We start from the raw sequence: 55,663 nt of genomic DNA on the forward strand, positions 1-55,663 counted from the left end.
AGGGGAGGCCCCAATCGCTCCGCGTTGCCTCAATCCTCCGCCTTGCAGCTGCACGCACCAGACCCCGCTCCCTGATCCGGCCTGATCCAAACGAAAGACCCTGAGGGCTGTCCCGCCGGGAATTGCGGGACGCAGCCCTTAGCGTAGGGCCGACGGGATCTGGCCGAAGGAGGCAGCCGTGGGAGACGTCTGGTCGATGGTCCACGCGGAGCGTGCGGCGCTCATCGGTGATCTCGGGCAACTCGACGAGGAGCAGTGGGAGAAGCCCTCGCTCTGCGCGGGCTGGACCGTGCACGACGTCGTCGCCCATCTGGCCGACACGGCCAGGACGACGCGTCCCGGTTTTCTGGTGGGCCTCGCCCGCGCCCGGTTCGACTTCGACCGTCAGAACGCCCGCGGTGTCGAGCGCGAGCGCGGTGCCACACCGCAGGAGACGCTGGAGCGGCTTCGCCGGGTCGCGTCCCGCAGATCGACCCCGCCGGCGCCCCTGGACAGCCGGCTCGTGGAGGAGGTCGTGCACGGCGAGGACATCCGCCGGCCGCTGGGGATCGCCCACTCCTACCCGGAGGAGGCCGTCGTACGGGCGCTGCGTCTGCAGGCCCGTACCCCGGCCTCCTTCGGAGGGGCCAAGGAACTCGTGGCGCGCACCCGTCTCACGGCCTCCGACGCCGACGTGTCGATCGGTGAAGGCCCGGAGGTCAGCGGGCCCGCGCTCTCGCTGCTCCTGGCCGTCTGCCGACGCCGGGTGGCCCTGGACGATCTCGACGGTCCGGGCCTCACTCCGCTGGCCGCCGGGACCTGACGGCCACGAGGAGCGTCGCGGCGACGAGCGCGGCGGCGATGACGCCGGTGGCGAGGACCGGGCTCGGGGTGAACGTCACGGCCAGGACGGCGAGGACGGCCACCGGGTGGATGAGGTCGTTGCGGCTGCGCAGCTCCTCCGCCCGGTGGTGCAGCAGCCACACCAGGGTGATGAACACGGCCACCGGCACGGTGAACGCGGCCGCCGCGCCGTGGTCGGAGAGGTGACCGTGACCCGTGGTGTGGGCGACGTTCACCGCCAGCCCCGCGCCGACCGCGGCGGCCGAGGCGAAGACGGCGTAGTGACCGTATCCCCAGAGGATCGCCGACCTGAGGCTGGTGAGCTTGCGGGGGGCGTTCTGCGCGAAGTACAGCCACCACAGGGCGAACACCGTCAGTACGCCGCCGATGACCAGGGTCAGGATGTCGCCGAGCGCCGTCTCGCCGTCCAGGGCGGTACGGACGGCCGCAGTGGCCGCCGTCATGGTCTCGCCCAGGACGATGAGGGTGAACAGGCCGTACCGCTCGGCGATGTGGTGCGGATGCCAGGTGGTCATGGCCGCGCTCTCGGCCCAGACGGGGACCGCGATCTCCGCCAGGACCAGGACGGCGAACGTCGGGAGGCCCCAGTCCTCGGGCAGGGCCAGGCGGGCGAGCCAGCCGGCCTGCACGATCAGGATGCCGACCGCGTACCGCAGGCAGGAGCGCCGTCGTTCGGGGTCGGAGCGGGCGGCGCGCAGCCACTGGGTGACCATGGCCAGCCGCATGACGACGTAGCCCCAGGTGATGACGGTGAAGTCCTCGTGCTGGAGCGCCTCGGCGGCGCCCGCGGCCACCACCAGCGCACCCGCGATCTGGACCAGGGTGAGCAGCCGGTACGGGACGTCGTCGGTGTCGTACGCGGAGGCGAACCAGGTGAAGTTCATCCAGGCCCACCAGATCGCGAAGAACACCATCGCGTAGCCGAGGACTCCGTGCCCGACGTGCCCCTCGGCGAGTTCGTGCTCGAAGGCGGCCGACGCCTGGGCGACGGCGGCGACGAAGCACAGGTCGAAGAATAGTTCGAGTGCGGTCGCCGTGCGGTGTTCCTCGCCGGCGAGGCGGGCCACCATCGGCCGGTGCCAAGCGCCGACGGCGGAGTGTGACTGGCTCATTCGTTCCCGGTTCCATCGGTGGAGGGCTGTTCGGGGCCCGCCGGTCCCGAGGGGCGGCGGAGCCCGACGAGGCCGGCCGCACCGGCCGTGGCCGGGTCGGCCGGCTCGACGGACACGGTCACGTTACGAGCGGGCCGCGCGGCCGCGCAACGCCGACAGGCCGCCGGTCAGCGCAGCGCGGGGGCCTCGGCGTCCCCCGGACGTTCGAACTGGGTGCGGTGCAGCTCCTCGTAGCGGCCTCCGGCCGCCAGCAGCTCGTCGTGCGTGCCCCGTTCGACGACCCGGCCGTCCTCGACGACCAGGATCAGGTCCGCCGCCCGCACCGTCGACAGCCGGTGGGCGATCACCACGGCCGTACGGCCCTCCAGGGCCTCGGCCAGTGCCTCCTGGACGGCTGCCTCCGAGGTGGAGTCCAGATGTGCGGTCGCCTCGTCCAGGATCACCACCCGCTGACGGGCCAGCAGCAGCCGGGCGATGGTGAGCCGCTGACGTTCGCCGCCGGAGAGACGGTAGCCGCGCTCGCCGACCACCGTGTCCAGCCCTTCGGGCAGCGACGCCACCAGGCCGTCCAGACGGGAGCGGCGCAGCGCGTCCCAGATCTCCTCCTCGGTGGCGTCCGGCCGGGCCAGCAGCAGGTTGGCGCGCACCGACTCGTGGAAGAGGTGCCCGTCCTGGGTGACCATGCCGAGCGTCTCCCGGATCGAATCGGCCGTCAGATCGCGTACGTCGACGCCGTTCAGCCGGACGGCGCCCGCGTCGGTGTCGTACAGCCGGGGGAGGAGCTGCGCGATCGTCGACTTGCCGGCTCCGGAGGACCCCACGAGGGCGACCGTCCGGCCCGGCGCGGCCGTGAAGGAGACGTCGTGCAGCACCCGCGTGCCGTCCCCGGAGTCGAGCGTGGCGACCTCCTCCAGGGAGGCGAGGGAGACCTTGTCGGCGGAGGGGTAGCCGAAGGAGACCCCGTCGAACTCCACGGATACCGGACCCTCCGGCACCCGGCGGGCCCCGGGCTTCTCGGCGATCAGCGGCTTCAGATCGAGGATCTCGAAGACCCGCTCGAAGCTGACCAGAGCGCTCATCACCTCGACCCGGGCTCCCGCCAGTGCCGTCAGGGGTGCGTAGAGGCGGGTGAGGAGCAGCGCCAGGGCGACGACGGCCCCGGGCTCCAGGCTGCCGCGCAGCGCGAAGTGGCCGCCGAGCCCGTAGACCAGGGCGAGGGCGAGGGCCGACACCAGGGTGAGCGCCGTGATGAACGCGGACTGGAGCATCGCCGTACGGATGCCGATGTCACGCACCCGGGCGGCGCGGGCGGCGAACTCGGCGGACTCGTCCGCGGGGCGTCCGAAGAGCTTGACGAGTGTCGCCCCCGGGGCGGAGAAGCGCTCGGTCATCCGGGTGCCCATGGCGGCATTGTGGCCGGCGGCCTCCCGCTGGAGACCGGCCATCCGGGTGCCGAGCCGTCGGGCGGGGACGACGAACACCGGGAGCAGCACCAGGGCGAGGACGGTGATCCGCCAGGAGATCGTGAGCATCACGGCCAGGGTCAGCAGCAGGGTGACGAGATGGGAGACGACACCGGAGAGCGTGTTGCTGAAGGCCCGCTGGGCGCCGATCACGTCGTTGTTGAGCCGGCTGACCAGCGCACCGGTCCTGGTGCGGGTGAAGAAGGCGATCGGCATCCGCTGGACATGGTCGAAGACGGCGGTGCGCAGATCGAGGATCAGACCCTCGCCCAGGGTGGCCGACAGCCATCGGGTGAGGAGCCCGAGTCCCGCCTCGGCCACGGCGATCAGGGCGATCAGCAGGGCGAGCCGGGTGACCGTCCCGCCGTCGTGGCCCCGCACGATCGCGTCGACGACCCGCCCCGCCAGCACCGGTGTGGCCACCGCGAGCAGGGCGGTCACCACGCTGACGAGCAGGAAGCGGAGGATCCTGCCCCGGTGCGGCCGGGCGAACTCCGCGATACGGCGCAGCGTGGCCCGTGAGAAGGGCCTGCGGTCCTGCTGCGCGTTCACCGTGCTGTGCAGGGAGTGCCACGCGGTGACTTCCATGTCCATGGGAGTGCCTCCGGGAGAGTCGGTCGGTATGCGTGGCACGCTAGAACCTCAAGAAAGCTTGAGGTCAAGCGTTCCCGGCCGGCTTCACCCGTCGGCGCGTTCAGCGCGCCCGTACGGTCGCCATGACCTCCCGGTCCGGCTGAAGGGTCAGCGTCGGTACGGGGTTGACGGTGCCCGGGTCCACGGCCAGTTCGAAGCGGCGCGCCAGGACGGCCAGGATCAGCACCGCCTCCACCATCGCGAAGCGCGTCCCGAGGCAGACCCGGGGGCCGCCGCCGAACGGGAACCAGGCGTACTCCGGGATCTCGTCCCCGCCCTCCGCGTCCCAGCGCTCCGGCCGGAAGGCCTCGGGCTCCGGGAACCACCGCTCGTCCCGGTGCGTGGCCCACTGGCTGCTCCACACCCGCGTACCCTCCGGCATCGGTACGCCGCCGATCCGGGCCCCCTCCTTGGCGACCCCGGTGACCAGCCAGATCGTCGGGTACAGCCGGAGGGTCTCCTTCACCACCGCCTGGGCGTACGTCAGTCGCGCGTAGTCGTCGATCCCCGGCTCCCGGTCGCCGAGGACCCGGTCGAGCTCCTCGGTGAGGGCCGTCAGGGCGTGCGGGGTGCGCGAGAGCAGATACCAGGCCCACACCAGCGTGGACGCGGTCGTCTCGTGGCCCCCGATGTAGAGGGTGACGGTCTCGTCGCGTATCTCCTGGTCGGTGAGGTGCGCCCCGGTCTCGTCCACCGCGGTGAGCAGCCGGCTCAGCAGGTCGGGGCGCTCCCCGTCGCCGTCCCGGTGACGGGCCACCACCCGCCCGACCTCCGCGTCGATCACCGCGGCGGCCTTCTTGATCCTGGCGCGCCCGGGGGTCGGCACCCAGTCGGGCAGGACGGCACCGAGGCCGCTGAACTCCTTGCCGATCTCCTGCTGGGCGATGTCCATGGCGCGGCCCATCGACTCGGCGTCGGCCGGGGTGTCCACGCCGAAGATGGTGCGTACGGCGATCTTCTGCGTCAGCGCCGCCATCTCCCGCTTGATGTCGACGCGTTCACCGCCCGACCAGCTGTCGGCCAGCTCCACCGCGGACGCCGTCATCGTGGAGGCGTACGACTTCACCTGCCTGGGCCGCACCGAGGGCTGCACCAGCGACCGCTTGCGCCGCCAGTCGCTGCCGCGCGCGACGACGACCCCGTTGCCCATGACCGTACGGAAGGCGATGCCCAGCAGCGGCTGGTCGAAGGTGCGTTCCGTCTCGGTGAGCAGTTCGCCTATGCACGCGGGGTCGGCGACGAAGACGCAGTCGTTGCGGCCGAAGCGCCACCGGACCATGTCCCCGTAACCACGCAGGTGCTCGAAGAAGGCCAGGGGGTCCTTGCCGAACCGCGGCAGGCTCCCCAGGAGGGGGAGGCCCCTGGGGCCCTGGACGAGCCGGTGGCCGCGCGGCTCGGCGTCGAGGGCCGCACCGGTTTCCGTGGACATGAGGGAACTCCCGTCATCTGCCTTGCGCAGTACGTGAGTTGCAGAGCCTAATGCCAGTCGGTCACGGGTTCGAGACGGACCGGAGTGCCGGGCCCCGGACATGGCCGAGGGCCGCGGGCGGTGGCCTGCGGCCCTCGGGCGGGGGTGCTGTGCGGTCAGACGCCCGGCGGGACCCGGGAGGGGAGGCCGCCGCCCCGTGTCAGGGAGTAGCCGAACACGCCCGCCAGCGCGGCGAGTACGCCACCGCCGGCGGTCCACAGCCAGCGGCTGGTCCACCAGCCCGAGGACCAGCCGTCCTCGGGCTCGCTGCCCGCCGGGGTACCGCGCTGCGCCGAGGCGGCGGAGACGCCCGGCACCAGGGGCTGCGCGAGGGCGCCGTCCACGTCGTGGGCGCCGCCCTGATCGGCCGGATCGACCCGGGTCTCGACGTGGACCGGCAGACCGAGGTCCTCCTCGGCCAGGCCGACCACCGTCAGGCGTACGTAGTAGGTGCCGGGCAGCGGGTCGGACGCCCACGGCTCGGACCAGGCGCGGACCGTACGCAGGACGCAGGACAGCTCGACGGTGCCCGCGTCCGGCGCCGCCTTCCTGGTCTGGTGGCCGTACATACAGGCCTGCCGGCGGCGGAGGCCGTCGTACACGTCGACCTGCCAGGTCGACGCGCCGTGCCGGGTGGCGCTCTCCGGCAGTTCCACCTTCGCGTGCACGGTGGGACGCTGTCCGGCGTCCGCGGGGAAGGCCCAGTACAGGTAGTCACCCGTGGACGCGTCCGCGGTCGCCGCCTGTCCCTGGCGCACGGCCGTGGCGGTGCGGAAGGTGGTGCCGGCCTCCGTCGGCGCCGGGGAGTCGCCCTCCGCCGGGCTCGCGCTCGCGGACGGGCCGTCGGCGACGGCGGCACCCGCCGAGGTGAGCAGGGCGACGGCGGCCAGCAGCGCGCCCACGCCGGCGCGCCGCACGGTGTTTCTGCGGGGGGTACGCATCAGTTGGTCCTCCATACGGCAACGCGCCAGCGCGAGATCCAGCCGAACAGCAGACCTGCGATCAGTCCGGTCAGCACCATGAGGCCGAGCAGCCACCAGCCACGGCCCAGGCCGAAGGCGGCGACATCGGCGGCGTCGTCGGGAGCGTCCACCACGTCGATGCTCAGCTCGACGGGCATGCCGGGGGTGGTCTTCACGGACGGGGGCGCCGAGAAGGAGTTGCTCAGCTGGAGGCAGACGGACTCGGCGGCGGGCTTCGTGTCGGAGTCGGTGCCGTCCTGCTCGGGCTTCGGATAGCGCAGCCCGGTGGACACGGCGTCCGTACGCCCGGTGCCGGACTCCGCGCCCCGGACGATCTCCCGGCCGTGCGTGGTCACGGCGCGCAGCAGCACCCCGTAGTCGTTGTTCACGGCACGGTCCGCCGCGACACTCACCGAGGCGCGCAGCTCCTGGCCGGGCAGGACGTCCACCCGGTACCAGCGGTGCTTGCCGATCTCCTGACGGTCGGTGTACAGCCCGGCCTTCAGCTCGGGGGCCGCGGAGCAGCTGCCCGCGCCCTCGGTCGCCACGGGGGTGACGACCGGCTCGGCGGCGCGGTCCACCAGCTGTTTGACCCGGCCGGAGAGCTCGTCGGTGTGCTGGACCGCGGTGTAGGTGCCGCCGGTCGCCTCGGCGATGCAGGTCAGCTGCTGCCGGATCTTGGCGTTCGGCACCAGGCCCAGCGTGTCGATGACCAGGTGGATGCCCCGGGCGGCGATGTCGCGCGCCACCTCGCAGGGGTCGAGCGGGCCGCAGGTGTCCTCGCCGTCGGTGATCAGGACGATCCGCCGCGTGGAGTCGCCGCCGTCGAGGTCGTCGGCGGCGCCGAGCAGGGCGGGGCCTATCGGGGTCCAGCCGGTCGGCGCCAGCGTGGCGACGGCGGTCTTCGCCTCGGTGCGGTCGAGCGGCCCGACCGGGTAGAGCTGCTTGGTGTCCTTGCAGCCGACCTTCCGGTCGTCGCCGGGGTAGTCGGCGCCGAGCGTGCGGATGCCGAGCTCGACCTCTTCGGGCACCGCGTCCAGGACGTCGTTGAACGCCTGCTTGGCGGCGGATATGCGGGACTCGCCGTCGATGTCGCGGGTGCGCATGGAACCGCTGACGTCAAGGACCAGTTCGACCTTGGGCGACGCGGCGGTGGAGGGTTCGTCGGCGGCGGCCGGAAGGGCGGTGCCGAGCCCGGCGGCCAGGGTGGCGAGCAGGACGCACACCCCGGCCGTCAGCCGTTTTCTTATGATCATCGCCGGATCCTATTGAAGATCCGCAGCCATCCCCAAAACGCGTGCGCGGGACGCGATTTCGGGGCCCCGTCTCATCCGCCGAGCAGAGGCGCCGAGGCCCGGTCCAGCACCGAACCGACGCGCTCCCAGGTCTCCGTGTCCCGCTCCACCGGCGGGAGTTCGGCGTCGTCCGACTTCGCGTTCCAGCGGGACGCGATGGCCACCGGGTCGCCGCCGCCCGCCGCGGAGGCGGCCAGCGCGGCCGCCCCGAGCGCGACCAACTCGCCGCTGCCCGGCACGATCAGCGGCCGTCCGGAGAGCCGGCGCACGGTCTCCACCCAGGTGCGGCCCTGGGCGCCGCCGCCGATCAGCCGCAACGGCCGGCCGGCGACCTCGGGATCGGCCGGGTCGAGACCACAGGCCCGCAGGAGTTCGTCCAGCGCCCGCAGCACGGTGAAGGCCGCGCCCTCGTACGCCGCGCCCAGCAGCTGCTGCGGTGTGGTGTCGTGCCGGAGCCCGGTGAGGAGCCCGGCGGAGGTGGGCAGGTCCGGGGTGCGCTCGCCGTCCAGATAGGGGAGGAGGACGGCCTCGCCGCCGGGCGTCGCGTCGTCGCGGTGCAGGCCGAGCAGGGTCGCCACCTTGTCGACCGCCAGGGTGGAGTTGAGGGTGCAGGCCAGCGGGAGGTACGTACCGTCGGCCGCGGCGAAGCCGGAGAGCGCCGCGGACGCCGGACGGGTCCGGGAGGCGGCGAACACCGTGCCCGAGGTGCCGAGGCTCAGCACGGGATGGTCCAGCAGTCCCGCACCGCCCAGGCCGAGGCCCACCGCGGCGCTCATGTTGTCCCCGGTGCCGGCCGCTACGGCGATCCCGGCGGGCAGGCCGAGGGCCTCGGCCGCGGACTCGGTCAGCGAACCGATCCGGGCCCCGCCCGTCGCCGCCACCTCCGGCAGCATGGAGGGGTCCAGGCCGAGGCGGTCCAGGAGCTCCGGGTCGTACGCCCCCGTCGCGGTGGAGTACCAGCACGTGCCCGACGCGTCGCCCGGGTCCGTCGCCGCGATGCCCGCGAGCCGCTCCGTGAGGAAGTCGTGGGGCAGCCGCACGGCGGCCGTCGCCTCGGCGTTCGCCGGGTCGTTCTCCCGCAGCCACCGCCACTTCGTCGCCGTCATCGACGCGACGGGCACGGTGCCGGTGCGCGCGGTCCAGGCCTCGGGGCCGCCCAGCTCGGCGACGAGTGCCGCCGCCTGGGGCGCGGAGCGCGTGTCGTTCCACAGGAGCGCGGGGCGCAGCGGGCGGCCGGCGCGGTCGAGCGTCACGAGTCCGTGCTGCTGCCCCGCGACGGCGATGCCGACGACGGAGGACGCCGAGAGCCCGGACTCCTTGAGCCCGGCCGCCACGGCGTCGCACAGCGCCCGCCACCACACCTCGGGGTCGGTCTCGCGCGCGCCGCCCTCACCCGTGACGACATGCTGGGCGCGGCCGACGGCGAGCAGCTCACCGGTCTCGGTGTCGGTGACTGCGGCCTTCGTGGACTGGGTGGAGCTGTCCACGCCGATGACGACGGTACGCGGCGGCATGGGCTACCTCTTCTCTTTTTGGGAGTGCGACGAACAAATTACGTGATCGACGGCGTCCGGAACAGGGGCGTTCCCCGTTTCACTGCCCGGGGGGTTACGTCCACGCGGTGCCGTGTGCATAATTAATCATGTCACTGAACAAATAGGCTCGGGGTACGGACGACGACTCCGGACCCCAGGCAGGCGAAGGCGGACACCACCATGACGGATCGCTTCACCCCCACTCCCGCGGACAGGTTCACCTTCGGTCTCTGGACCGTGGGCTGGCGTGGCAACGACCCGTTCGGGGATGCGACGCGTCCCGCGCTTGACCCGGTGGAGTCGGTGGAGCGGCTCGCGGAGCTGGGCGCGCACGGGGTGACGTTCCACGACGACGACCTGATCCCGTTCGGGTCGGACGAGGCCGAGCGTGCCCGGTTGATCGGACGGTTCAAGGACGCGCTGGAGCGGACCGGGCTCAAGGTGCCGATGGCCACCACGAACCTGTTCACGCACCCGGTGTTCAAGGACGGCGGCTTCACCTCCAACGACCGTGACGTGCGGCGCTTCGCGCTGCGCAAGGTCATCCGCAACATCGATCTGGCCGCCGAGCTCGGCGCGAGCACCTATGTCGCCTGGGGCGGCCGTGAGGGCGCCGAGTCCGGTGGCGCCAAGGACGTGCGGGTCGCTCTGGACCGGATGAAGGAAGCCTTCGACCTGCTGGGCGAGTACGTCACCGAGCAGGGCTACGACCTGCGCTTCGCCATCGAGCCCAAGCCCAACGAGCCCCGCGGTGACATCCTCCTGCCCACGATCGGGCACGCCCTGGCCTTCATCGAGCGCCTGGAGCGCCCCGAGATGGTCGGTGTGAACCCGGAGACCGGGCACGAGCAGATGGCCGGGCTGAACTTCCCCCACGGCATCGCCCAGGCCCTGTGGGCGGGCAAGCTCTTCCACCTCGACCTCAACGGCCAGTCCGGCATCAAGTACGACCAGGACTTCCGCTTCGGCGCCGGCGACCTGCGCCAGGCCTTCTGGCTCGTCGACCTCCTGGAGACCGCCGGATACGACGGCTCGCTCCACTTCGACTTCAAGCCCGTACGCACCGACGGCATCGACGGGGTCTGGGAGTCCGCGAAGAACTGCATGCGCAACTACCTCATCCTCAAGGAGCGCGCCGCGGCCTTCCGCGCGGACCCCGCCGTCCAGGAGGCCCTGACCGCTTCCCGCCTGGACGAGCTGGCCCGGCCCACCGCCGACGACGGCCTCAAGTCCCTCCTCGCCGACCGCTCCGCCTACGAGGACTTCGACGCCACCGCGGCCGCCGAACGCTCCATGGCCTTCGAAGCCCTCGACCAGCTCGCCATGGAACACCTCATCGGCGTCCGCTGACCCCACCCAGGCACCCCGGCTCCGGCGGGCCGGGGTGCCCTCAGACGTCCAGCGCCGCGGGCGGGGCGTACGCCACCGGGTCGGCCAGCACGTCCTGGACCACCAGCGCCGCCGCGCCCCGCGCCGCGTCGCCCGCGACCGACGACGCGCGCAGCCTGCCGCCACCGCGGGACCAGAGCCCGGACACCACACGGCCCGTCAGCTCCTGGTCGGCGGGCGGCGAGAGCCAGGGCATCAGGCCCCGGTAGATCCCGCCGAGCACCACCGCGTCCGGGTCGAAGAGATTGACCGCACCGGACAGCACCTGCCCCAGCATCCGCCCGGCGTCGGCCACGGCGGCCAGCGTCACCGGATCACCGGCCTGCGCCCGTCGTTCCAGCTCCATCACCCCCGCCGCCCCGGTCGCGGACTCGTCGATGCCCGCCGCGCGCAGCAGGGCGGACTGGCCGGCGTACTGCTCCAGGCAGCCGCGTGAGCCGCACCGGCACTCCGGGCCCGCCGGGTCCACCACGACGTGCCCGATCTCCCCGGCGAACCCGTGCGCGCCGCGCAGCAGTTCGCCGTCCAGGACCAGGGCGCCGCCGACGCCGATCTCACCCGTCAGATAGAGGAAGCTGCGGACCGCGTCGAGTCCGCCGAACCACAGCTCGGCCAGCGCCGCGAGATTCGCCTCGTTCTCCGAGCGCACGGGCAGCGGCGCCGTGCCGGGGCGCAGCCCGGCGAGCGCCTCCGCGAAGAGCTCCTCGGCGGGGACCTGGTTCCAGCCCAGGTTCGGGGCCTGGCGCACGGATCCGCCCGAGACGAGCCCGGGCAGCGCCAGCGCCGTACCGACCGGGTACAGATCCTGCTCCCGCGCCGAGTCCAGGGTGCGGGCGGCGATCCCCGCCGCCCGGGCCAGGACCTCTTCGGGCGGGGCGCCGCGATTGTCCAGGTGCTCGGTCTGCCGTACCCGGCCGGTGCCCGCCAGATCCACGACGCACACCGACACGTAGTCGATGTTGACCTCCACGCCGAGGCCGGCGGGCCCGGTGCGCGCCACCTTCAGGGCCGTGCCGGGGCGCCCGGCCTGACCGCTGAACGTCTTGCCCGACTCGGTGAGGAACCCGCTGTCCAGCAACTGCTCGACCAGGGAGGACACCGCGGCCCTGGTCAGTCCCACCCGGGCCGACACACCGGCCCGGGTGGCCTCGCCGGCCTCACCCTCGTCCCGTACGGCGCGCAGCACGAGGCTCAGGTTGTGGCGCCGCACGGTGTCCTTGTCGGCCTTGGACCCCAGGGGCGTGAGGTAGCTCTTCATATCGTCGCCGAGCCTATGCGATGCCTTTCCGGACACCGCCCGCGGTGCGGGGCCCTGGGGCGTGTTTTGAAAGTCCCGCCTGCCCGGCGGCGTCTGGCACGCACGCTCGCGGCGTTGCAGAAATGCCCTAGTAGCTCCGCTACGAGAACATTTCCGCGCCTTGCGATCGCACGCACCAGACGCCGCCGGGCCCGCCCTCCGGGCGGACGGCGCTACTTTCAAAACACGCCCTAGAGGCCGGCGGCCCGCGTCACCGCGCGCAGGTCGACGAACTTGAAGCCGGTCGCCTCCCGGTCCTCCTCGCCGCCCGACGCGGAGGTCTCGTGCCCGTCCTGGACCACGAGCAGCCCGTGCGGGTAGCGGGAGCCCAGCGGCTCGGCGAGCACCGCGGCACCGTCGCACTCCTCGCTGCCGTCGAGGTCGGCCGACGCGGCGGTGACGCGGAAGCCGCCCACGTACGCGCCGCCCCCGGACACCTCGCGGCCGTACACGGCGAAGGAGTCGTCACCCTGGCCCGACGCCAGCAGGTAGCCGCGGCCCCCGGACGTACGGAAGAGGGTCAGGCCCTCCACGTCGGCCGCCAGCCGCTTGCCGCCGAACCCCGGGTCGCGGCCGGGCGCGCACTCCTCGGTCTCCGGGTCGTACGTCCCGGGGACGCCGTACTCGCGGACCTTGTCCATCAAAACCGGGCGCCCGTCAAGACCGGCGGGCAGCCGCCAGATGCCGACGTCCTCCTGGCCGGCGTACAGAGTGCCGCTCTCCGGGTCGACGACCATGCCCTCGACCTGGGGCAGCTCACCCGGCTCGCCGCACGGCGTCCACGAGGTGCCGTCCGGGAGCCGGAAGGACGAAGGGAGCGAGAGGGTGCGCACCTTCCGGTAGCCCACCGTGCCCGCCGCCGTCGGCCGCAGTTCCAGGAGAGCGAGATCCGTGGTGTTGCGCCGGCTCACGAGCGCGTACGAACGCCCGGAGGAACGGTCCGTCCAGGTGGCGAGGCCGTACGCCGTCCGCTGCTCGTTGATCTCGGCCTGACCGGAGGAGAAGACCGGGGCGGCGGCCGGGTCGGTGACGTCCTTCAGGGGGCCGCCCGGCTGCGAGGGGTCCACACGGTAGACACGGAGGCGGTCGTTGCCCCGGTCGCTGACCACGGCCACGTCGGTGCGGCCGGACGGGGTGCGGAGCCCCGTGACGAGGTCGACGTTGTTGAACCGGCCCGGGGCGTCGTCCTCGGTCGCGGGTGAGGGGGCCGGGACCGTCTGCACCAGGGACGCGTCCAGGCCGTAGACCCGCAGGCCGCCCTCCTTGGCGGTGGCGACGACGAGACTGCGCCCGGGCGCGGCGTCGTCGCGCCAGATCGCGGGGTCGTCGGCGTTGGCGTTGCCGCCCGCCTCGTCGTCGTGGAGCGCGGCCGTCTCCGCCGTCGGCCGGACGGAGGGCGGCGTCCGTGCGTGGGCCGGGGACAGCGGGACGAGAGTGATCAGCGCCGTACCGAGGAGGGCGGTGGCCGCCAGGCGAGGGGAGCGGTGCATGCGCACGGATGCTTCCTGTCGTGAGAGGGACATGTCCATGACTCGTCAGGAAGTGTCGGCCGGTGCGGCGGTGGCCGGGTGTCGGGTCCATGAGGGGGACATGGGCGCCAGGTGAATTCGCGGTGCGGCGCGGCGGGCGGGGCCGGGTCCGGCGACGCATGTCACCGGACCCGGCCCCCGTGCGCTGTTCCCCGGGCTCAGGGCTGCGCGCCCCGGGCCTTCAGCATGTCCGCCATGAGCGAGATCTCCGACTCCTGGGCGCGGGCCATCCCGGCCGCCAGGTCGCGGATCTCGTCCGTGGCCGCCGCACCGGCCGCCGCCCGCGCCATGTCGGCGCCCGCCCGGTGGTGGACGGTCATCAGCCGCAGGAACCGCACCTCGGCGTCCTTGCCCGACGCCGCCCGCAGTCCGTCCAGCTGGGTGTCCGTCGCCATGCCCGGCATGAGGGAGCCGTCGGACGCGGTGGCCGGATGGCCCATCCACTCCATCGGCGGCCGCTCCGAACTCCTCGGCCTGCCCCAGGACTCCAGCCAGCCCAGCATCATGCCCCGCTGGTTGGCCTGCGTGTTGATGATGTCGTACGCGAGACGGCGCACGTCCTCGTCGTCGGTGCGGTCCCGGACGATGAACGCCATCTCCACCGCCTGCTGATGGTGGACCGACATGTCGCGGGCGAACCCCACATCGACCGAGCTCTCCGAGGGCGCCCCCGAGCCGGACGGCGAGGCCGCCGAGGGCCGTACGACCGTCAGCAGCACCAGCGCCACGGCGACGACGAACACCACCGCCCCCGCCCACACCAGCGAACGGGGGAGGCGCGCGGCGGAGGTCACTCGGCCACCCCGCCGGAGCAGGCGGCGCCCGGCTCAGGGGTCTGCGCGCCCTGGACGTACTTGGTGAAGAACTGTGCGACGCGGGCGTCGGTGGCGCTCTTCACGGTGAGCTGCTTGCCCCAGGCGCTGAGCATCAGCGGGTCCTTCTGGTCGGCCACGGGGCTCATCAGGGAGTAGGGCGTCTTCGCGACGCGCTCGGAGAGCGCCTTCACGTCGGCGTCCGCCGCCTTGTCGTTGTACGTGACCCAGACGGCGCCGTGCTCCAGGGAGTGGACGGCGTTCTCCTTCGGTATCGCCTCGGTGTAGACGTCGGCGTCGCAGTTCATCCAGACCGGGTTGTGGTCGCCGCCGACGGGCGGGTTCATCGGGTAGTCCACGGGCGTCCCGACATGGTCCTGGGTCAGGTCGTCCCAGGACTTCTCGCCGGTGACGGGCGAGGTCCTGGCCTGTTCCTCGGCCTTGTCCTGCTCGTCGGCGGCCGACATCAGATAGCCGCCCCCGGCGACGAGGCCGGCGACCACGACGACGGCGGCGGTGATGGTGATGATGCGGCTGCGGCGCTCACGGGCCCGCTCCTTGCGGCGCGCCTCGTCGAGCTTGGCGCGGCGCGCGGCGGCGGGGCTGTTCTGGTTCTTGGCGGAAGCCATGTCAGGTCCTCGGATTCAGCGGATCGCGTGCGCGCGGGGCGCGTCACGCGGGGAAACGGGCATACGTACGGACCGCCTCCCGCGCCGACGGCGCGGAGGGCGGATGACGCAGACCTAGATCCGCTGGATCTGGAGACGCAGATGGTCCACCGTGCCCGCGCTGTCGTCGCAGGGGCCGCGGATGGCCGCGCCGCCGGTGAGCGGGGCGGCCGGGAGCGCCGTCGAGGGACAGGGCAGGGCGACCGGGGCCGGGTGGCCGGGGAGCACGACGGCCGTCGAGTGGTCGGCCGTTCCGTGGCAGGAGCTGCCGGCGCCCCGTTCGTCCGGGGCACCGGCGACCACGACCGACGCGGCGGCCGCGGGTGTCGGGGTGAAGGCCCTGGCGGCGGCCGTGGAAGGGCTCTCGGCGTGGGGTGCGGCGGCCGGGGAGCAGCAGAAGAACACCGCCACGAGCATCAGCGCCCAGGCGGCGGCGACGGGCAGGCCGTTGCCGCTCCGCCGTCCGTTCGTCCACACGCTCGTTCCGGTCATCGCCGCCATCGTAGATGGTGTGTGAAACTTCAATGAGTTCGGCCCACAGCTTGGCAGGATAGTGTGCCCCGGTGACGACGCAATCGAACGTACCTGCGGGCTGGCATCCGGATCCCCACGGCGCGCCCCAGCTGCTGCGCTACTGGGACGGCTCCCGGTGGACCGAGCACACACACCCGGCCCAGGGGCAGGCCCCCGCCCAGGCGCAGGCTCAGGCCCCCGCCCAGGCGCCGGTGGCCGCGCAGCCGCAGGCCGGCCACCCGTACGCCGCCCAGCCGAACGCCGCGGTTCAGCAGCAGGCGGGGGTGCCGCAGCAGCACGCCGGGGTGCCGCAGCAGGCCCCCGCCCAGCAGTTCGCCCCTCAGCAGGCGGCGCCCCAGCAGGGCGTGCCCGGCGGCGGCTCGCTCTTCAACCAGCAGGTCCTGGTCGTGAACCAGAAGGCCAAGCTGATCGAGCTCACCAACGAGTACAGCGTCTTCGACCAGCAGGGCAACACCGTCGGCTCGGTCGTCCAGGTCGGCCAGAGCGCCGCCCGCAAGGTGCTCAGGTTCGTCTCCAGCATCGACCAGTACCTCACGCACCGCCTGGAGATCCGCGACGCCTACGGGCAGCCGCAGCTGCTCCTGACCCGCCCGGCGAAGTTCATCAAGTCCCGGGTGATCGTGCAGCGTCCGGACGGACAGCCCGTGGGCGAGATCGTCCAGCAGAACGCCATCGGCAAGATCAACTTCGCGATGACGGTCAACGGCCAGCAGGTCGGGGCGATCAAGGCCGAGAACTGGCGCGCGTGGAACTTCGCCATCGTCGACCACAACGACGCCGAGATCGCACGGATCACCAAGACGTGGGAGGGCCTGGCGAAGACCATGTTCACCACGGCGGACAACTACGTGCTGCAGATCCACTACCAGCTCCCCGAGCCGCTGCTGAGCCTCGTCGTGGCGACGGCACTCACCGTGGACACCGCCCTCAAGCAGGACGCCCGCGGCCTCGGCTGATCCCTCCGGGGGCGGGCGCGGACGGCGGCACCCGCGACCACGCCCGTCCCCGGGCCGGGTCAGCCCGGCCGGTCACCGTCGTCGGCCTCGTCCATCTCCGCCAGGACCCGCTCGGCCACCGCGAACGCCGAATTCGCCGCCGGCACCCCGCAGTAGACCCCGGTCTGCAGGAGCGCGGCGCCGATCTCCCTGGGGCTGAGGCCGTTGCGCACCGCGGCGCGGACGTGCATCGCCAGCTCGCCGTGGTGGCCGTGCGCGACCAGAGCGGTCAGCGTGATCAGGCTGCGTTCCCGGCGGGACAGCGTCGGGTCGGTCCAGATCTCGCCCCACGCGTAGCGCGAGATGAAGTCCTGGAAGGGCGCGGTGAACCCGGTGGTCGCCGCCTGCGCCCGGTCCACGTGGGCGTCGCCCAGGACCTCACGGCGCACCGCCGTCCCGCTCCCGCGCCCGCTCGGTGCGAAGTGGGCACGCAGCGCCTCCCGTACGGGTCCCGGACGTTCGGCCGGAGCCAGGTGCGAGGCGCGCGGCAGTTCGGTCAGAGCGGCCCCGGGGATCCCGTCGGCGATCTCCCGGGCGTGCGCGGGCGGTGTCGCGGGGTCCTCGCGCCCCGCGACGACCAGCGTCGGCGCGCGCACCCCCGCGAGACCCGCCCGCAGATCGCACTCGGCGAGCGCGTCGCAGCACGCCGCGTAGGCCCCGGGGTCCGTACCCAGCAGGTCGTCGAGCAGCCGCGGTTCGGTGAACCCCGGGGTGAACCAGCGGCCCGCCGCGCTCTCCGCCACCTTGCCGAGGCCCTCGGCGCGCACCAGCGCGGCGCGCTCCCGCCACGGCCCGGGGTCGCCGAAGTGCGCGGACGAACAGACGACGGCCAGGCGGTCCACGCGCTCCGGGTGGTGGACGGCGAGCCAGAGACCCACGGCGCCGCCCAGCGACACCCCGGCGTACGAGAACCGGTCCAGGGACAGCGAGTCGGCGAGATCCAGGACCAGGGCGCCCAGGTCGGCGATCCCCGCCCCCGGGCCGATCAGGCCGGCCGGCGAACCGCCGTGCCCCGGCAGGTCCCACCGTACGATCCGGTGGGCGGTGGAGAGTTCGGGCGCGACCCCGTCCCAGACCGCGGTGGAGGTGCCGAGCGACGGGCCCAGCAGCAGCGCGGGAGCGCTCGCCGGCCCCTCGGCGCGGTGGTGGAGAAGACGGGCGGGTGACATGGTCATCGGCGCTCCAGAGCGCGGTCGGTGAGCAGCCCGGCGGAGCCGGTGTACCGGGCGGGGTCGGTCAGTTCGGCGAGATCGAGGCCGTCGAACGCAGGCTCCCCGGCGAGGACCTCCGCGAGGGGTCTGCCCTCCTCGCGGGCCCGCCCTGCGGCCCCGGTGAGGATCTCCTCGGCCCGGGCGGCCCCCACCCGGCCTGCGGCCACGGCGGCCAGCCGCTCCGAGACGATCAGCCCTCCGGTCGTCCCCAGATGGCTCCGCATGGCCGAGGGGAACACCCGGAGCCCCTCGGTGAGTTCGACCGCGTCCCGGGCGGCCCCGCCGACCAGCCGCAGCAGATCGCGGAGCGGCTCCCACTCGGCGTGCCAGGCACCGGCGGGCCGCTCGTCCTCGGCGGTGAGCGAGCCGTACAGCGTGGCCGCCTGCCCCGGTGCGCGCCGGGCGGCGGCGGCGATCAGGGTGGCGCGGACCGGGTTGGCCTTGTGCGGCATCGCCGAGGAGCCGCCGCCGGAGCCCTCCGCCAGCTCGCCGATCTCGGTACGGGACAGGGTCAGCACATCGGCCGCCGCCTTGCCGAGCGCGCCCGCGGTGAAGGCGAGCGCACCGGCCAGGTCCGCCACCGGTGTGCGCAGGGCGTGCCAGGGCAGCAGGGGTTCGGCCAGGCCCAGTTCGACGGCGTAGGCCGCGACGAGCTCCGGCCCGCCGTCCGCGCCGGACGGGAAGGCCGCCAGCGTGCCCGCCGCGCCCCCGAGCTGGACGGGGAGCGAGCCGCGCACCGCCCGCAGCCGGTCCCGGGCGTCGAGCACCAGCGCGCGCCAGCCGGCGGCCTTGAGGCCGAACGTCGTCGGCACGGCGTGCTGTGTCAGGGTGCGGCCCGGCATCGGTGTGTCGCGATGGCCGGCCGCCAGCCGCTCCAGCGCGTCGGCGGTCCGTCCCAGGTCGTCGAGGACGATTCCCAGCGTCCGGGACGCCACCAGCATCGCCGCCGTGTCGAGGATGTCCTGGCTGGTCGCGCCCCGGTGCACGAAGGGCCGTACGTCCTCGTCGACCGCCGCCGAGAGCGCGGTGACCAGCGGGATCACCGGGTTGCCGCCGGACCGCGCCCGCAGCGCCAGCTCCCGTACGTCGAACCTGCCGGCCTCCGCCGCCGCGGTGACCGCCCGCCCGGCCCCGGCCGGGGCGAGCCCGCGGACGGCCCGCGCCCGGGTGAGCGCCGCCTCGGCGTCCAGCAGCGCCCGCAGGAAGGCGTGGTCGCCGGTGGCGGCTTCGGCGGCGGAGCCGGCCCGCCCGGGGGCGAGCAGCCCGGCATCGCTCTCGTACATCAGCTGAACTCCAGGAAGACCGTCTCGTCGTCGCCCTGCAGGCGGATGTCGAAACGGTAGGTACGGGCGTCCGTGCGTGTCGCGATCAGTGTGGCGCGCCGCTCCGCGTCCAGCGACTCCAGCAGCGGATCGCCGGCCGCCGGATCCCCGCCGAGCAGATCCGGCAGATACACGCGGGTGTAGAGGTGATGGACCACACCGCGCGCGAACACGGCGGCACAGAGGTACGGGACACCGCCGGGCGGCAGCGTACGCACGAACCAGCGTCCGGACGCGTCCGTCGGCGCCCGTCCGAACCCGGTGAAGTCCACCCCGTCGCGCCCGGTCACCCGGCCCGTCGCGGGATCGTGGCGCAGCGACCCGGGAAGCCCGGTGCGCGACCCGTCGGGGGCGGGCTGCCAGGTCTCCACGATGGCGTCGGGCACGGGGTCCCCCCGGCCGTCGAGGACGTAGCCGTGGACCGTGACCGTGCCGGGGTGCCCGGCCGGGGCGACCTCGCTGCCGCCGGGGAACGGCAGTGCGTAGCCGTAGAAGGGGCCGACGGTCTGGGAGGGGGTCGGGGCGTGGGGCATCAGGCGTCGCCTTCTTCCTCGGTCCAGGTGGCGCAGGGCCCGTCGAGGACGATGTCCCAGCGGTAGCCGAGGGATCGCTCGGGGACGGACAGATCGTGGTCGTACGCCGATACGAGCCGCTCGCGCGCCGCCCGGTCCGTGACGGAACGGATCACCGGGTCGTAGGGGAGGAGCGGATCGCCCGGGAAGTACATCTGGGTGACCAGCCGCTGGCTGAAGGACGTACCGAACAGCGAGAAGTGGATGTGCGCGGGCCGCCAGGCGTTGGTGTGGTTGCGCCACGGGTAGGCGCCCGGCTTGACCGTGGTGAACGTGTAGCCGCCGTCGTCGTCGGTCAGACAGCGCCCGAAGCCGGTGAAGTTCGGGTCGAGCGGGGCCGGGTGCCGGTCGAGCTGATGGGCGTACCGCCCGGAGGCGTTGGCCTGCCACACCTCGACGAGCTGGCCCCGCACCGGCCGGCCGGCCCGGTCCAGCACCCGCCCGCTGACGGTGATCCGCTCCCCGAGCGGCTCACCGTGGTGCTGCGCGGTGAGGTCGCGGTCCAGCGCGGTGACGTCGGTGACACCGAAGGCCGGCCCGGACAGCTCGACCGCCTCCGGATCGCGTACGGGGACGAGCGGGCGGTGCGGGTGGCGGAAGTGGCTGCTGCGGTACGGCGGATAGTCGCGCGGCGGGTGGTGGGCGCCCGGCGCGGCCACGGCCTGGGCCCTGGCCACCTCGGCGTCCATCTCCCGCTGGCTCATGCCGTCGGGCAGCGGTGGTGCGGGAAGGTCGCGTGCGGTCATGTCACGGCTCCGTGAATACAGGAAATGCTCAGTGCACTGACTAAAATGCGATGGCCATGAAGCTACGCAGGGCCGACCGTCGGGTCAATACCCTCAGTGCACTGTGTATCTTCGACACCCCGGCCCGGTTCGGCCGCGGCTGACGACCGACAGAGAGAGGGCCTCCCGTGCAGGCGGTCGACCTGAGCACCCACCCCGGACATCTGGCCCGGCGTCTCCAGCAGGCGCACCATCTGCTCTGGAACACGATGGTCTCCCAGGAGATCACCTCGCCCCAGTTCGCCGTCCTCAACGCCCTGACCGCCGAACCCGGCCTCGACCAGCGGACGGTGGGGGAGCGGGTCGGCCTCGACCGGTCCACCGTCGCCGAGGTGATCACCCGGCTGCTGCGCCGGGAGCTGCTGGACAAGGTGCGTGACCCGGACGACGGGCGGCGCTTCCTGCTCCGCCTCACGGACGAGGGCGCCCGCACCCACCGGCGGCTCGCGCTGCGCACGGCCGGGATGAACCAGGTCTTCCTCGGCCCGCTCAGCGCCGAGGAGCAGCGGACGCTCTTCGGTCTGATGCACAGGGTGGCGGACGCGGCCGAGGCCCTGCGCGTGCCGGAAGGAGCCGTGCCGCCCGCCGGCCGGTGAGGCGGGGCGCGCCCTCGCGGATCCGGGGCGCCCTCAGGCGGCGTCCTCGGAGACCCCGGGGCGCCCTCAGGCGGCGTCCTCGGAGACCCCGGGGCGCCCTCAGGGGGTGTGGAGACCGAACCGCGCCCCATGGGGATCGAGGAGTGTCGCCACCCAGGGCCCGCCCGGGATGTGCACGGGGGGCGAGAGCGGCTCGCCGCCCGCCGTCAGCGCCCTGGCGGCGGTGGTCTCGGTGTCGGCCACCGTGAAATAGGGCAGCCAGTGCGGCGCCACCTCGGCGCGCTCGTCGTCGTCCTGCTCCTTCATGCCGCCGAAGTCGGCCCCGTCCACGCCCCAGTGGGTGAAGTGCTCGGAGGCGCTGACCGTCCAGCCGAGTACGGCCGGGTAGAAGGCGAGCGCCCCCTGCGGGTCGGGGGTGCGCAGCTCGACCCAGCCGAGGGCCCCCGGATCGTTGAAGCGCCCCGCGCCCGGGAAGGCGCGGGCCTGCCAGAGGGAGAACACCGCGCCCGACGGGTCGGCGGCCACCGTGAACCTGCCCTCGTCGAAGACGTCCATCGGGCCCATCAGCACCGTGCCACCCGACGCCCGGACGGCCTCGGCGGCGGCGTCCGCGTCCTCCGTGGCGAAGGAGACGGTCCACGAGGGCTGTTGCTCGGGCCGGTAGAGAGGGCTGAAGGCCGCGACGGCGTCCTCCCCGAGGCGTGCCGTCGTGTACCCGCCTGCCTCCGGGCGTGGGTCGGTCTCGGAGCGCCAGCCGAACAGCCCCGCGTAGAAGGCCTGGGCCGCCCGCACGTCCGAGGTGCTCAGCTCGACCCAGCAGGGGCCGCCGGGTACCGGTTCCGTGAGCTTCATACGGTTTCCTCCCGAGGCGCGCCACCGGTCACATTCCTACGCTGTTGTGCAGCACGCTAGGGCCGCGCCGAGGCGGCGGCTACCGGAGGCGGTCCGCCGTGGCCGCCAGAGATGTTTTACGTGTGTAACACCTGCTAAAGTAAATGAGTGAGTGATACAGCCATGCGACCCCGGAAGCCATCCGTCCACAAACTGCCGGTCACCGGTGTCCTGCGGCTGAACAGCCCTGCGGAGATCTGGTACAAGCCCGCGCTGAGCGTGGTGGTCGCCTCGGCCGTCCCGAACCTGCTGCTGTACTCCCTCGACCGCCTGGACCTCGTCATGTACACGATGGCGGGATCGCTCTGCGCCCTCTACGGGCACAACCTGCCGTACGCCCGCAGGGTCCACACCGTCCTCCGCGTGATCCTGGGCATGGCCGCGGGACTGGCCGTCGCGCTGGTCGTCGGCTCGCTCACCGACTCGACCGCCGTGCTGATCGCCGTCGGCGCCCTGCTCGCGGCCGTCCAGAAGACCTTCTGCGACGCGACGCGCATCGGCCCGCCCGGCAACGTGATCTTCGCCTTCGTCACCTCGGCGGCGCTCTTCGCCCCGCAGCAGCTCGGGCAGGTGCCGGGGCACATGGGTCTGATGCTGGCCGCGGGCGCGTTCTCGTGGCTCGTCACCGTCGGCCCGGCCCTGTGGCGGAGGGAAGGACCCGAGCGCCTCGCCACCGCCCGCGCGCTGGACGCCGCGGCGGCGTACGCGGCGGATCCCGGCCCCCGCACCCGCCATGCCGCGGCGGCGGCGGTCCAGGCGGCCTGGCAGTCCCTGCTCGCCGCCGGACGCCCCACCTCCGTACGCCAGGAACTGGAGCGGCTGGTCGTCCACGCCGAGCGGGCCTTCATGACCACGGCGGCCGACGGGCGGGCCTCCGGGGCCGGCCCGGATGAGCTGCGCCGGTGGGCCGCCGAAACCCGGGCCCGCGGCCCCGTCCCCGCCCCGCCGCCCGCGCCCGGCACCGTCGAGCAGCTCTTCGGGATCGACGCGGAGCGGGCCGGACAGCGGATGCGGCGCGGCCGGCGCGAGGCGCGGCGCAGGCTGCTGCGCGCCCTCGGCCCCGGCTCCCCGGTGCTGCCGGTCGCCTTCCGCACCCTCGTCGGGTGCGCCCTGGCCGGCTATGTCTCCTCGGCGCTCGGCGTGGGCCACCCGTACTGGGCCATCGTCACCGCGGCCTCCGTCTACCAGCCCAACCTCGTCCTCTCCTGGAGCAGGGCGCTGCAGCGGACCGTCGGCAACCTCCTCGGGGTGCTGGTCTTCGCCGCCGTCATCCCGCTCGCCCGGCTCGACCCGCTCGTCCTCGTCCTCTGCGTCCTGTTCTTCAACTTCGCCGCCGAGGCCCTGATCACCCGTAACTACTGGCTCGGCTCCGTCGCCGTCACCCCGATGGCCCTGCTGATCCTGGAGTTCGGCGGCTTCCAGCCGGCGGGCGAGCTCGTCGCCGACCGAGCCCTGGACACCCTCGTGGGCGTCGCGGTCGGCTTCCTCGCCGCGATCGCCGTCACCAACCGCCGGGCCTCCGGCCGCGTGGAGCGGGCCCTGGCCGCGGCGGTGGACGCCCGGCACCGCGCCGAGCAGGCGGTCGCCGACCCGGCGGTCGACACCCTCGCACTCGAAACGGCGCGCAGGAGGCTGACGGCCTCCCTCGTCGAGCTGCGCGACGCCGGTGACGTCGCGTCGGGGGAGTGGTGGCAACGCGCCCTGCCCGAGGAAGAGCTGTTGGCCGCCGAGCAGGCAGGACACCGTACGCTCGCGGCGACAGCACAACGGCAGGGGCTGATCACCCTGCCCCCGGCGAACGGAGCGGTGTGACCGACGACATCGTGGCCTCGGTGGTACGGCAGTGGCAGGCCGTCAGCCCCGGGCTCGACACGGAGCCGATGGCACTCATCGGCCGCATCAACCGCTGCGCGGCCCTCCTTCAGCAGGCCGAGGACGCCCCGCTGCGGGCCGCCGGACTCACCCGGGCCGAATTCGACCTGCTCGGCGCGATGCGGCGCACCGACCGCGAGCTCACCCCGGGCGAACTGGCCCGGGAGACCTTCTCGTCCGGCGCCGCCGTCACGAAGCGGCTGCGCGCCCTCCAGGAGTCCGGCCTGATCCAGCGCCGCAGCGACGCCAGGGACCGCAGGGTCGCCCACGTCGGTCTTACGGGCGCCGGACGCGACCTGGTCGACCGTCTGCTGCCCGAACAGCTCGCCTACGAGCGGTCGGTGCTCTCCGGACTCGACGAGAAGACCCGCGCCGAGCTCAGCGGACAGCTCGGCGAGCTGCTGGTGCAGCTGGAGGGAAGGCTCGGCGGCCGTCGCTGAGCCGAACCGAGCACCACCCTCGACCTCACCGACAGTGAGCAGCCCACGGGTGGCCGCCCGAGGTGCGACCGGCGGCCCCCGGCCGGGGCGCGGTGCGGCGGAATCCGCGCCGTAGCGCTCGCACATCCGTACGTCGCTCACGGATCTGCTCCTTTCGATCCGATTCGATCACATGTGCCTTCGTCCCGCTCTGCGGTTCAGATGTATTCGCATGTCTCGGCGCTTCTCGCTCGGGTGTGCGCACACTTTGCCCGTCCATGCTGGAAATTGCTCGTGCCGGGCATGCAATCCCGCCGATCGACTGTCCCGTGGAACGGGACAGTCGAGTCTGCTTTCTCCCGATTCCTCTGCGGCGTCACTCCCCGCGCACGTTCGGCGGCGGTGAGTGCGAAAACTGGCGAGTGTATTACTGCGGGCGTGCTCGCGCAGGGGGTTGGGCGAATATGCCGAAGCACTGTTCTGATCTGGTTAGGCTCACGCGCAGTGAAGTCGAGTTGATATGAATTCGAGCGCTTGTACCTACCTATGCGTGCAAGTGCGTGTACCTCCCGAATACTCCCGAATCAACCGCCAGAGGGTTTAGATGGTCCGTGTTGAATCACCGCCGACCAAAAGAGACATCCCCGTAGTGCGCGCCGCACTCCTGCCCGTCGTGCTGATGGCCGGTGCGACGGCGGCCGGCGCGGTGCCGGTCACCGGGGCCACGAGGGCGGCAGTCGTCTGGTGCGGAGCGATCGCCACCGTCGTGGTCGCCACGCTCGCCGTCGTACTGAACCGCCGGCGCCGCGCGATGCGCGTCCAGCGCGCCGAGTACGAACAGCGCATCGCCTACCTGGAACACCGCATCTCGTCGTACGACCAGGAGACCGAGCGCCTCAGCAAGGAGCTCCTGCCCGCCGCGATCCGCAGGCTGCGCGCCAGCAACTCGCCGCAGGAGGTGATGCGCGACGTCGTCGACGCGGACGCGTCGTACCGCAACCTCCCCAAGGCCCAACGCGCCCTGGTCCTCCAGGTCCTCGACATCATCGACAACGAGGAGGCGATGCGTGACTCCGCGCAGCGCGCCTTCGTCAGCGTCGCGCGCCGCGTCCAGGCCATCGTCCACCGGCAGGCCAGTGAGCTCCGGGAGATGGAGGACCACCACGGCCGCAACCCCGATGTCTTCGACGACCTGCTCCGCATCGACCACGGCACCGCGCTGATCGGGCGGCTCGCCGACTCCATCGCCGTGCTCGGCGGCGCCCGTCCCAGCCGCCAGTGGCCCAAGGCCGTACCGCTGTTCAGCGTGCTGCGCGGCGCGATGTCCCGGATCCTCGAGTACCAGCGCGTCGATCTGCACTCGATCGCCAAGGTCGCCATCGTCGGCACCGCGGTCGAGCCGCTCATCCACGCCTGCGCCGAACTCCTCGACAACGCGACGCGCTACTCGCCGCCGCAGACCCGGGTGCACGTCACCGCGGTCGAGGTGCAGACCGGCATCGCCATCGAGATCGAGGACGGCGGCGTCAGCCTCAGCGAGGAGGCCCGGGTCAGGGCCGAGAACATGCTCGCCCAGGCCCAGGCCGGCATCAACATGAACGACCTCGGGGAGTCGCCCCGGCTCGGCATGGCCGTCGTCGGACGCCTCGCCCGTATGTACCAACTCCAGGTCTCCCTGCGGCAGTCCGCGTACGGAGGCGTCCGCGCCGTACTCATCGTGCCGCGCGACATGATCACCACCGGCCCGGCCCCCGGCATCGCGCACGGCATCGGCGCCACCTCGCGGCCCCAGAGCTCGCTCGACATGTCGCAGATGCAGCACGTCGTCCCGCCGCGCGGCAAGCACAAGGCGCGCCCCGCCGCGACCGGGCCCGTCCCGTCGCTCGCGTCGTCCGCACCGGCCCCCGCACCGGCCCCGGCGGCGTCCGCCGCACGGCCCGCGCCCTCCGCGCCGGCCATGGGCGACGACGAGATCGTCGTGACCGAATGGACCGAGGGCGGACTCCCGCAGCGCCGCAGCCGCGGCCGCGCACCCCTCGGCTCGCACAACCTCCCGCAGCAGTCCGCGTCGGCCCCGGAGCCCGCGGCGCGCAACGGGCACAACGGACAGGGCGGCGGCTCCACGGCACCGCCCGGTCTCTGGCTGGAGGCCTTCACCCAGGCCGTCAACGGTGTGCCCAAGGAGCCGAAGCACGACACAGACCCTGACGACGTGTGGGACAAGGGAGAGCAGAAGTGATCCAGCAGCGGGGAAACATGGACTGGATGCTCAAGGAGCTGGCCGACGACGTACCGAGCATCCACCAGATCGTGGTGCTCTCCGCCGACGGCCTCCGCATCGCCCGGCACGGCGGCGACCCCGACGTCGCCGACCGCCTCGCCGCCGCCTGCGCCGGTCTGCAGAGCCTGGCCGCGGCGGTCGCCACGGAGATCCCGTACAGCGACGGCCTGATGAAGCTCGTCGTCATCGAGGTCACCGGAGGGTTCTTCTACCTGATGGCGGCGGGCGCCGGCGCCTATCTCGCGGTCCTGGCCGGCGAGACGGTCGACGCAGGTCTGGTGGGCGCGCGCATGCGCGACATGGTCGTCCGTATCGGCGCTCATCTGACGAGTCCTCCGCGCCACGACGGGCAGGTTGTATGAGTCCTCCCCGACGAGAACGCCGAAAGGCCGACCCGGCGCTGAGCGACCCGGAACGGCTGTACGTGATCACCGGCGCCCCCGACGGCGAACGAGCGGCACTCGACCTCGTCACGATGGTCGTGGCGCAGGCCGAGCCGTCGCCCACGGTCCAGCCCGAGCAGGCCGCGATCCTGCGGCTCTGCACGGCACCGCTGTCCGTCGCCGAGATCTCGGCCTATCTGAGCCTGCCCTTCAGCGTGGTCACCTCGCTCCTGACAGAACTCCTGGCGACCGAACTGGTCGAATCGCGCGCGCCCGTCGTCCGCGCCTCGCTCCCGGACCGGTCCCTTCTCGAAGCGGTGATGCATGGACTTCAGAAGCTCTGACACGATCACGGGCCCCCGCAGCGAGGACGTCCTCCCCAGCACGGCCACGGCCGCGGTGAAGGTCGTCGTCGTGGGCGGGTTCGGGGTCGGCAAGACGACCATGGTCGGCTCGGTGAGCGAGATCCGGCCCCTCACGACCGAGGAGACCATGACCCAGGCCGGGGTCGGCGTGGACGACAACGTGGGAGTGGAGACCAAGACCGCCACCACCGTCGCCATGGACTTCGGCCGGATCAGCCTCAGCGAGGAACTGATCCTCTATCTGTTCGGCACCCCCGGCCAGGAGCGCTTCTGGTTCCTCTGGAACGGGCTCTTCGAAGGCGCCCTCGGAGCGGTCGTCCTCATCGACACCCGGCGGCTCCAGGTCAGCTTCGACGTCATCGGCAGGCTGGAGGAGCGCGGCGTGCCGTTCGTCGTCGCCGTCAACACCTTCCCCGACGCGCCGCACCACCCCGTCGAGGCCCTGCGCGCCGCCCTGGACCTGCCGGACGAGGTCCCGATGATCGACTGCGACGCCCGGCTGCGCACCTCGAGCCGCGACGTGCTGATGACCCTGATGCGCTACCTGCACCGAATCGCCGTGCCGCTCACCTGACAGCGGCGCGCACCTCTGCCTCCCGAACGGGCCCTGTCCCCACGCGCCCGGAACGTCTTACCTGGAGCCACTGTGACAACCCCCTTCCATCATGAACCCGGAGCGGCCACCGGTCCGGTCCCGCCTCCGCAGTGCCCCGCGCACGGCATGGGCATCGGCCCCGGCGGGCTGCGCCGGCTGTACGGTCCGGAGGCCGAGGCGGATCCCACGGGCCTGTACGAGAAGCTGCGCGCCGAGCACGGCTCGGTGGCGCCGGTCCTGCTGCACGAGGACGTTCCCGCCTGGCTGGTGCTCGGCCACAGCGAGAACCTCCACATGACGCGCACCCCCTCGCAGTTCTCCCGCGACTCACGGCGGTGGCGTGGACTCCAGGACGGCAGCGTGGCCCCGGACCACCCGCTCGCCCCGCTCTTCACCTGGCAGCCGGTGTGCTCCTTCGCCGAAGGCGCCGAACACGAACGGCTGCGCGGCGCGGTCACCGACAGCATGGCGCGCATCGACACCCGCGGCGTCCGCCGTCACATCAACCGGTACAGCAACCGCCTCGTCAACGACTTCTGCCGGGAAGGCCGGGTCGAGCTGGTCAGCCAGTTCGCCGAGCGGCTCCCCATGATGGTGATGTGCGCCATCATCGGCATGCCCGAGGAGTACAACGACCGCCTGGTGCAGGCCGCCCGTGACATGACGCGGGGCTCGGAGACCGCGGTCGCGAGCAACGCCTATGTGATCGGGGCGCTCGACCGGCTCGTCCGGCGCCGCCGCGAGGCACCGGCCGAGGACTTCGCCACCTGGCTGGTCGAACACCCCGCCGGTCTCACCGACAAGGAGGTCAGCGAGCACCTGCGGGTGGTCCTGATCGTCGCGTACGAGACCACCACCAACCTGATCGCCAACGTGCTGCGGATGGTCCTGACGGACCCCAGGTTCCGGGCCAGGCTCAGCGGCGGGCACATGACCGTGCCCGAGGCGGTCGAGCAGACGCTCTGGGACGAGCCCCCGTTCACCTCGGTCCTCGGCCGCTGGGCGGTCGGTGACACCGAGCTCGGCGGGCAGCAGATCAAGGCGGGTGACGCCCTGATCGTCGGCATCGCGCCGGCCAACACGGACCCCGCCGTACGACCCGACCTCGGCGTGAGCATGGAGGGCAACCGGGCCCACCTGGCGTTCAGCAGCGGCCCCCACGAGTGCCCCGGCCAGGACATCGGGCGCGCCATCGCCGACGTCGGGGTCGACGCCCTGCTGATGCGCCTGCCCGACCTCGAACTCGCCGTCGACGAGGAGAAGCTGGCCTGGGCCGGGAACTTCATGTCGCGCCACCTGGTGGACCTGCCGGCGAGCTTCGCGCCCACCCCGCAGCAGGAGATCGACGCCGAACCGCTGCCGGCGGTGGCACGGTCCCGGTCGCAGGCCGGCTGGGAGGTCTCCTCGCCCGCCGCACCGCGCGGTCCGATGCCGGCCCCCGCGAGCCCGCGCCCGCCCGAGCCGTACGCGGAGCCCGGGGAGGGAGCCGTCATCCCGGCGCAGCGCGGCGGACCGGCGAAGGTCTGGCGTTCCGTCGTGCGGTGGTGGAACGGCCACTGACACCGGCCCGCGCACCCGTCGCCCCGGCCCCCGGGTCCGGGGCGACCGGCGTCCGGCCCCGTACCATCGATCAGCGTGAAGCTGACAATTCTTGGTGGCGGCGGATTCCGGGTCCCTCTCGTGTACGGGGCACTGCTCGGCGATCACGCCGAGGGCCGCGTCTCGCGGGTGACCCTGTACGACACGGACCCGGACCGGCTCACCGCCGTCGCACGGGTCCTCGCCGAACAGGCGGCCGGCATCGACGACGCGCCCCCCGTCCTCGTCACCGCCGATCTCGACGAGGCCCTGCGGGGCGCGGACTTCGTGTTCTCCGCCATCCGGGTCGGCGGCCTCGACGGCCGCGCCGCCGACGAACGCGTCGCGCTCGACGAGGGCGTCCTGGGCCAGGAGACGGTCGGGGCCGGAGGCATCGCCTACGGGCTGCGCACCGTCCCCGTGGCGACGGACATCGCCCGGCGGATCGCCCGGCTCGCCCCCGACGCGTGGGTCATCAACTTCACCAACCCGGCGGGTCTCGTCACCGAGGCCATGTCCCGGCACCTCGGGGACCGGGTCATCGGCATCTGCGACTCGCCGGTGGGGCTCGGCCGCCGGATCGCCCGGGTTCTGGGCGCGGACCCGGAGAAGGCCTGGATCGACTACGTAGGGCTCAACCACCTCGGCTGGGTCCGGGGCCTGCGGGTCGATGGCCGCGACGAACTCCCGCGCCTCCTCGCCGACCCGGCGCTGCTCGGCTCCTTCGAGGAGGGGCGGCTCTTCGGCCCCGACTGGCTGCGCTCGCTGGGCGCGATCCCCAACGAGTACCTGCACTACTACTACTTCAACCGCGAGGCGGTCCGCGCCTACCAGGAGGCCGGGCAGACCCGGGGCGCCTTCCTGCGCGACCAGCAGGAGGGCTTCTACGCCCGGATGAAGGACCCCGCCGCGCCGCCACTGGCCACCTGGGACCGTACGCGTGCCGAGCGCGAGGCGACGTACATGGCGGAGAACCGGGACGTGGCCGGGGCCGGTGAGCGCGAGGAGAGCGATCTGGAGTCCGGGGGCTACGAGCAGGTGGCGCTCGCCCTGATGCGCGCCATCGCCCGCGACGAACGCACCTCGCTGATCCTCGACGTCCGCAACCGGGGCACCCTCGCCGTGCTCGACGCCGACGCGGTCATCGAGGTGCCGTGCCTGGTCGACGCCAACGGCGCGCATCCCGTGGCCGTCGACCCGCTCCCGTACCACGCGGTCGGGCTGGTCACCGCGGTCAAGGGCGTGGAGCGGGCGGTGCTCGAAGCGGCTGAGAGCGGCTCACGGTCGGCGGCCGTACGGGCGTTCGCCCTGCACCCGCTGGTCGACTCGGTCTCCGTGGCCCGCCGGCTGGTCGACGGGTACACGAAGGTCCATCCCGGGCTCGCCTACCTCGACCGGCCGTGACCGGCCCGCCCCGTCAGGGCGCGGGCACGGCCTTCGGCCGGCCCGACGGGTCCCAGGACGGCGCGACACCGGTGACCTGACACACCATGAGGAAGAGCGGAATGGGCGGCGTGTAGGGCGTACGGCTGTCCGGGGCGTGGATCAGCCGGGGGCGCCCGGCCGGGACGTACGCCCCCGCGGCGTACGACGCCTGCTCCGGCCAGTCCAGGTCGAGATCCGAGCCGGACGGGACGATCCACCACCACTGGTCGGCGTCGGCGAACACACAACCGGCGCGCGGCAGATGCGACATCAGCCGGAAGCCGTACCGCGCGGGCACACCGACCGCGTCGTAGCCGAGGCTCGCCGACAACGCGGGCGGCAGCGGCAGCCGGACCCGGCCCGGGGCGCCGTCCTCCTCCGCGCGGCGCGTCCGGCGCGCGCCGAGCAACTGGGACAGGGCGTTCCTCAGCATGCCGGCTCCGGGCCGTACGGCACTTCCGCCCACACGATGCGCCCCGAGTGGTCACCCGCGTCGTGGGAGCCCCACGCGCTGCTCATGGAGTCGACGAGCAGCAGCCCGCGCCCGTGCTCGCCCTCGGCGGTGAGCGACAGCCGGGGACCGCCGGGCTGATGGCCCTGGTCCTGCACCGAGATGCGCAGCCGCCCGCTGTCGCAGCGGAGTTCGCAGACGACGCGGGCGCTCGCGGTGTGCACCACCGCGTTGGTCACCAGCTCGGAGACGATCAGCACCGCCGCGTCGTGCGCGTCCCCGGCCAGCCGCCAGTCCGCCAGCCGGGCCCGCGTGAGGCGCCGGGCACCGGCCACCGACTCCGGGTGCGCCGCCAACGCGAAGCAGTAACGGAGCGCCTCCGCCCCGGGGCTGAGGTCCATGAGCCGGGGGATGAGCGCACTGCCAGGTGCCACGACCGATTCCTCACAGTGGGGGCTGTGTCACGCTTCGCACCGTCCCGGGAGGGGCCGGGCGCACCACGCGAACTTGGTTCGGACACCAACTCTCCCCCCGACATGAACACTTGGCAAGAGGCACTCTGAAAAATTCAGAGTGGCTGTGTTCCTGGGGCCGTGCGCATGGCACACTGCTCGCAACAGCGCATCGGGAGGTCTGAAGTGAGCGAACCGCGGTCCGCCCCGACCGTGGGCCAGGTCGTTCTCGGTAAGCGCCTGCAGGATCTGCGGGAGCGCGTCGGCCTGAGCCGCGACCAGGCGGCGAAGGTGCTCCGTGTCGCCCCGGGGACCATACGCAGGATGGAGACCGCCGAGGTCGGGCTGAAGATCCCGTACGTCCAGCTCCTCCTCAAGGCCTACGGCATCGCCGACGACGAGACCGACGCCTTCGTCGAACTCGCCGAAGAGGCCAACAAGCCCGGCTGGTGGCAGCGTTTCCACGACGTACTGCCCGACTGGTTCAGCATGTACGTCTCCCTGGAGGGCGCCGCGAGCCTCCTGCGCATGTACGAGCCGCACTTCGTCCCCGGCCTGCTCCAGACCGAGGACTACGCGCGCTCCGTCCTGCGCACCGGTGCGGTCGGCCAGACCAGGCCCGCCGACATCGAGCGCCATGTGGCGCTGCGGATGGAACGGCAGTCGCTGCTCACCAAGGCGGACGCGCCGAAGCTCTGGGTCGTCATGGACGAGACCGTCCTGCGCCGTCCCGTCGGCAGCCCCGACGCGATGCGGGCCCAGGTCGACCGCCTGCTCGAAGCGACCGAGCTCCCCAATGTGACCCTCCAGATCGCGGAGTTCGCGACCGGTCACCACCCGGGCACGTACGGCCCGTTCGTCCTGTTCCGCTTCGCGGTACCGGAACTGCCCGACATGGTCTACAGCGAGTACCTGACGGGGGCCGTGTACTTCGACGCGCGCCCCGAGGTGGCTTCCTACCTCGAGGTCATGGACCGCATGGCGGCTCAGGCCGCAACTGCACAACGCACGAAGGAAATCCTCAGGGACTTCCGCAAGGAGCTGTGATGAACCACATATACAACGGCATGCCGGCCGCCGACCTCGGCACCGAAGGCTGGTACAAGCCGTGGAGCGGTGGTAACGGGGGAAATTGCATCGAGGCCATGAAGCTGGCCGACGGCAGGGTGGCGGTCCGCCAGTCCGCGGACCCGGACGGCCCCGCGCTCATCTACTCCAACGGCGAGATCGCCGCCTTCATCCAGGGTGCCAAGTCCGGACAGGCGGATTTCCTCCTCACCTGACCCCCGCCCGTCCATCGTCGCACCACACGCTGTTCGCCGAAGTCCCCGACCAACGGAGTGCGTTATGACCGGGCAGGATCCCCAGGCCGTCGAGATCGACACGAGCAAGCCGCATCCCGCGCGGATGTACGACTGGTTCCTCGGTGGCAAGGACAACTACCCGGTCGACGAACAGATGGCGAAGCAGCTGCTCTCGCTGGACGCCCGCGGCCGTGACATGGCCCGGGTGAACCGTGCCTTCATGCACCGGGCGACCCGCTGGCTCACCGAGAAGGGAGTCCGCCAGTTCCTCGACATCGGCTCCGGCATACCCACCGAGCCGAACCTCCACCAGATCGCCCAGCGGACCGCCCCGGACGCACGCGTCGTCTACTGCGACAACGACCCGATCGTGCTCGCGCACGCGGCGGCCCTGCTGCGTTCCACCCCCGAGGGCGCCACCGAGTACATCCAGGCCGACGCCCGCAAGCCCGACGCCATCCTGGAGGCGGCCGGCAAGGTCCTCGACTTCGACCGGCCGATCGCGCTCTCCCTCCTCGCCCTGCTCCACTTCGTGGACGACGAGGACGGGGCCGCCGAACTCGTCGACCGGCTCGTGGAGCGGCTCCCCTCCGGCAGCTATCTGGTGCTCTCGCACACCACCGGGGACTTCGACCCGGAGGGCGCCGCCAAGGCCCGTGCCATGTACAAGGCCCGGGGAATGACCCTGCGGCCCCGCTCGCGCGGCGAACTCACCGCCTTCTTCCACGGCCTCGAACTCGTCGAGCCGGGCGTCTCGCTCTCCGCCGAGTGGCGTCCGGAGCTCGGCGAGGTCATCGACGTACCCGGCAACGAACCGATCCCCGGCTACGCGGGCGTGGCACGCAAGCGCTGACCGCGGGACGACGTCCGGAGGGGCCGTCCGCCACCGCCCGCCGCGCGCGCCGGCCCACGGGTGACAATGGACGCATGTCACGACGTACCTCACGCCCCCGCCGGCCGGCCGCTCCACCGGCGGGGCCCCCGCGGATCACCCCTGCGACACCGTGCCCGTGCGGCCTCCGGGCCGCCTACGGGGAGTGCTGCGGCCGGTTCCACACGGGCACCGTCGCGGCCCCGACGTGCGAGGCGCTGATGCGTTCGCGGTACGCGGCCTTCGTCGTCCAGGACGCCGGGTACCTCCTGCGTACGTGGCACCCCTCGACCCGGCCGCCCGCCGTCGACTTCGACCCGGCGATGCGCTGGACCGGGCTGGAGATCCTGGAGACCACCGAGGGCAGCGCCTTCCACAGCACCGGCACGGTCACCTTCCGCGCCCACTACACCGACGACGGCAGGCCCGACTCGCTCCACGAGAAGAGCCGCTTCGTCCGCGAGCAGGGTGCGTGGGTGTACGAGGCCGCGGTCTTCGTCGAGTGAAAATCCGTTGCACGGGGGCGCCGGGTGATCCTTAGGATGCGCGCATGACCGAGGACGCGTCCGAGCCGGACAACGAACGGGCGCGCTGCTGGCGCGGCAGAGGCGTGACCTTCACCCCGCTGGAGATCGACGACGCCGCACTGCTCCAACGCTGGCGCTCCGATCCGGTCGCCGCGCTCCAGACCGGGGTATGGCCCGGTTCGCTGTACGAGCTGCGTGAGCGCATCGAGCGGTACCTGGACGACGAGACACGGGACGACTTCCTCGTCCTGCTCCCGGACGGCACGCCGATCGGTCACATCGCCCTGCACGCCCAGCAACTGGCCGAGGGCACCGCGGAGGCCTCTCTCGTGCTGGCCCCGGAGCACCGGGGCCGCGCGCACGGGCCGGCCGCGCTCGACGCCCTTGTCGACCTCGCCTTCGGTGAGCTTCCGATGCAGCGCGTCGAGGCGCTCACCCACACCGACAACACCGCGGCGCTCTCGGTCCTCTCCGCCGCCGGGTTCGCGCAGGAGGGCGTACGGCGTTCGAGCTGTCAGCACCGCGGCCGCCGCTACGACAACGCGGTTCTCTCCCTGCTCCGCGCGGAGTGGGAGGCCCTGGAGCGCCCGCGCTCCTGGGAGCTGTGAGCGGGAGGATCAGACCGGGGCCGCCGCCCGCTCCGGCGGGGCGAGCTGCTGCTCCAGGTCCTCCACGAGCAGCCTCTTGGCGATCACGTCGACCGCCGCGCGCAGCTGCCCGTCGTCGGGCCGGGCGCCGTCCTCGGCCAGCCGCTCGTTGAGCCAGCGGCCCCAGGCGTCCGAGATCACCGCCGCCTCACGGCTGCCCGCCGCCGTATGGGTGAAGAGCCGGCCGTCCCCGGTGAGGTAACCCTCCTCGATCATCCGGTCGAAGACCGGCACCAGCACCTCCGGCGGGAGGCGGTGCCGGGCGGCGATCAGCCTGAGTCCCGCGTGCCCGACCATCCGGGTGAAGAGGTCGACCTGCATCACGGCCCAGGCTCCCGCCATGTCCAGCCGGGTGTCCGACTCCGCGGTGATCCGCCGCGCCGTGTCGGGGCCGGCCTGGTGCAGGATCCTGGCCACGGCCGATTCGAGCACCCGCTCCCGGTCCCCGGTGCTGGGCTGGGCGAAGCCCTCACCCATGTCGGTCGAGCTCGCCCGGGCGCTGTCACGCAGTTTCACCTGCTTGAGGAAGAGCGAGACGACGAACCCCAGCAGGGCCACCGGCACCGTCCACAGGAACACCGTGTGCAGGGTGTCCGCGTACGCCTGGGCGAGGGGCGCGGTCTGTTCGGCGGGCAGGGCGTGTACGGCCTTCGGGCTCTCCGCGACCCGGGCCAGCACGGCCGGATCACCCCCGGCCCGCGCCGCCTGCTCGACGCCCTGCGTCAGATTCGGCCGCAGGGCGTTCGCATAGATCGTGCCGAACACCGCCGTGCCGAACGAGCTGCCGAGCGTACGGAAGAAGGTCACCCCGGACGTCGCGGTCCCGAGGTCCGAGTAGTCGACGGTGTTCTGCACGGCGATCGTCAGCACCTGCATCGACAGGCCGATGCCGATGCCCAGCACCAGCATGTACAGCGACTCCAGCCACGTTCCGGTGCCCGGGCCCATCCGGGACAGGAGGTAGAGGCCCGCCGCCATCACGAGCGAGCCGACGACGGGGAAGAGGCGGTAGTGGCCGGTCTTGCTCACCACGTTGCCGCTGAAGATCGAGGCCGCCAGCAGGCCGATCACCAGGGGGAGGGTCCGCACCCCGGAGAGGGTGGCCGAGTCCCCGTCGACGTACTGCAGATAGGTGGGCAGATAGATCATCGCGCCGAGCATGGCGAAGCCCACGATGAAGCTCAGGATGGAGCAGACCGCGAAGACCGGGTTACGGAACAGCCGCATCGGCAGCATCGGCTCCTTCGCCCGCGTCTCCACGAGGCAGAAGAGCGCCAGGGCGACGAGGCCGCCGATGAACAGGCCGATGATGACGGGCGAGCCCCACGCGTATTCGTTCCCGCCCCAGCTGGTGCCGAGGATCAGCGCGCTCGCCCCGACGGCGACCAGCGCGATGCCCAGGTAGTCGATGACCGGGCGCCCGGCCGCGCGGACGGACGGGATGGTGCGGGCGGCGGCGATGACCACCACGATCGCGATCGGCACGTTGACGTAGAACGCCCACCGCCAGGTCAGATGGTCGGTGAACAGTCCGCCCAGCAGGGGCCCGACCACCGTGGCGACGCCGAAGACCGCACCGATCGCCCCCTGGTACTTGCCCCGTTCGCGCAGCGGGATGACATCGGCGATCAGTGCCATGGCGGTGACCATCAGCCCGCCCGCGCCGATGCCCTGGAGACCACGCCAGATGATGAGCAGCAGCATGTTCGAGGCGAGGCCGCAGAGGAACGAACCGGTGATGAAGACGACGGCCGAGATCTGGAAGATCAGCTTGCGGCCGAAGAGGTCGCCGAACTTGCCGACCAGGACCGTCGCCACCGTCTCCGCCAGCAGATAGGCCGTCACCACCCACGACATGTGCTCCGCGCCGCCGAGGTCCGAGACGATCGTGGGGAGCGCCGTCCCCACGATCGTCTGGTCCAGCGCGGCGAGCAGGATCCCCAGCACGATCGTGGCGAACACGATGTTCCGGCGCCGGGGGTCGAGGACGGGTGGCGCTGCGGCACTCTGCGCGGCGGGGGCGGTCTCGCTGGCAGTGGTCACCCTCGCACCCTCACACCCGGCCCCGGCCCACGCATGCGGGGGCGGCCGGACGGGTCAGCCCAGCAGCTCCCGTACGGATTCACCCATACGGCCCACGAAGGCCTCCCGCACCCGCTCCGGCACGAGGTCGAGCGACAGATACGGATTGAGGTCCTCCAGCTCGACGAGCAGCAGTCCGCCCTCCGGCGTCCGGCAGGCGTCCACCCGCTGGATTCCGTGCGTGAGGGTGTTCCACTCGACGAAGCGACGCGCGAACTCCAGGTCCGCCGGGGCCGGCGCGTACGGTTCGAGGACCCAGCGCCGGTCCGGGTGCGGCGCGTGCAGGGCGTACTGGAAGTCGTCGTCCACGAAGTAGAAGGACACCTCGTAGCGGAAGTCGATCCTGGGCTGGACCAGCAGGGTGCCGTCGGCGCCCGCCGGACACTCCGGCTCGTCGGTGAACCGCAGTCCCACCGAGTCCGCGCCGAGCTTCGGCTTGACCACGTAACCGGCCGCGCGGGGGAGCAGCCCGAGGTCCGCCGCACGGTCCACGGTCGGGATCACCGGGAAGCCGGCCCGGCTCAGATCGACCAGATACTGCTTGCCGGCCATGTCACCGCGCCCGTCCAGCGTGTTGTACACACGGGTCCCCGACTCCCGGGCGCGGGTGCGGAACGCGTCGTACGCCTCCTGGTAGTGCAGGACCGGACCGCTGTTGCGGACGACGACCGCGTCGAACCGGTCCAGCAGCGCCGCCGCGTCCCGGGGGTGACAGAGCGCGACATCGAAGGTCTCCCGCAGCCGGGACGTCAGGAAGATGTCCTCGTCGCAGTAGCGCCGCCCCTGTGCCTCGTACGCGAGATCGGTGACGAACAGGACGGACGGACGTGGTGCTCCGGACGCGGCGATCAAGAATACTCCCAGGGGGTTCGGTATTCGGCTGAGGATCAATAGCCTTGCTGGTGTTGCCCGTTCACCGCCATGAAGCACTCCGGTCCCTTCCCCGCAGGAGTCATACGTGTCCCAGGCGTCCTCACCGCCCGATATTCTCTCGCCCGCCTTCGCCGCCGATCCCTACGGGGCCTACCGGGCGATGCGCGAGAGCGCCCCGCTGATCCACCACGAGGCCACGGGGAGTTACCTCGTCTCCCGGTACGAGGACGTCGAGCGCGTCTTCAAGGACCGGGCCCAGGAGTTCACCACCGAGAACTACGACTGGCAGCTGGAGCCCGTGCACGGCCGGACCATCCTCCAGCTCAGCGGCAGGGAGCACGCCGTACGCCGGGCCCTCGTCGCCCCCGCCTTCCGTGGCGCGGACCTCCAGGAGAAGTTCCTGCCCGTCATCGAGCGCAACGCCCGCGAGCTCATCGACGCCTTCCGCCACACCGGGGAGGCCGATCTGGTCGAGGCGTTCGCGACCCGCTTCCCGGTGCTGGTCATCGCCGACATGCTCGGCCTGGACCGGGCGGACCACCAGCGCTTCCACGGCTGGTACACCAACGTCATCGCCTTCCTCGGCAACCTGGCGGGCGACCCCGAGGTCGCGGCGGCGGGGGAGCGGACCCGCCAGGAGTTCGCCGAGTACATGATCCCGGTCATCCAGCGGCGCAGGGAGGAGCCGGGGGACGATCTGCTCTCCGCGCTCTGCGCCGCCGAGGTCGACGGCGTACGGATGAGCGACGAGGACATCAAGGCGTTCTGCAGCCTGCTGCTCGCGGCCGGCGGGGAGACCACCGACAAGGCCATCGCCTCGGTCTTCGCCAATCTGCTGGCCCACCCCGAACAGCTCGCCGCCGTGCGGCGGGACCGCTCCCTGGTCGACCGGGCCTTCGCCGAGACGCTGCGCTACACCCCGCCCGTCCACATGATCATGCGCCAGACGGCGGGCGAGGTGGAGCTGTCCGGCGGCACCGTCCCGGCCGGTGCCACCGTCACCTGCCTGATCGGATCGGCCAACCGGGACGAGGCCCGCTACGCCGAACCCGACCGCTTCGACCTGTTCCGGTCCGACCTGACCAGCACCACGGCGTTCTCCGCGGCCGCCGACCACCTCGCGTTCGCGCTGGGCCGGCACTTCTGCGTGGGCGCGCTGCTGGCCAGGGCCGAGGTGGAGACCGGGGTGAACCAACTGCTGGACGCCATGCCCGACATCCGCCTCGCCGAGGGGTTCACCCCGGCCGAGGAGGGCGTCTTCACGCGGGGCCCGGCCTCGGTGCCGGTCCGGTTCACACCGGTGGGCGGCTGAGCGCCGTTCGACCGTCGGGCGGCACCGCCGGAGGGACGCCGTCAGCGGATGTGGCGCCCCGAGACGGCACGGGCGATGACCAGCCGCTGGATCTCGCTCGTGCCCTCGAAGATCGTGTAGATCTTGGCGTCGCGGTACATCCGCTCCACCGGGTGCTCCCTGCTGTACCCGGCGCCGCCGAGGATCTGTACGGCCTTCTCCGTGGCGGAGACGGCGAGTTCACCCGCCCGGAGCTTGGACATGGAACCCTGGCCGGCGTCGAAGGTCCGGTCGTTGCGGGCCATCCACGCGGCCTGCCAGATCAGCAGCCGTACGGCCTCGATCTCCGTACGGATGTCGGCCAGGGCGAACGCGATCGACTGGTTCTCGATGATCGGCCGGCCGAACGCCTCGCGCTGTCCGGCGTACTCCAGGGCGTACTCGTACGCGGCGCGCGCGATGCCGAGGGCCTGCGCGCCCACCGTGGGGCGGCTGACCTCGAAGGTGGCCATCGCGGCCTGGCCCTTCGCGGTGCCGCCCTCGCGGGCCCGGGCCAGCCGGGCGTCCAGCTTCTCCTTCCCGCCCAGCAGACAGTGCCCGGGGACGCGTACGTCGTCGAGGAAGACGTCCGCGGTGTGCGACGCGCGCAGGCCGAGCTTCTTGACGGTGCGGCCCGCCTCCAGGCCCTCGGTGCCGGGCGGCACGATGAACGCGGCCTGGCCGCGTGCGCCCAGGGAGGGGTCGACCGAGGCGACCACCACATGGACCTCGGCGATCCCGCCGTTCGTGATCCACGCCTTCTGACCGGAGAGCACCCACTCGTCCTTGGCCTCGTCGTAGCGGGCCCGCGTGGTCATCGCCGAGACGTCGGAACCGGCCTGCGGCTCGGAGACGCAGAAGGCGGCCACCTTCGGGTCGTCCTCGTCGCCGTAGCACTGGGGGACCCACTCGGCGAGCTGGTCGGGCGTGCCGGAGGCGAAGATGCCGGCGACCGCGAGAGAGGTGCCGAACAGCGCCATGCCGATCCCGGCGTCGCCCCAGAAGAGCTCCTCGTTGGCTATCTGGAGGGAGAGCCCGCTCGGGTCGCCGTACATGTCGGCGAGCGACTCGAATCCGTACAGGCCGATCCTGGCGGCCTCCTGGATGACCGGCCACGGGGTCTGTTCGCGCTCGTCCCACTCGGCGGCCGCGGGGCGCACCACCTGGGCGGCGAAGTCGTGCACCCAGTTGCGCAGGTCCTGCTGTTCCTCGGTCAGGGCGAGGGAGAAGTAGCTCATGGGCTCAGGCCTTCGGGATGTCGAAGTAGCGGGTCAGCCCCGAGGCCAGGCCGACGTCACCGGCGACCTTCAGCTTGCGCATCATGAACATCGTCACCGGATTGCCGTTGCCGGAGACCAGCTTGAGGAACTCGGCGTCACCCATCACCAGCGTCGTCCGGGGCTCCGCGTCGGAGCGGCCCGGGCTCACCGTGCAGGTGCCGTCGGCTATCGACGTCTCGTAGACCTCTTCGCTCTCACCCGTGATCTTCCAGCGGATCAGGGCCTTCAGCCCGCCGGCCGCCTCCGGGCGGAACTGCTGCCGCATCCGGCCGAAGACCTCGCCCAGCACCCGGGTGCGCAGATCGCCGTGCATGACCTCGCCGAGCTGCTTGGCGGACAGGCCCTTGACGATCCGTGCGAACTCCTCCGGGGAGACGGCGGCGAAGTCGAGCCCGGCCAGTTCGTCGGTGAGGTTGCCGCTGCTGTTGTCGGGCACGCCAAATCCTTACTCCAGAGTAAACTTACTTCTGAGTAAGGTAAGGGGGGTGTCGCCGTCGCGCAAGCAGCTGTCACCAGGCGCCGTCGGGGCGCACCGCGAGGTGCGGGTGATGGGCGCAGAGCACCTTGTTGGCCCGGGCGAGCTCGGACAGCGCCTGCTCGCGGTCGGCCTGGTCCTCGATGCCGAGGCTCGGCCCCCGGAACCTGCGCACCTCGCGGGCGGCGCAGTCGGCGTCGAACTCCGCCTGGAGGATGTGCGGCGGGGTGCAGGACCCGATCAGCGCGGCGACCCGGTCCGGGATCGGCACGGGGACGAGGAGGTGCGAGGCGGTCATGGGGTGTTCCCTCTCGGATGGTCGGCCAGGAGGTGGTGCTCCGCGGCGGCCGGTGGGCCACCGCTCCTCCTTATGTAACGGGACGCAGTTCCGTGTTTCTCGTTGAGAACGTCTCCGTGTCGCAACCGTTTGGGACTGACCGTCTATTTCGCTTTACCTGAAGGTAAGTTGACTTTGCGCCAGGCATGTGGTGAAGGCTCAGTTGAGGGACTGGCCGCCGCGTGACCGTAACTGCAGGGCGCGCAGCACCGCCTCGGTCGAGAAGCGGCTCTCGGGGTCGGTGAGCTGCTCGCCGAAGATGGCCTCCAGGCTGCGCATCCGGTAGCGGACCGTCTGCGGGTGCACATCCAGCAGCTCGCCCATCTGGGCCGCGGTGCCACGGGTGTCGAGCCAGATCCGCAGCGTCTCGATGAGCCGCTCGCGCCGGGTGGTGCTGATGCCGGACACGGCGGCCAGTTCGCGCTCGGCGAGCTGGTCGAGGAGGGCGGTGTCGGAGAGGAGCCACAGGGTGATGAGGTGGTCCTCGCAGAGGAGGACGGGCGCGTCGTCGATGACCCCCGCGTCGACCAGTTCGAGGACTCGGCGGGCCCATCGGATCGAGTCGGCGGCGAGCGTGGTCGGCACGGTCAGCCCGATCGCCGCGCCGCCGCCGGGGATCGTCCGGTCGAGCATCTCTCTACGCGCGTCGTCCATCGGCCCGGGTACGAGGAGATGCGGCTGAGGGTCGCCGGGGTCGATCAGGACGTCGGGGTCGGCGCTGATCCGGTCGAGGCCGGACGGGGCGCGCACCGCGACGAGGGTGACCTGCTCGGGCAGCGTCCATCCGGTCTGCTCGCACAACTCGGCGATGGCGCTGCGGGGTACGGGCCTGCCCGCGAGGATCAGGTGCAGCAGGCGCCGGCGCACCGCCTCGCTCTGCTGGTCGGACTGGGCCTGCACCTCGAGATAGCCCTCGCGGGACAGCGCCTCCAGCTCGTCCACGTAAGCGAACAGCGCGTCGGCGAAGCTGAGCATCAGCGCGGGCGAGAAGTGGTAGCTCCGGCCCACCTTCTTCGCCCGCCGCAGCGCGACCCGCGCACCCAGCCGGTACGCACCCTGGAGCGCGTCCATCGTCCGGCCCTCGTACGCCTCGAACCTGCCGAATCTCCGGCACATGTCGTCGCGCAGAACCGTGGGCGACGAGGGCTCGGCGACCAGGTCCACGAAGGAGGAAAGACTCTGCTCGACACCCATTCGGATGGACGTGCCATTGGGGCCGTTGAGAAGCCGCGCGTATTCCGGATAGGCGCGGGTCACTTCCATGCCTATCTCTTTGATCAGGCTCGGCAGTTCGGGTCGCATGATCGCGGCGAACTCCTGGGGGAGGGGCCCCAGCGGGTCTCCGGTGTCCAGCGGCTGGATAAGTCTCGGCATGACCGTCCCCTCGCTTTCCTGGGCCCGGCGTGGGTGGAGCAGGTGGGGGGAAAGCGCTCCCACGGGCCGACAGGTGTATACCAACATCGGCGCCGAAGATAGACCAAGTCGGGCGGGGTGCACACCGCCTGGACAGAATGGATGTGCAAGGGGCACACAACATGGCCCGGTTGTGCGGCTCCGGTGCAGGTGGGGCCGTAAATGCTCACTTCCGGACAATGTTTTCGGCCGCCGGCGCACCGAGGATGCCGGTGCGGCGGCGCGGTGCCCGCCGCGTCGGCCGTCCCGAGGGGCCGCCTCCGGTCCCTCCCCGGCCTGTTCCGATCTTCTCCGGACGTCGGGGGCGTCCGGGGCGGCCCCGACGGTGGCCGGTGGCGGCACGGTATTCGGCGGAGTTATTGCGCACGAAGTGACAAGTGTGCCGGGCGAATTAGTGACCTACGGACGAGGAAAAAAACTTGCCCGACCAATCTTGACCGGCGGGATTGTGCTCCAAGTTTCCCGCAAGTAACGTCACGCCCTGTCACAGCACGTGTGTGGCTGAAAGCGCAGAACGGCCCCCACGCAACACGATTCATCGCGGCACTCCCTGCGCCTTTGCAGGAATTCGGGTGCCTTCCCCGCAACAGTGCACCCGCACTGCCGAATCGGAGGAACTCACTGTGCGCAACTCCCTCAGAAAGATCGCGATCGCGGCCGGCGCAGCCGCGGCCGCCGTCACCCTCGGAGCCACCACCGCCACCGCGGGCGTCGCCGCTCCGACCTGGACCGTCGGCCCCAGCTCGCCGGAGGCGTTCTCGGCCAGTTCCGGCACCGTCACCCTCACCCTCAACGGCATCCCGATGACGTGTACGTCGTCCGCGGCCCAGGGCAACCTGGCCAGCGCCTCGGGGACCACCAACGTGCAGGTCGGCACCATCGCCCCGCTGACCTGGTCCAGCTGCACCAGCCCGTTCGGCCCGGTGACCCCGACCGCCGACACGTCCACCCCGTGGAAGCTGAACGCCAACACCTACAGTGCCGGCGTCACCAGCGGGTACATCAGCGGCATCAAGGCCACGCTGAAGGTCCTCACCTGCACCTTCACCGTGACGGGCAACGCCGCCGCCACGTACACCAACTCCACCGGCGTGCTGGCGGTCAGCAACAACGCGACCTACAAGCTGACGGTCGCCACCGTCACCGCGGGCTGCGCCGGCATCGCGGCCGTGGGCAACAACCCGACCTACACCGCCAGCTACAACGCGGTCACGCCGGTCGGCGGCAGCACCAAGCCGACCATCGTCTACACCCCCTGACCCGGCCACGAGCCACTCAGGAGTGAGCAGGGGCCGCACGGCGGGATCCGCCCGCCGTGCGGTCCCTGCGCCGGCCCGTCACCGGGAACGGAGGAGCCGGCGGCACGCGGGCCTCCCGGGAGGCCCGCGGCGGCGGCGGATGCGGGTCCACCCGCCGCACGACGCGCGTCGGGTCCGTCCGAAAGGGGACATGTCCAGTGAGGGGCAGCCGTATGACAGGCGCACGGCGGCGTACGGCGCGGGGGGCCGCAGTGGCCACCGCGGTGCTGCTGGGAGGGATGATCCCGGGCGCGCAGGCGGCGTCCGGTGTGCAGAGGATCGAGGCGGAGCTGGCCTATACGTGCGATCTCCCGGACGGCGGACAGCCGGCGAGGGTCGGGATCACCGCGGAGGTCCCGGAATCGGGCCTGGTCGACCAGGTCATCCAGCCCGAGGGCGTGGGACTGGAACTGGCGCTCTCCGAGGAGGCGCCGGCCGGACTCGCCGCCGCCGGAGCGGCCACCGTGAAGGCGGAGGCGAAGCTCGCGGTCGATGTGGCCCAAGGAGAACAGCGCGCCCGGACGGAGTGGATCGGGACGACCGCCGAACCGGTACCGGTTCCCGACACGGGCGACCTGACGCTGAGCACGACGGGGAGCGTCCCCTTCGTGAAGCCCGGGACGCCCGGCGACCTGGTCTTCGGCGCGGGCGCCCTCTCCGTGGACCTCACTCTCACGAAGGCCGACGGGACCCCTGCCGAGTCGCCGGCCCTCACCCTGAACTGTGCGCTGGACACCGGGCAGGAAGCGACGCTGGCAGTGGTGCCCGTGGGCGGTGACGGAGAGGAGCCCGGTACGGAGCCCACCCCGGCCGAATCCTGGCCCGAGGAGCAGGAAGCGGGCGAGGAGGGCGGCCTTCCGGAGGTCGGGACCCCGGCGCAGCAGCCCGCCGCGGCGGACGCGCCGCCCTGCGTGGGCGACCCGAGCGCCGAACTGGGCATGGTCGCCTTCGTCACCGGTTACGCCAACGTGGCGAAACTCGACGGCGCGACCAGATTCCCGCTGGCGTGTGCGCGGATCACCCAGGGCGAGAGCAGGGTCGTGCCCGACGGTGAATTCCTGCACATCTACCAGGACTCGGCGGTGGACCTCGACCACGAGGGGAAGACCCAGCTTCCTCCCGCCTCCGGCACCTTTCTGACGTTCGGATTCATGCCGACCACCGCGACCCTCGAAATGACGCAGATCCCCACGGCGACCAACCCTGACGGGACACGTGTTCCCAACATCAAGTCCGACCTGGCGATCAACATCGCCGAGGGCTCGACCAAGGCCGTGACGGCCGTGACCCTCGAACTGATGCTCAGACTCCGTGACGTCGAGGTCGACGGCGTGCCCCTGGACGTGGGGGACGACTGCCGCACCAGCAAACCCTTCACCCTGAAGCTGGAGGGGCACATGACGCTGAAGGACGGGGTCCAGGTGGGGTACACCCTGGCGACCGGCGGTGAGCTGACCGGGTCGGTCACGCTTCCCCCCTTCAGCGGATGCGGTGCCGAAGAGGACCTGGACAACCTCTTCACCGCGTCCCTGTCCGGAGTGCCCGGTTACGTCAAACAGGTGCAGGGAGCGCCCTGCGCGCCGGCGAACGGCGCGGATCCCACCTTCTGCTTGCCCGACTTCCAGCCGAGGGACGTGCCCGAGGCGGCTCGCTGAGCCCCCGCGGCCGTACCGAGACCCACATCGCGCACAGCGACATCTCCCGTCCTGCTCACGAATCGAGGGAACCATGAGACCTGTCTCCAAGACCTGGATCAAGGCCGGCGGCGCCGTCGCCGCGTCCGCCGCACTGGTCATGCCCCTGACCGCCACCCCGGCCGGCGCCGCCACGGCCGCCGCCCAGCTGAACGGTTCCTGGGCACCGTTCGACCGCTGTCCGGTGGACGCCCCGGCCATGCTCGCGACGGACGGCGACACCGATGTCCCGCTGTGCGTGACGTCCACCTCGCCCAACGGGACGATCAAGCTGGGCAACACCACCGCGACGACCGGGTCCACGAACCTGCAGTTCGGCGTCATCCAGCACCCGGCCGAGGGGACCTACACCGTCGTCCCGCCGGCGGCGGGATCCATCATCAGCGGGAAGACCACCATCCCCGGTGGCCTCCTCGGCATCATGTGCCCCAGCAACGTCCCCGTCGTCTCGGCCGTCTGCGGGCAGATCACCGACGCCACGCTGAACAAGGTGACCGCCACGGTGGAGTCCGCCGGCACGCCCACCGACTTCAGCCTGGTCGCCGGGATCTCCTCCGGGCCGATCGTCAGACTGCCCGTCAAGATCCGCCTGGAGAACCCCCTGCTCGGATCGAACTGCTACATAGGCAGCAGCAGCAACCCGGTCCTTCTGCGTCCCGGGAACATCAGTGCCCCGAGCATGGCCGCCTCCAGGTTCAACGGCGACGGGTCCGCCAACCCGGACGAGGGTGCGCTGATCCAGATCGCCCTGTCCGGGGCGGCCCAGGGCGACAGCCAGTTCTCCGTGCCGAAGGCCAGCGGCTGCGGTCTCGGCGGTCTGCTCAGCTGGGCCATCGACCTCAAGGTCGGGCTGCCCGCCGCGGCAGGCTCGAACAACCTCGTCCTGAACGACGCCAAGACCTACACGGCCGGCCTGACGGCTCCGGGCGTGTCGGTCCCCAACGCCGGCAAGGAGCTCGCGGCGAGCTGGCACTCCGCGGTGAAGTAGCCGGCGAGAGGGGCGCGGATGGCGTCCCGGCGCTTCTTGTCACTTCGTGCGCCCCGGCCCTCGGCCGCCCATGAGCCCGCCCCGACCGAATGCACCCTGGTCGGGGCGGGCTTCGGCGTGTCCGCACCCGCTTCCGGGAGCCCGCCGCCGCGGCCGGGCAGCCCTCACTTTTCGATAGGTTTCGCGCCCCGATTACTCATCGAGGCACAAGAAAACAGGGCCGCGCAATTACCTCGGAGAAAGTTCGTGAAGTGCTATTGCGGACTCAGGTTACCGGCCCGTAGCGTCCCGCTTGAGCGGCTCGGAAACACCTCCGTACCTGCTTGTTCGACGTACGTGGAGTCCCGGTCGCCCCCCTCGGCCCGGGATTCCTCCGGGAGTTCCCCCGGCACCGAACCCTCCACCGGGGCAGGGCCTCCCACCGCCGGGATCCCGTGGCCCCGGGGCCACGGGAACCAGGTGCACCCGGAGAGCTTGCGCAGAATCCGACAAGGCCGGTGAACGGGTTTGTCATTCGGTGACAAGTGATCCGCCCGAAGATCGATGACCGACGATTTCCGCTGCTCAACGGCTTGTCCTGGCGGATTCGACGGACATAACGTGCGCCTCCTGGTGCATGTGTGACGAGCCGCCCCCTGCATTCACCGGAGCCGGAGCGCAGACAGATGACGTCGTTCACCACCCCTGCGAAGGAGGGCCGATGGGAATCGAAGTGGTCGTCGAGGGCCTGACGAAGTCCTTCGGTAGACAGAACATCTGGCAGGACGTCAGCCTTACGCTGCCGGCCGGTGAGGTGAGTGTGATGCTCGGTCCTTCCGGTACGGGAAAGACCGTCTTCCTGAAATCCATCATCGGACTGCTGAAGCCGGAAAAGGGCCGTGTCCTCATCAACGGCGTCGACATGGTCAACAGCCCCGAGCGCGAAATCATGGAGACCCGCAAGCTGTTCGGGCTCATGTTCCAGGACGGCGCCCTCTTCGGCTCGATGTCGCTCTTCGACAACATCGCCTTCCCCTTGCGTGAGCACACCCGCAAGAAGGAGTCCGAGATCCGCCGCATCGTCATGGAGCGGATCGACATCGTGGGACTGCTGGGCGCCGAGGGGAAGCTGCCGGGTGAGATATCCGGCGGGATGCGCAAGCGCGCCGGCCTCGCCCGTGCCCTCGTCCTGGACCCGCAGATCATCCTCTGCGACGAGCCGGACTCCGGGCTCGACCCGGTCCGCACGGCCTACCTCTCACAGCTCCTGATCGACCTCAACGCCCAGATCGACGCGACGATGCTCATCGTCACCCACAACCTCGACATCGCGGCCACCGTCCCCGACAACATGGGGATGCTGTTCTGCCGCAACCTCGTCACCTTCGGCCCGCGCGAGGTCCTGCTCACCAGCGACATGCCCGTCGTCTCGCAGTTCCTCGCCGGACGCCGCGAAGGCCCCATCGGCATGTCCGAGGAGAAGGACGCGGCCACCCTCGCGGCGGAGCAGACCAACGGCTTCCACCACACGGCCGGGCCCCGCACCGTCGTACCGCAACTGGAGCCCTCGCCCGGGCTGCCCGTGCGGCAGGGCGCCGTGCGCCGCCGGGAGCGGGTGCTCTCCATGATGGGCCAGCTGCCGGAGGCCGCCCGTACGGCCATCATGAACAGCTACACGCCGACCTTGGACGGTGGACGCCGATGACGGCACCACTGCCCGTACGGCCGCCGGAGCCGGCCGCCGTGGAGGCGCGGGAGGACGCGCCGCCGCAGAGACCGTCCTCGCGGCTCCTCGCCCCGCTGCGCCAGACCGGACAGCTCTTCGCCCTCGCCCTGGCCGTCGCCCGGGCCGTCTTCCGCCGCCCTTTCCAGGTACGGGAGTTCATCGAGCAGTTCTGGTTCGTCGCCAGCGTCACCATCCTGCCCGCCGCCCTCGTCTCCATCCCGTTCGGCGCGGTCATCGCCCTCCAGGTCGGCTCGCTCACCGAACAGCTCGGCGCCCAGTCCTTCACCGGCGGCGCCAGCGTCCTCGCCGTCATCCAGCAGGCCAGCCCGCTCATCGTGGCGCTGCTGATCGCCGGGGCGGCGGGCTCCGCGATCTGCGCCGACCTCGGCTCCCGCAAGATCCGCGAGGAGCTCGACGCCATGGAGGTCATGGGCGTCTCGCCCGTCCAGCGCCTCGTCGTCCCGCGCGTGCTCGCCACCATGTCCGTCGCCGTGCTGCTCAACGGGCTGGTCTCCGTGGTCGGCACGCTCGGCGGCTACTTCTTCAACGTGATCATGCAGGACGGCACCCCGGGTGCCTACCTCGCCAGCTTCTCCGCCCTGGCCCAGCTCCCCGACCTGTACGTCGGTGAACTCAAGGCGCTGATCTTCGGCTTCATCGCGGGCATCGTCGCTGCCTACCGGGGGCTCAACCCGCGCGGCGGTCCCAAGGGCGTCGGCGACGCCGTCAACCAGTCCGTCGTCATCACCTTCATGCTCCTGTTCGCGGTGAACATGGTCCTCACGGCGATCTACCTCCAGATCGTCCCCCCGAAGGGGGGCTGACCGATGTCGATGCTCGGCTGGCTCGACCGTTCCGGTGAGCAACTCACCTTCTACGTACGGGCGCTGATCTGGATCCCCCGGACCCTGCGCCGCTACCTCAAGGAGGTGCAGCGGCTGCTCGCCGAGGTCGCCTTCGGCAGCGGCGGCCTCGGCGTCATCGGCGGGACCATCGGCGTGATGATCGCGATGACCCTCGCCACCGGCTCCGTCGTCGGCCTCCAGGGGTACGCCGCCCTCGACCAGATCGGCACCTCCGCGTTCACCGGCTTCATCTCCGCCTACTTCAACACCCGGGAGATCGCCCCGCTCGTCGCGGGCCTCGCCCTCTCCGCGACCGTCGGTGCCGGCTTCACCGCCCAGCTCGGGGCGATGCGGATCAACGAGGAGGTCGACGCCCTCGAAGCGATGGGCGTGCGCTCCATGCCCTACCTCGTCACCACACGGATCATCGCCGGGGTCGTCGCCATCATCCCGCTGTACGCGATCGGGCTGCTCTCCTCCTACCTGGCGTCCCGCTACATCACCGTCCTGTTCAACGGACAGTCGGCGGGCACCTACGACCACTACTTCAATCTCTTCCTCTCCCCGGACGACGTGCTCCTGTCGGTGCTCAAGGTGCTGATCTTCAGCGTGCTGGTGATCCTCGCCCACTGCTACTACGGCTTCCACGCCACCGGCGGTCCGGCCGGCGTGGGCGTGGCCGTGGGCCGGTCGGTGCGCAACGCCATCGTGCTGATCAGCGTCACCGACTTCTTCCTCTCGCTCGCCATCTGGGGTGCGACGACAACGGTGAAGGTGGCCGGCTGATGCGTTCCGCCACGGCGCAGACGGTGCGCCGCAGACTCGCCGGTGTGGCCTTCGTGCTGGTGCCCGCCCTGCTCGTATGGCTCTCGGTGTCCGTGTACGAGAAGGACTTCACCGACGACGCCACCGTGACCGTACGCACCGGGAGCGTCGGCAACGAGATGCACGACAACGCCGAGGTCAAGCTGCGCGGCGTCGTGATCGGAGAGGTGCGCGACATCGAGTCGGAGGGCGACGGGGCTCGCCTCACCCTCGCCATCCGGCCCGGCCGGCTCCGGCAGATCCCCGCCGACGTCACCGCCCAGATGCTGCCCACCACCCTCTTCGGCGAGCGGTTCGTCGCCCTCGTACCCCCGTCCGTGCCGTCCGCGCGGACCCTCCGGGCCGGTGCGGTGATCCCGCAGGACCGCTCCTCCAACGCCATCGAGCTGGAGGAGGTCCTCGACAACGTCCTGCCGATGCTGACCGCCGTCAAGCCGGAGAAGCTCGCCGCCACCCTCAACGCGGTGTCCCAGGCGCTCGAAGGGCGGGGCGACAAGCTCGGCGACACGCTGGTCACCCTCGACGCCCACCTCAAGGAGTTCAACCCCCAGCTCCCCACGCTGAACGCGGACATCAAGGAGCTCGTCAAGGTCAGCACGCTCTACGCGGACGCCGCGCCCGACGTCCTGGACGCGCTCACCGACTTCACCACCACCAGCGGCACCCTCGCCGAACAGCAGGCGGAACTCGCCGATCTGTACGGCTCGACCACCGCCTCCGCCCAGGACGTCACCTCCTTCCTGCGCAAGAACAAGGACAACCTCATCCGCCTCTCCGCGTCGGGCCGGCCGACCCTGGAACTCCTCGCGGAGTACTCCGACATGTTCCCCTGCACCCTGCGCACCATGGCGGGCTTCGTGCCCGCCATGGACAAGGCGCTCGGCAAGGGAACCGATCAGCCCGGCCTCCACGTCACGCTCAGGCCCGTGAAGTCCAAGGGCACGTACGTGGCCGGCAGGGACACCCCGGTCTACGACGCCACCGGGGGCCCGCACTGCTACTCGGTGCCCTACACCGGCAAGGCGGTGCCGACCGCCGACGCGCGGACCGCGTCCGCCACGGACGGCACCCCGGGCGCGGAGGTCAGGGCGCCCGGGGACGGCGCGGCCGGCACCGCCCTCGGCATGCCCAACTCGCCCGAGGAGAGCCGGCTCGTCAACGAGCTGGTCGCCCCCTCCCTGAACGTGCAGCCGCAGACCCTGCCCGACTGGAGCAGCGTGCTCATCGGTCCGGCCTTCCGCGGTGCGGAGGTGAAGCTCAAGTGAAACGCCGCTCCCTCGCGGGACCCCTCGTCAAGTCGATCGTCTTCGTCGTGGTGACCGTCATGGCCACCACCGTCCTCGGGCTGTCCATCGCCAACTCGGGCGTCGGCGACACCACGTCGTACCGGGCGAGGTTCACCGACGTGACCGGGCTCGTCGTCGGCGACAGCGTCCGGATCGCCGGCGTCAAGGTCGGCCAGGTCGAGTCGATCGAGATCGCGGACAAACGGCTGGCCGAGGTCGGCTTCGCCGTCCGCAAGGGCCGCACGCTGCCCGCCTCGGTGACGGCCTCGATCAAATACCTCAACATGGTCGGCCAGCGCTACATCGACCTCGACCAGGGCACCGGCCCCGTCGGCCGGAGCTTCAGGCCGGGCGCGACCATCCCGCTCTCACGCACCACCCCCGCGCTGGACCTCACCCAGCTCTTCAACGGCTTCCAGCCCCTCTTCGAAGGACTGTCGCCACCGGACGTCAACCAGCTCGCCGGATCGATCGTCCAGGTCCTCCAGGGCGAGGGCGGAACCGTCGACAGCATTCTCTCCCACGTCGGATCGCTGACCGGCACCGTCGCGGCCAAGGACAAGGTGATCGGCGAGGTGATCAAGAACCTCAACACGGTCCTGAAGACCGTCAACGACCGGGAAGCCGGCTTCGACGACCTCGTCGTCACCCTGCAGAAGCTCGTCACGGGCTTCGCCGGTGACCGCAAGCCGCTCGGCGAAGCGGTGACGGCGATGGGCGCGCTCACCACCGTCACCGCGGACCTCCTCCAGGACGGACGCAAGCCGCTGAAGGACGACATCGCCCAGCTCGGACGGCTCAGCGGCCGGCTGGACAGGAACGCCCCCGAGATCGAGAGCTTCCTGCAGAAGACCCCGGCCAAGATGGAGGCCATCACCCGCCTCACCTCGTACGGGTCGTGGCTCAACCTCTACCTCTGCGAAGCCAGGGTCAGCGGTGTGACCACCGAGGACGGCAGCGCCCCGCCCACCGGCATCACGATCAGCCGGCCGAGGTGCAAGGCATGAGAATCAAGCCCGTACGCGAACGCAACCCGGTCGCCGTCAGCATCGTCGGACTCCTCGTCCTCGCCCTCGTCGGTCTCGCCGCCTACCGCGCCGACGCCCTGCCCTTCATCGGCGGCGGCACCACCTACAGCGCCGACTTCACCGAATCGGCCGGCCTCGACGAGGGCGACGAGGTACGGATCGCCGGGGTGAAGGTCGGCGAGGTCACCGGCGTCCGGCTCGACGGCGCGAAGGTGAAGGTGGACTTCAAGGTCAAGGACGCCTGGATCGGCAACTCCTCCACCGTCGGCATCGCCATCAAGACCCTCCTGGGCGACAAGTACCTCGCCGTCGATCCGCTGGGCGACGCCCCGCAGGACCCGGACTCCCGCATCACCGCGAGCCGCACCACCTCCCCGTACGACGTCACCCAGGCGTTCGACGGACTCGGCGAGACGATCGACGAGATCGACACCGCGCAGCTCGCCCGGAGCTTCGAGACGATCTCCGAGACCTTCAAGGACTCCCCGCCCGACGTGCGCAGCGCCGCGAACGGACTCTCGGCGCTGTCGAGGACGGTGTCCGAGCGGGACGCCCAGCTCGCCACCCTCCTCAAGGGCAGCAAGCAGCTCACCAGGACCCTCGCGAACAAGAAGAGCAGCTTCGAGACGCTCCTGGAGGACGGCAACCTGCTCCTCGGCGAGATCCAGGCCCGCCGCGACTCCATCCACCTGCTGCTCACCGGGACCAGGAACCTGGGGACCCAGCTCACCGGGCTCGTCGCGGACAACGACAAGCAGCTGAAGCCCACCCTGGACTCACTGGGCCGGGTCACCTCGGTCCTGGTGAAGAACCGCAAGAACCTCGACAAGGTGCTCTCGCTGGCCGGTTCCTACAACCGTCTCGTCGGCAACACCCTCGGCAACGGCCGCTGGTTCGACAACTACGTCTGCGGAGTCGTCCCGGAGAACTACCTGCCCGCCGGCACACCCCCCGGCAACGGCGACTGCATGCCACCGAAGCAGGGAGGGCGCTGACATGAGACGCACACGCGTCATCGGTATCGGCGCCGGGCTCGCCGTCGTGGCGGTCGCCGCCACCTCGGGCGTCATGGCACTGGACGACCAGGGGAGGACCACCGTCACCGCCTACTTCGACCAGGCCACCGGCGTGTACGCGGGATCGGACCTGCGGATCCTCGGGGTGAGGGTCGGCACCGTCGAGTCCGTCGAACCGCACGGCAAGGAGGTCAGGGTCACCCTGCGGCTCGACAAGGGCGTCGACGTACCCGAGAAGGCGCACGCCGTCGTCGTCGCCCCCAGCCTGGTCGCCGACCGGTACGTACAGCTCGCGCCCGCCTACACCGGGGGAGCGCGGCTGAAGGACGGCGCCGTGCTCCCGGCCGCGGCCAACGCCACGCCCATCGAGGTCGACCAGCTGTACGAGTCGATCACCGAGCTCTCCACGGCGCTCGGCCCGGACGGCGCCAACACGGACGGGGCGCTCGCGGAACTCCTGGACACCGGGGCGAAGAACCTCGACGGCAACGGCAAGGCCGTCGGGGACTCCATCGAACAGTTCGGCAAGGCGACGAAGACCCTGGACAGGAGCAGCGGAAACCTCTTCGACACACTGTCCTACCTGCAGTCCTTCACCACGATGCTGAAGGACAACGACGGCAACGTACGGGCCGCCGAGCAGCAGCTGAACACCGTCACCGGCTTCCTCGCCGACGACAAGAAGAACCTCGGCGCGGCCCTGAAGGAACTGGGCAAGGCACTCGGCCAGGTCAAGGGCTTCATCCAGAGGAACCGAGGCGCCCTCAAGGAGAACGTGGACCTCCTGCTGCCGCTCACCGAGACCCTGGTCGACCAGCGCGCCTCGCTCGCCGAATCCCTCGACACCCTGCCCCTCGCGGCGGGCAACGTGCTGAACGCGTACGACCCGGCGAACCGCACCCTCAACGGGCGTACCGACCTCAACGAGCTGTCGATGGGCGGACCCCTCACCGAACCCGAGGCCGCTGCCGCAGGACTGCGAGGGCTGGCCCCGGTGGACGCCACCCGGCAGGAGGCGCTGCCCGTGCTGCCGCTGCCCGCCGTCGGCACCGTCTACGGGACCCCGGAGAAGGCCGGCGCGAAGAAGACCGGAACGGACGAGAAGAAGAAGGAGGCGACCCCATGAGCCCCGCCCCGCCCAGACCCGGCACCCGGGTGGTCGCGGCCCTCGGCGCCCTGGTCGCCGCCGGCGTCGGCTTCGTACTCGTCGCCACGACCGTCGGCCTGCCGTCGCTCGGGGGCATCGACCAGGTGCCGCTCCCCGGCGGCGCCGACCTCGGGGACCACCCGTACGAGATCACTGCCGAGTTCGGCGACGTCCTCAGCCTCGCCCCGCAGTCGTCCGTCAAGGTCAACGACGTGGCCGTCGGCCGGGTCACCGGGATCACCCTCACCCCCGGCAGCTGGACCGCCAAGGTCACCATGCGGGTCAACGGGAAGGTCGAGCTGCCCGCCAACGCCTACGCCCACCTCGAACAGTCCAGCCTGCTCGGCGAGAAGTTCGTCCAGCTCTCGCCCCCGAGCACCGGCACCGCCGAGGGGGCCCTCGCGGACGGCGACCGGATCCCGCTCTCCCGCACCAACCGCAACCCGGAGGTCGAAGAGGTCTTCGGCGCCCTGTCGATGCTCCTCAACGGCGGTGGGGTCGCCCAGCTCAAGACCATCACCACCGAGCTCAACAAGGCGCTCGCCGGCCAGGAACCGCAGATCCGCTCGATGCTGAAGCGCGTCGACACCCTCGTCACGAACCTGGACGACCACAAGGAGGACATCACCGCGGCACTGGACGGCGTCAACCGTCTCTCCGCCACCCTCGCCACCCGGAAACAGGACGTCGGGACGGTCCTCACCGGGCTCACCCCCGGCATGAAGGTCCTGGAGAAGCAGCGGGGCTCGCTCCTCACCATGCTGCGCTCGCTCGACACGCTCTCCACCGTCGCCGTCGACACGATCGACAAGAGCAAGGCCGACATGATCGCCGACCTCAAGGCCATCGCACCCACGCTCACCGCGCTCGCCGACTCCGGCGACGACCTGCCGGACTCCCTCCAGGTGCTGGTCACCTACCCGTTCACCGACGAGGTGCTCCGCGGGGTGAAGGGCGAC

The 55,663-nt window shown here is 71.6% G+C and carries 53 protein-coding genes (1 of these 53 cut by a window edge); 29 read left to right on the forward strand and 24 right to left on the reverse strand.

Translation table 11 applies throughout. The features are described 5' to 3' along the window. The first annotated feature begins 196 nt into the window (after window positions 1-196). On the forward strand, window positions 197-802 hold the full coding sequence (locus ACZ607_RS31500) for a maleylpyruvate isomerase family mycothiol-dependent enzyme (RefSeq protein ID WP_469741019.1): 606 nt from the start codon (window positions 197-199) through the stop codon (window positions 800-802). Here the strand turns inward: ACZ607_RS31500 and ACZ607_RS31505 are convergent. The 6 genes from ACZ607_RS31505 to xylB form a co-directional block, all read right to left on the reverse strand. After that, entirely contained in the window at window positions 777-1,955 is a 1,179-nt protein-coding gene (locus ACZ607_RS31505) for a low temperature requirement protein A (RefSeq protein WP_469740468.1), read from the reverse strand. The two genes, ACZ607_RS31500 and ACZ607_RS31505, sit on opposite strands and share 26 nt — an antisense overlap. A gap of 167 nt (window positions 1,956-2,122) precedes the next feature. Then, window positions 2,123-4,012 (reverse strand): ABC transporter ATP-binding protein, encoded by a 1,890-nt coding sequence (locus tag ACZ607_RS31510; RefSeq protein ID WP_469740470.1) that lies wholly within the window; start codon window positions 4,010-4,012, stop codon window positions 2,123-2,125. Window positions 4,013-4,112: 100 nt separating this feature from the next. Beyond that, on the reverse strand, window positions 4,113-5,480 hold the full coding sequence (locus tag ACZ607_RS31515) for a cytochrome P450 (protein ID WP_469740472.1): 1,368 nt from the start codon (window positions 5,478-5,480) through the stop codon (window positions 4,113-4,115). A 155-nt stretch (window positions 5,481-5,635) separates the two neighbouring features. Continuing rightward, window positions 5,636-6,460, reverse strand: a complete 825-nt coding sequence (locus ACZ607_RS31520; protein WP_469740474.1) for a hypothetical protein — start codon at window positions 6,458-6,460, stop codon at window positions 5,636-5,638. Further along, window positions 6,460-7,737, reverse strand: a complete 1,278-nt coding sequence (locus ACZ607_RS31525) for a VWA domain-containing protein (RefSeq protein ID WP_469740477.1) — start codon at window positions 7,735-7,737, stop codon at window positions 6,460-6,462. Before ACZ607_RS31525 ends, ACZ607_RS31520 begins: the two co-directional genes overlap by 1 nt. 71 nt (window positions 7,738-7,808) lie before the next feature. Beyond that, complete coding sequence (gene xylB / locus ACZ607_RS31530; RefSeq protein ID WP_469740480.1) at window positions 7,809-9,290, reverse strand: xylulokinase; 1,482 nt, start codon at window positions 9,288-9,290, stop codon at window positions 7,809-7,811. A 201-nt stretch (window positions 9,291-9,491) separates the two neighbouring features. Here xylB and xylA point away from each other — a divergent pair, with 201 nt between their 5' ends. Next, entirely contained in the window at window positions 9,492-10,661 is a 1,170-nt protein-coding gene (gene xylA / locus ACZ607_RS31535; RefSeq protein WP_469740483.1) for a xylose isomerase, read from the forward strand. A gap of 40 nt (window positions 10,662-10,701) precedes the next feature. Here the strand turns inward: xylA and ACZ607_RS31540 are convergent, their stop codons facing one another. The 5 genes from ACZ607_RS31540 to ACZ607_RS31560 all read right to left on the reverse strand — a co-directional run bounded on the left by ACZ607_RS31540 (window position 10,702) and on the right by ACZ607_RS31560 (window position 15,507). Then, window positions 10,702-11,958 carry an ROK family protein gene (locus tag ACZ607_RS31540; RefSeq protein ID WP_469740485.1) on the reverse strand — a complete coding sequence of 419 codons (1,257 nt, stop codon included), beginning with the start codon at window positions 11,956-11,958 and terminating at the stop codon, window positions 10,702-10,704. 230 nt (window positions 11,959-12,188) lie between these two features. Beyond that, the gene (locus tag ACZ607_RS31545) at window positions 12,189-13,487 is read right to left on the reverse strand and encodes a phytase (RefSeq protein ID WP_469740487.1); all 1,299 of its coding nucleotides are present in this window, start codon (window positions 13,485-13,487) and stop codon (window positions 12,189-12,191) included. A 197-nt stretch (window positions 13,488-13,684) separates the two neighbouring features. Further along, on the reverse strand, window positions 13,685-14,320 hold the full coding sequence (locus tag ACZ607_RS31550; RefSeq protein ID WP_469740490.1) for a DUF305 domain-containing protein: 636 nt from the start codon (window positions 14,318-14,320) through the stop codon (window positions 13,685-13,687). Then, window positions 14,317-14,967 carry a DUF3105 domain-containing protein gene (locus ACZ607_RS31555; RefSeq protein WP_469740493.1) on the reverse strand — a complete coding sequence of 217 codons (651 nt, stop codon included), beginning with the start codon at window positions 14,965-14,967 and terminating at the stop codon, window positions 14,317-14,319. Before ACZ607_RS31555 ends, ACZ607_RS31550 begins: the two co-directional genes overlap by 4 nt. Before the next feature lie 114 nt (window positions 14,968-15,081). Then, window positions 15,082-15,507 carry a hypothetical protein gene (locus ACZ607_RS31560; protein ID WP_469740496.1) on the reverse strand — a complete coding sequence of 142 codons (426 nt, stop codon included), beginning with the start codon at window positions 15,505-15,507 and terminating at the stop codon, window positions 15,082-15,084. 62 nt (window positions 15,508-15,569) lie between these two features. Between ACZ607_RS31560 and ACZ607_RS31565 the strand changes: the two genes are divergently transcribed. After that, complete coding sequence (locus tag ACZ607_RS31565; RefSeq protein ID WP_469740499.1) at window positions 15,570-16,496, forward strand: LURP-one-related family protein; 927 nt, start codon at window positions 15,570-15,572, stop codon at window positions 16,494-16,496. A 59-nt stretch (window positions 16,497-16,555) separates the two neighbouring features. On the opposite strand, the gene pcaDC is transcribed toward ACZ607_RS31565, so the two are convergent. The 4 genes from pcaDC to pcaH are packed head-to-tail and all read right to left on the reverse strand — an operon-like array spanning window position 16,556 to window position 20,386. Next, window positions 16,556-17,710, reverse strand: a complete 1,155-nt coding sequence (pcaDC, locus tag ACZ607_RS31570; RefSeq protein WP_469740503.1) for a bifunctional 3-oxoadipate enol-lactonase/4-carboxymuconolactone decarboxylase PcaDC — start codon at window positions 17,708-17,710, stop codon at window positions 16,556-16,558. Next, window positions 17,707-19,029 carry a 3-carboxy-cis,cis-muconate cycloisomerase gene (gene pcaB, locus ACZ607_RS31575; protein ID WP_469740505.1) on the reverse strand — a complete coding sequence of 441 codons (1,323 nt, stop codon included), beginning with the start codon at window positions 19,027-19,029 and terminating at the stop codon, window positions 17,707-17,709. The genes pcaDC and pcaB overlap by 4 nt, the downstream gene beginning before the upstream one ends. After that, the gene (gene pcaG / locus ACZ607_RS31580) at window positions 19,029-19,601 is read right to left on the reverse strand and encodes a protocatechuate 3,4-dioxygenase subunit alpha (protein WP_469740507.1); all 573 of its coding nucleotides are present in this window, start codon (window positions 19,599-19,601) and stop codon (window positions 19,029-19,031) included. Before pcaG ends, pcaB begins: the two co-directional genes overlap by 1 nt. Continuing rightward, complete coding sequence (gene pcaH, locus ACZ607_RS31585) at window positions 19,601-20,386, reverse strand: protocatechuate 3,4-dioxygenase subunit beta (protein ID WP_469740510.1); 786 nt, start codon at window positions 20,384-20,386, stop codon at window positions 19,601-19,603. Before pcaH ends, pcaG begins: the two co-directional genes overlap by 1 nt. 167 nt (window positions 20,387-20,553) lie before the next feature. On the opposite strand from pcaH, the gene ACZ607_RS31590 reads away from it, so the two are divergent. Next, a complete protein-coding gene (locus ACZ607_RS31590; RefSeq protein WP_469740513.1) occupies window positions 20,554-21,021 on the forward strand; it encodes a MarR family winged helix-turn-helix transcriptional regulator in 468 nt (155 codons plus the stop codon). A 99-nt stretch (window positions 21,022-21,120) separates the two neighbouring features. On the opposite strand, the gene ACZ607_RS31595 is transcribed toward ACZ607_RS31590, so the two are convergent. Then, the gene (locus tag ACZ607_RS31595; RefSeq protein WP_469740516.1) at window positions 21,121-21,873 is read right to left on the reverse strand and encodes a VOC family protein; all 753 of its coding nucleotides are present in this window, start codon (window positions 21,871-21,873) and stop codon (window positions 21,121-21,123) included. A 162-nt stretch (window positions 21,874-22,035) separates the two neighbouring features. Between ACZ607_RS31595 and ACZ607_RS31600 the strand changes: the two genes are divergently transcribed. The 8 genes from ACZ607_RS31600 to ACZ607_RS31635 all read left to right on the forward strand — a co-directional run bounded on the left by ACZ607_RS31600 (window position 22,036) and on the right by ACZ607_RS31635 (window position 30,809). Next, window positions 22,036-23,724: an FUSC family protein gene (locus tag ACZ607_RS31600; RefSeq protein WP_469741021.1), complete on the forward strand. Its 1,689-nt coding sequence runs from the start codon at window positions 22,036-22,038 to the stop codon at window positions 23,722-23,724. After that, window positions 23,721-24,224: a MarR family winged helix-turn-helix transcriptional regulator gene (locus ACZ607_RS31605; RefSeq protein ID WP_469740518.1), complete on the forward strand. Its 504-nt coding sequence runs from the start codon at window positions 23,721-23,723 to the stop codon at window positions 24,222-24,224. The genes ACZ607_RS31600 and ACZ607_RS31605 overlap by 4 nt, the downstream gene beginning before the upstream one ends. A 583-nt stretch (window positions 24,225-24,807) precedes the next feature. After that, window positions 24,808-26,442 (forward strand): sensor histidine kinase, encoded by a 1,635-nt coding sequence (locus tag ACZ607_RS31610; protein WP_469740520.1) that lies wholly within the window; start codon window positions 24,808-24,810, stop codon window positions 26,440-26,442. Next, window positions 26,439-26,846 carry a roadblock/LC7 domain-containing protein gene (locus ACZ607_RS31615; protein WP_469740523.1) on the forward strand — a complete coding sequence of 136 codons (408 nt, stop codon included), beginning with the start codon at window positions 26,439-26,441 and terminating at the stop codon, window positions 26,844-26,846. The genes ACZ607_RS31610 and ACZ607_RS31615 overlap by 4 nt, the downstream gene beginning before the upstream one ends. Further along, window positions 26,843-27,211, forward strand: a complete 369-nt coding sequence (locus tag ACZ607_RS31620) for a DUF742 domain-containing protein (RefSeq protein ID WP_469740524.1) — start codon at window positions 26,843-26,845, stop codon at window positions 27,209-27,211. Before ACZ607_RS31615 ends, ACZ607_RS31620 begins: the two co-directional genes overlap by 4 nt. Continuing rightward, window positions 27,192-27,806, forward strand: coding sequence for a GTP-binding protein (locus ACZ607_RS31625; RefSeq protein ID WP_469740528.1), 615 nt, complete (start codon window positions 27,192-27,194; stop codon window positions 27,804-27,806). Before ACZ607_RS31620 ends, ACZ607_RS31625 begins: the two co-directional genes overlap by 20 nt. Window positions 27,807-27,878: 72 nt before the next feature. Further along, on the forward strand, window positions 27,879-29,387 hold the full coding sequence (locus ACZ607_RS31630) for a cytochrome P450 (RefSeq protein WP_469740530.1): 1,509 nt from the start codon (window positions 27,879-27,881) through the stop codon (window positions 29,385-29,387). A 75-nt stretch (window positions 29,388-29,462) separates the two neighbouring features. Beyond that, window positions 29,463-30,809, forward strand: a complete 1,347-nt coding sequence (locus ACZ607_RS31635; protein ID WP_469740532.1) for a 6-phospho-beta-glucosidase — start codon at window positions 29,463-29,465, stop codon at window positions 30,807-30,809. 13 nt (window positions 30,810-30,822) lie between these two features. Here the strand turns inward: ACZ607_RS31635 and ACZ607_RS31640 are convergent, their stop codons facing one another. Together ACZ607_RS31640 and ACZ607_RS31645 are read right to left on the reverse strand one after the other, a co-directional pair. Beyond that, complete coding sequence (locus tag ACZ607_RS31640) at window positions 30,823-31,263, reverse strand: hypothetical protein (protein ID WP_469740534.1); 441 nt, start codon at window positions 31,261-31,263, stop codon at window positions 30,823-30,825. Continuing rightward, window positions 31,257-31,715 carry an ATP-binding protein gene (locus tag ACZ607_RS31645; protein ID WP_469740536.1) on the reverse strand — a complete coding sequence of 153 codons (459 nt, stop codon included), beginning with the start codon at window positions 31,713-31,715 and terminating at the stop codon, window positions 31,257-31,259. Before ACZ607_RS31645 ends, ACZ607_RS31640 begins: the two co-directional genes overlap by 7 nt. A gap of 204 nt (window positions 31,716-31,919) precedes the next feature. On the opposite strand from ACZ607_RS31645, the gene ACZ607_RS31650 reads away from it, so the two are divergent. The 5 genes from ACZ607_RS31650 to ACZ607_RS31670 all read left to right on the forward strand — a co-directional run bounded on the left by ACZ607_RS31650 (window position 31,920) and on the right by ACZ607_RS31670 (window position 35,043). Next, on the forward strand, window positions 31,920-32,780 hold the full coding sequence (locus ACZ607_RS31650; RefSeq protein ID WP_469740540.1) for a helix-turn-helix domain-containing protein: 861 nt from the start codon (window positions 31,920-31,922) through the stop codon (window positions 32,778-32,780). Continuing rightward, complete coding sequence (locus tag ACZ607_RS31655) at window positions 32,780-33,016, forward strand: DUF397 domain-containing protein (RefSeq protein WP_014152862.1); 237 nt, start codon at window positions 32,780-32,782, stop codon at window positions 33,014-33,016. The genes ACZ607_RS31650 and ACZ607_RS31655 overlap by 1 nt, the downstream gene beginning before the upstream one ends. A 64-nt stretch (window positions 33,017-33,080) precedes the next feature. After that, window positions 33,081-33,890, forward strand: coding sequence for an SAM-dependent methyltransferase (locus ACZ607_RS31660; RefSeq protein WP_469740545.1), 810 nt, complete (start codon window positions 33,081-33,083; stop codon window positions 33,888-33,890). A gap of 74 nt (window positions 33,891-33,964) precedes the next feature. Continuing rightward, entirely contained in the window at window positions 33,965-34,414 is a 450-nt protein-coding gene (locus tag ACZ607_RS31665) for a YchJ family protein (protein WP_469740548.1), read from the forward strand. A gap of 44 nt (window positions 34,415-34,458) precedes the next feature. Then, a complete protein-coding gene (locus tag ACZ607_RS31670; RefSeq protein WP_469740550.1) occupies window positions 34,459-35,043 on the forward strand; it encodes a GNAT family N-acetyltransferase in 585 nt (194 codons plus the stop codon). Between the two features lie 9 nt (window positions 35,044-35,052). Here the strand turns inward: ACZ607_RS31670 and ACZ607_RS31675 are convergent, their stop codons facing one another. Further along, window positions 35,053-37,125, reverse strand: coding sequence for an MDR family MFS transporter (locus ACZ607_RS31675; RefSeq protein ID WP_469740552.1), 2,073 nt, complete (start codon window positions 37,123-37,125; stop codon window positions 35,053-35,055). 54 nt (window positions 37,126-37,179) lie between these two features. After that, window positions 37,180-38,016, reverse strand: coding sequence for an ATP-grasp domain-containing protein (locus tag ACZ607_RS31680; RefSeq protein ID WP_469740555.1), 837 nt, complete (start codon window positions 38,014-38,016; stop codon window positions 37,180-37,182). Window positions 38,017-38,122: 106 nt separating this feature from the next. Between ACZ607_RS31680 and ACZ607_RS31685 the strand changes: the two genes are divergently transcribed. Continuing rightward, window positions 38,123-39,349 (forward strand): cytochrome P450, encoded by a 1,227-nt coding sequence (locus ACZ607_RS31685; protein ID WP_469740559.1) that lies wholly within the window; start codon window positions 38,123-38,125, stop codon window positions 39,347-39,349. A gap of 41 nt (window positions 39,350-39,390) precedes the next feature. On the opposite strand, the gene ACZ607_RS31690 is transcribed toward ACZ607_RS31685, so the two are convergent. From ACZ607_RS31690 to ACZ607_RS31705, 4 genes are all read right to left on the reverse strand, one after another. After that, the gene (locus ACZ607_RS31690; RefSeq protein WP_469740561.1) at window positions 39,391-40,605 is read right to left on the reverse strand and encodes an acyl-CoA dehydrogenase family protein; all 1,215 of its coding nucleotides are present in this window, start codon (window positions 40,603-40,605) and stop codon (window positions 39,391-39,393) included. Between the two features lie 4 nt (window positions 40,606-40,609). Next, the gene (locus tag ACZ607_RS31695) at window positions 40,610-41,083 is read right to left on the reverse strand and encodes an SCP2 sterol-binding domain-containing protein (protein ID WP_469740566.1); all 474 of its coding nucleotides are present in this window, start codon (window positions 41,081-41,083) and stop codon (window positions 40,610-40,612) included. A 73-nt stretch (window positions 41,084-41,156) separates the two neighbouring features. Further along, on the reverse strand, window positions 41,157-41,420 hold the full coding sequence (locus ACZ607_RS31700; RefSeq protein WP_469740569.1) for a hypothetical protein: 264 nt from the start codon (window positions 41,418-41,420) through the stop codon (window positions 41,157-41,159). Between the two features lie 198 nt (window positions 41,421-41,618). Beyond that, window positions 41,619-42,833, reverse strand: a complete 1,215-nt coding sequence (locus tag ACZ607_RS31705) for a PucR-like N-terminal domain-containing protein (protein WP_469740571.1) — start codon at window positions 42,831-42,833, stop codon at window positions 41,619-41,621. A gap of 662 nt (window positions 42,834-43,495) precedes the next feature. On the opposite strand from ACZ607_RS31705, the gene ACZ607_RS31710 reads away from it, so the two are divergent. The 11 genes from ACZ607_RS31710 to ACZ607_RS31760 form a co-directional block, all read left to right on the forward strand. Next, entirely contained in the window at window positions 43,496-44,131 is a 636-nt protein-coding gene (locus ACZ607_RS31710; RefSeq protein ID WP_469740574.1) for a hypothetical protein, read from the forward strand. A 212-nt stretch (window positions 44,132-44,343) separates the two neighbouring features. Continuing rightward, window positions 44,344-45,825 carry a DUF6801 domain-containing protein gene (locus tag ACZ607_RS31715; RefSeq protein WP_469740578.1) on the forward strand — a complete coding sequence of 494 codons (1,482 nt, stop codon included), beginning with the start codon at window positions 44,344-44,346 and terminating at the stop codon, window positions 45,823-45,825. Between the two features lie 73 nt (window positions 45,826-45,898). Continuing rightward, complete coding sequence (locus tag ACZ607_RS31720) at window positions 45,899-46,852, forward strand: hypothetical protein (RefSeq protein ID WP_469740588.1); 954 nt, start codon at window positions 45,899-45,901, stop codon at window positions 46,850-46,852. 700 nt (window positions 46,853-47,552) lie between these two features. Continuing rightward, entirely contained in the window at window positions 47,553-48,536 is a 984-nt protein-coding gene (locus ACZ607_RS31725; protein WP_469740591.1) for an ABC transporter ATP-binding protein, read from the forward strand. Then, on the forward strand, window positions 48,533-49,381 hold the full coding sequence (locus ACZ607_RS31730) for an MlaE family ABC transporter permease (RefSeq protein ID WP_469740593.1): 849 nt from the start codon (window positions 48,533-48,535) through the stop codon (window positions 49,379-49,381). Before ACZ607_RS31725 ends, ACZ607_RS31730 begins: the two co-directional genes overlap by 4 nt. 3 nt (window positions 49,382-49,384) lie before the next feature. Next, window positions 49,385-50,188 (forward strand): MlaE family ABC transporter permease, encoded by an 804-nt coding sequence (locus ACZ607_RS31735; RefSeq protein ID WP_031094766.1) that lies wholly within the window; start codon window positions 49,385-49,387, stop codon window positions 50,186-50,188. Next, on the forward strand, window positions 50,188-51,492 hold the full coding sequence (locus tag ACZ607_RS31740) for an MCE family protein (protein ID WP_469740595.1): 1,305 nt from the start codon (window positions 50,188-50,190) through the stop codon (window positions 51,490-51,492). Before ACZ607_RS31735 ends, ACZ607_RS31740 begins: the two co-directional genes overlap by 1 nt. Continuing rightward, a complete protein-coding gene (locus tag ACZ607_RS31745; RefSeq protein WP_469740598.1) occupies window positions 51,489-52,520 on the forward strand; it encodes an MCE family protein in 1,032 nt (343 codons plus the stop codon). Before ACZ607_RS31740 ends, ACZ607_RS31745 begins: the two co-directional genes overlap by 4 nt. Beyond that, window positions 52,517-53,536, forward strand: coding sequence for an MCE family protein (locus ACZ607_RS31750; RefSeq protein WP_469740600.1), 1,020 nt, complete (start codon window positions 52,517-52,519; stop codon window positions 53,534-53,536). Before ACZ607_RS31745 ends, ACZ607_RS31750 begins: the two co-directional genes overlap by 4 nt. A gap of 1 nt (window position 53,537) precedes the next feature. Next, on the forward strand, window positions 53,538-54,683 hold the full coding sequence (locus ACZ607_RS31755) for an MCE family protein (RefSeq protein ID WP_469740602.1): 1,146 nt from the start codon (window positions 53,538-53,540) through the stop codon (window positions 54,681-54,683). Then, window positions 54,680-55,663, forward strand: partial view of an MCE family protein gene (locus ACZ607_RS31760; RefSeq protein WP_469740604.1) — the 5' portion only. 159 nt of this gene lie beyond the right edge of the window; the window shows 984 of its 1,143 coding nt (coding positions 1-984); its start codon is at window positions 54,680-54,682; its stop codon lies beyond the right edge, outside the window. The genes ACZ607_RS31755 and ACZ607_RS31760 overlap by 4 nt, the downstream gene beginning before the upstream one ends.

The sequence above is a fragment of the Streptomyces sp. NPDC104381 genome (assembly GCF_055583745.1).

What these genes read in the sequence shown, in the direction of transcription:
- ACZ607_RS31690 (WP_469740561.1), bottom strand. Translation starts at nt 40,605, where the DNA reads ATGAGCTACTTCTCCCTCGCCCTGACCGAGGAACAGCAGGACCTGCGC.
- ACZ607_RS31665 (WP_469740548.1), top strand. Translation starts at nt 33,965, where the DNA reads ATGTCACGACGTACCTCACGCCCCCGCCGGCCGGCCGCTCCACCGGCG.
- ACZ607_RS31505 (WP_469740468.1), bottom strand. Translation starts at nt 1,955, where the DNA reads ATGAGCCAGTCACACTCCGCCGTCGGCGCTTGGCACCGGCCGATGGTG.
- ACZ607_RS31660 (WP_469740545.1), top strand. Translation starts at nt 33,081, where the DNA reads ATGACCGGGCAGGATCCCCAGGCCGTCGAGATCGACACGAGCAAGCCG.
- ACZ607_RS31610 (WP_469740520.1), top strand. Translation starts at nt 24,808, where the DNA reads ATGGTCCGTGTTGAATCACCGCCGACCAAAAGAGACATCCCCGTAGTG.
- ACZ607_RS31560 (WP_469740496.1), bottom strand. Translation starts at nt 15,507, where the DNA reads ATGGCGGCGATGACCGGAACGAGCGTGTGGACGAACGGACGGCGGAGC.
- ACZ607_RS31700 (WP_469740569.1), bottom strand. Translation starts at nt 41,420, where the DNA reads ATGACCGCCTCGCACCTCCTCGTCCCCGTGCCGATCCCGGACCGGGTC.
- ACZ607_RS31730 (WP_469740593.1), top strand. Translation starts at nt 48,533, where the DNA reads ATGACGGCACCACTGCCCGTACGGCCGCCGGAGCCGGCCGCCGTGGAG.
- ACZ607_RS31750 (WP_469740600.1), top strand. Translation starts at nt 52,517, where the DNA reads ATGAGAATCAAGCCCGTACGCGAACGCAACCCGGTCGCCGTCAGCATC.
- pcaG (WP_469740507.1), bottom strand. Translation starts at nt 19,601, where the DNA reads ATGCCCCACGCCCCGACCCCCTCCCAGACCGTCGGCCCCTTCTACGGC.
- ACZ607_RS31640 (WP_469740534.1), bottom strand. Translation starts at nt 31,263, where the DNA reads ATGCTGAGGAACGCCCTGTCCCAGTTGCTCGGCGCGCGCCGGACGCGC.
- ACZ607_RS31620 (WP_469740524.1), top strand. Translation starts at nt 26,843, where the DNA reads ATGAGTCCTCCCCGACGAGAACGCCGAAAGGCCGACCCGGCGCTGAGC.
- ACZ607_RS31555 (WP_469740493.1), bottom strand. Translation starts at nt 14,967, where the DNA reads ATGGCTTCCGCCAAGAACCAGAACAGCCCCGCCGCCGCGCGCCGCGCC.
- ACZ607_RS31520 (WP_469740474.1), bottom strand. Translation starts at nt 6,460, where the DNA reads ATGCGTACCCCCCGCAGAAACACCGTGCGGCGCGCCGGCGTGGGCGCG.
- ACZ607_RS31670 (WP_469740550.1), top strand. Translation starts at nt 34,459, where the DNA reads ATGACCGAGGACGCGTCCGAGCCGGACAACGAACGGGCGCGCTGCTGG.
- ACZ607_RS31705 (WP_469740571.1), bottom strand. Translation starts at nt 42,833, where the DNA reads ATGCCGAGACTTATCCAGCCGCTGGACACCGGAGACCCGCTGGGGCCC.
- ACZ607_RS31510 (WP_469740470.1), bottom strand. Translation starts at nt 4,012, where the DNA reads ATGGACATGGAAGTCACCGCGTGGCACTCCCTGCACAGCACGGTGAAC.
- pcaH (WP_469740510.1), bottom strand. Translation starts at nt 20,386, where the DNA reads ATGACCGCACGCGACCTTCCCGCACCACCGCTGCCCGACGGCATGAGC.
- ACZ607_RS31525 (WP_469740477.1), bottom strand. Translation starts at nt 7,737, where the DNA reads ATGATCATAAGAAAACGGCTGACGGCCGGGGTGTGCGTCCTGCTCGCC.
- ACZ607_RS31755 (WP_469740602.1), top strand. Translation starts at nt 53,538, where the DNA reads ATGAGACGCACACGCGTCATCGGTATCGGCGCCGGGCTCGCCGTCGTG.
- pcaDC (WP_469740503.1), bottom strand. Translation starts at nt 17,710, where the DNA reads ATGACCATGTCACCCGCCCGTCTTCTCCACCACCGCGCCGAGGGGCCG.
- xylB (WP_469740480.1), bottom strand. Translation starts at nt 9,290, where the DNA reads ATGCCGCCGCGTACCGTCGTCATCGGCGTGGACAGCTCCACCCAGTCC.
- ACZ607_RS31500 (WP_469741019.1), top strand. Translation starts at nt 197, where the DNA reads ATGGTCCACGCGGAGCGTGCGGCGCTCATCGGTGATCTCGGGCAACTC.
- pcaB (WP_469740505.1), bottom strand. Translation starts at nt 19,029, where the DNA reads ATGTACGAGAGCGATGCCGGGCTGCTCGCCCCCGGGCGGGCCGGCTCC.
- ACZ607_RS31735 (WP_031094766.1), top strand. Translation starts at nt 49,385, where the DNA reads ATGTCGATGCTCGGCTGGCTCGACCGTTCCGGTGAGCAACTCACCTTC.
- xylA (WP_469740483.1), top strand. Translation starts at nt 9,492, where the DNA reads ATGACGGATCGCTTCACCCCCACTCCCGCGGACAGGTTCACCTTCGGT.
- ACZ607_RS31540 (WP_469740485.1), bottom strand. Translation starts at nt 11,958, where the DNA reads ATGAAGAGCTACCTCACGCCCCTGGGGTCCAAGGCCGACAAGGACACC.
- ACZ607_RS31715 (WP_469740578.1), top strand. Translation starts at nt 44,344, where the DNA reads ATGACAGGCGCACGGCGGCGTACGGCGCGGGGGGCCGCAGTGGCCACC.
- ACZ607_RS31625 (WP_469740528.1), top strand. Translation starts at nt 27,192, where the DNA reads ATGGACTTCAGAAGCTCTGACACGATCACGGGCCCCCGCAGCGAGGAC.
- ACZ607_RS31740 (WP_469740595.1), top strand. Translation starts at nt 50,188, where the DNA reads ATGCGTTCCGCCACGGCGCAGACGGTGCGCCGCAGACTCGCCGGTGTG.
- ACZ607_RS31545 (WP_469740487.1), bottom strand. Translation starts at nt 13,487, where the DNA reads ATGCACCGCTCCCCTCGCCTGGCGGCCACCGCCCTCCTCGGTACGGCG.
- ACZ607_RS31600 (WP_469741021.1), top strand. Translation starts at nt 22,036, where the DNA reads ATGCGACCCCGGAAGCCATCCGTCCACAAACTGCCGGTCACCGGTGTC.
- ACZ607_RS31720 (WP_469740588.1), top strand. Translation starts at nt 45,899, where the DNA reads ATGAGACCTGTCTCCAAGACCTGGATCAAGGCCGGCGGCGCCGTCGCC.
- ACZ607_RS31515 (WP_469740472.1), bottom strand. Translation starts at nt 5,480, where the DNA reads ATGTCCACGGAAACCGGTGCGGCCCTCGACGCCGAGCCGCGCGGCCAC.
- ACZ607_RS31595 (WP_469740516.1), bottom strand. Translation starts at nt 21,873, where the DNA reads ATGAAGCTCACGGAACCGGTACCCGGCGGCCCCTGCTGGGTCGAGCTG.
- ACZ607_RS31655 (WP_014152862.1), top strand. Translation starts at nt 32,780, where the DNA reads ATGAACCACATATACAACGGCATGCCGGCCGCCGACCTCGGCACCGAA.
- ACZ607_RS31725 (WP_469740591.1), top strand. Translation starts at nt 47,553, where the DNA reads ATGGGAATCGAAGTGGTCGTCGAGGGCCTGACGAAGTCCTTCGGTAGA.